Origin of the sequence: Paenibacillus sp. MER 180, assembly GCF_023713665.1 — a bacterium.
Taxonomy (GTDB): Bacteria; Bacillota; Bacilli; order Paenibacillales; family Paenibacillaceae; genus Paenibacillus_B; species Paenibacillus_B suaedae.
Map to the genome: position 1 here is coordinate 57,672 of NZ_JAMAVT010000020.1, position 52,874 is coordinate 110,545.

General features: G+C 46.8%; 51 protein-coding genes, 2 tRNA genes, 1 rRNA gene, 1 pseudogene and 1 riboswitch (1 of these 56 only partly in view). Of the genes and pseudogenes, 10 read left to right on the forward strand and 45 right to left on the reverse strand.

Annotation, left to right across the window (positions count from 1 at the left end; translation table 11 throughout):
• The 3 genes in view from M3661_RS24700 to M3661_RS24710 are tightly spaced (at most 30 nt apart) and all read right to left on the reverse strand, a layout consistent with a single transcriptional unit that may run on beyond the window.
• Nucleotides 1-388 carry the 5' portion of a GAP family protein gene (locus M3661_RS24700; RefSeq protein WP_036591706.1) on the reverse strand. It extends 248 nt beyond the left edge of the window, so the window shows 388 of its 636 coding nt (coding positions 1-388); its start codon is at nt 386-388; its stop codon lies off the left edge, out of view.
• Between the two features lie 17 nt (nt 389-405).
• Complete coding sequence (locus tag M3661_RS24705) at nt 406-1,179, reverse strand: MerR family transcriptional regulator (RefSeq protein WP_065292873.1); 774 nt, start codon at nt 1,177-1,179, stop codon at nt 406-408.
• A gap of 30 nt (nt 1,180-1,209) precedes the next feature.
• Nucleotides 1,210-1,359 carry a hypothetical protein gene (locus M3661_RS24710; RefSeq protein ID WP_021254963.1) on the reverse strand — a complete coding sequence of 50 codons (150 nt, stop codon included), beginning with the start codon at nt 1,357-1,359 and terminating at the stop codon, nt 1,210-1,212.
• A 225-nt stretch (nt 1,360-1,584) separates the two neighbouring features.
• Here M3661_RS24710 and M3661_RS24715 point away from each other — a divergent pair, with 225 nt between their 5' ends.
• On the forward strand, nt 1,585-2,235 hold the full coding sequence (locus M3661_RS24715; protein WP_251489466.1) for a DUF4097 family beta strand repeat-containing protein: 651 nt from the start codon (nt 1,585-1,587) through the stop codon (nt 2,233-2,235).
• A 157-nt stretch (nt 2,236-2,392) separates the two neighbouring features.
• Here M3661_RS24715 and M3661_RS24720 read toward each other — a convergent pair whose 3' ends face one another.
• Nucleotides 2,393-3,727 (reverse strand): DUF4261 domain-containing protein, encoded by a 1,335-nt coding sequence (locus tag M3661_RS24720; protein WP_311279632.1) that lies wholly within the window; start codon nt 3,725-3,727, stop codon nt 2,393-2,395.
• Between the two features lie 514 nt (nt 3,728-4,241).
• Nucleotides 4,242-4,388 (reverse strand): hypothetical protein, encoded by a 147-nt coding sequence (locus M3661_RS24725; RefSeq protein ID WP_185929588.1) that lies wholly within the window; start codon nt 4,386-4,388, stop codon nt 4,242-4,244.
• Between the two features lie 358 nt (nt 4,389-4,746).
• Between M3661_RS24725 and M3661_RS24730 the strand changes: the two genes are divergently transcribed.
• Nucleotides 4,747-5,046: a hypothetical protein gene (locus M3661_RS24730; protein ID WP_251489468.1), complete on the forward strand. Its 300-nt coding sequence runs from the start codon at nt 4,747-4,749 to the stop codon at nt 5,044-5,046.
• 181 nt (nt 5,047-5,227) lie between these two features.
• Here M3661_RS24730 and M3661_RS24735 read toward each other — a convergent pair.
• A pseudogene (locus M3661_RS24735) lies at nt 5,228-5,824 on the reverse strand (site-specific integrase); the annotation flags it as partial.
• On the opposite strand from M3661_RS24735, the gene M3661_RS24740 reads away from it, so the two are divergent.
• From M3661_RS24740 to M3661_RS24755, 4 genes are all read left to right on the forward strand, one after another.
• Nucleotides 5,824-6,060, forward strand: a complete 237-nt coding sequence (locus M3661_RS24740) for a hypothetical protein (RefSeq protein ID WP_152523761.1) — start codon at nt 5,824-5,826, stop codon at nt 6,058-6,060. The pseudogene M3661_RS24735 and the gene M3661_RS24740 sit on opposite strands and share 1 nt — an antisense overlap.
• The gene (locus M3661_RS24745; RefSeq protein ID WP_021254967.1) at nt 6,053-6,592 is read left to right on the forward strand and encodes a GNAT family N-acetyltransferase; all 540 of its coding nucleotides are present in this window, start codon (nt 6,053-6,055) and stop codon (nt 6,590-6,592) included. Before M3661_RS24740 ends, M3661_RS24745 begins: the two co-directional genes overlap by 8 nt.
• 190 nt (nt 6,593-6,782) lie before the next feature.
• On the forward strand, nt 6,783-7,247 hold the full coding sequence (locus M3661_RS24750; protein ID WP_251489522.1) for a recombinase family protein: 465 nt from the start codon (nt 6,783-6,785) through the stop codon (nt 7,245-7,247).
• Between the two features lie 41 nt (nt 7,248-7,288).
• On the forward strand, nt 7,289-7,600 hold the full coding sequence (locus M3661_RS24755; protein WP_021258322.1) for a DUF4368 domain-containing protein: 312 nt from the start codon (nt 7,289-7,291) through the stop codon (nt 7,598-7,600).
• Between the two features lie 5 nt (nt 7,601-7,605).
• Here M3661_RS24755 and rlmD read toward each other — a convergent pair whose 3' ends face one another.
• The 4 genes from rlmD to M3661_RS24775 form a co-directional block, all read right to left on the reverse strand.
• The gene (gene rlmD / locus M3661_RS24760) at nt 7,606-9,144 is read right to left on the reverse strand and encodes a 23S rRNA (uracil(1939)-C(5))-methyltransferase RlmD (protein ID WP_251489470.1); all 1,539 of its coding nucleotides are present in this window, start codon (nt 9,142-9,144) and stop codon (nt 7,606-7,608) included.
• A gap of 509 nt (nt 9,145-9,653) precedes the next feature.
• The gene (locus M3661_RS24765) at nt 9,654-10,556 is read right to left on the reverse strand and encodes a diacylglycerol kinase (protein WP_251489472.1); all 903 of its coding nucleotides are present in this window, start codon (nt 10,554-10,556) and stop codon (nt 9,654-9,656) included.
• Nucleotides 10,557-11,000: 444 nt separating this feature from the next.
• Entirely contained in the window at nt 11,001-12,104 is a 1,104-nt protein-coding gene (locus tag M3661_RS24770; protein WP_251489474.1) for a sirohydrochlorin chelatase, read from the reverse strand.
• Nucleotides 12,105-12,108: 4 nt separating this feature from the next.
• Complete coding sequence (locus M3661_RS24775) at nt 12,109-12,399, reverse strand: YerC/YecD family TrpR-related protein (protein WP_021254972.1); 291 nt, start codon at nt 12,397-12,399, stop codon at nt 12,109-12,111.
• A 196-nt stretch (nt 12,400-12,595) separates the two neighbouring features.
• Here M3661_RS24775 and M3661_RS24780 point away from each other — a divergent pair, with 196 nt between their 5' ends.
• Nucleotides 12,596-13,222, forward strand: a complete 627-nt coding sequence (locus tag M3661_RS24780) for a hypothetical protein (protein WP_251489476.1) — start codon at nt 12,596-12,598, stop codon at nt 13,220-13,222.
• A gap of 59 nt (nt 13,223-13,281) precedes the next feature.
• Here the strand turns inward: M3661_RS24780 and M3661_RS24785 are convergent, their stop codons facing one another.
• The 21 genes from M3661_RS24785 to M3661_RS24885 form a co-directional block, all read right to left on the reverse strand.
• Nucleotides 13,282-14,280, reverse strand: coding sequence for an inorganic phosphate transporter (locus M3661_RS24785; protein ID WP_065294059.1), 999 nt, complete (start codon nt 14,278-14,280; stop codon nt 13,282-13,284).
• 104 nt (nt 14,281-14,384) lie between these two features.
• Complete coding sequence (locus M3661_RS24790) at nt 14,385-14,996, reverse strand: DUF47 domain-containing protein (protein WP_021254975.1); 612 nt, start codon at nt 14,994-14,996, stop codon at nt 14,385-14,387.
• A 457-nt stretch (nt 14,997-15,453) separates the two neighbouring features.
• Nucleotides 15,454-16,284: an alpha/beta hydrolase family protein gene (locus tag M3661_RS24795; protein WP_065294058.1), complete on the reverse strand. Its 831-nt coding sequence runs from the start codon at nt 16,282-16,284 to the stop codon at nt 15,454-15,456.
• Nucleotides 16,285-16,462: 178 nt separating this feature from the next.
• Nucleotides 16,463-16,708, reverse strand: coding sequence for a hypothetical protein (locus M3661_RS24800; protein ID WP_065294057.1), 246 nt, complete (start codon nt 16,706-16,708; stop codon nt 16,463-16,465).
• A 68-nt stretch (nt 16,709-16,776) separates the two neighbouring features.
• Nucleotides 16,777-17,355, reverse strand: coding sequence for a TetR/AcrR family transcriptional regulator (locus tag M3661_RS24805; RefSeq protein WP_021254978.1), 579 nt, complete (start codon nt 17,353-17,355; stop codon nt 16,777-16,779).
• Nucleotides 17,356-17,424: 69 nt separating this feature from the next.
• Complete coding sequence (locus M3661_RS24810) at nt 17,425-18,216, reverse strand: ABC transporter permease subunit (RefSeq protein WP_065294056.1); 792 nt, start codon at nt 18,214-18,216, stop codon at nt 17,425-17,427.
• Complete coding sequence (locus M3661_RS24815) at nt 18,216-19,409, reverse strand: ABC transporter ATP-binding protein (protein ID WP_251489478.1); 1,194 nt, start codon at nt 19,407-19,409, stop codon at nt 18,216-18,218. Before M3661_RS24815 ends, M3661_RS24810 begins: the two co-directional genes overlap by 1 nt.
• A gap of 249 nt (nt 19,410-19,658) precedes the next feature.
• Nucleotides 19,659-20,966 (reverse strand): phosphoribosylamine--glycine ligase, encoded by a 1,308-nt coding sequence (gene purD / locus M3661_RS24820; RefSeq protein WP_251489480.1) that lies wholly within the window; start codon nt 20,964-20,966, stop codon nt 19,659-19,661.
• 10 nt (nt 20,967-20,976) lie between these two features.
• On the reverse strand, nt 20,977-22,524 hold the full coding sequence (gene purH, locus M3661_RS24825) for a bifunctional phosphoribosylaminoimidazolecarboxamide formyltransferase/IMP cyclohydrolase (RefSeq protein ID WP_251489482.1): 1,548 nt from the start codon (nt 22,522-22,524) through the stop codon (nt 20,977-20,979).
• A gap of 473 nt (nt 22,525-22,997) precedes the next feature.
• Nucleotides 22,998-23,576: a phosphoribosylglycinamide formyltransferase gene (gene purN / locus M3661_RS24830; RefSeq protein WP_251489525.1), complete on the reverse strand. Its 579-nt coding sequence runs from the start codon at nt 23,574-23,576 to the stop codon at nt 22,998-23,000.
• 344 nt (nt 23,577-23,920) lie between these two features.
• Nucleotides 23,921-24,961: a phosphoribosylformylglycinamidine cyclo-ligase gene (gene purM / locus M3661_RS24835; protein WP_251489484.1), complete on the reverse strand. Its 1,041-nt coding sequence runs from the start codon at nt 24,959-24,961 to the stop codon at nt 23,921-23,923.
• A gap of 295 nt (nt 24,962-25,256) precedes the next feature.
• Entirely contained in the window at nt 25,257-26,735 is a 1,479-nt protein-coding gene (gene purF, locus M3661_RS24840) for an amidophosphoribosyltransferase (RefSeq protein WP_251489486.1), read from the reverse strand.
• On the reverse strand, nt 26,720-28,960 hold the full coding sequence (gene purL, locus M3661_RS24845; RefSeq protein ID WP_251489527.1) for a phosphoribosylformylglycinamidine synthase subunit PurL: 2,241 nt from the start codon (nt 28,958-28,960) through the stop codon (nt 26,720-26,722). The genes purF and purL overlap by 16 nt, the downstream gene beginning before the upstream one ends.
• Before the next feature lie 76 nt (nt 28,961-29,036).
• Nucleotides 29,037-29,723: a phosphoribosylformylglycinamidine synthase subunit PurQ gene (purQ, locus tag M3661_RS24850; RefSeq protein ID WP_028532345.1), complete on the reverse strand. Its 687-nt coding sequence runs from the start codon at nt 29,721-29,723 to the stop codon at nt 29,037-29,039.
• 3 nt (nt 29,724-29,726) lie between these two features.
• Nucleotides 29,727-29,969, reverse strand: a complete 243-nt coding sequence (purS, locus tag M3661_RS24855) for a phosphoribosylformylglycinamidine synthase subunit PurS (protein WP_021254988.1) — start codon at nt 29,967-29,969, stop codon at nt 29,727-29,729.
• A 164-nt stretch (nt 29,970-30,133) separates the two neighbouring features.
• Nucleotides 30,134-31,264, reverse strand: coding sequence for a phosphoribosylaminoimidazolesuccinocarboxamide synthase (locus tag M3661_RS24860; protein ID WP_251489488.1), 1,131 nt, complete (start codon nt 31,262-31,264; stop codon nt 30,134-30,136).
• 435 nt (nt 31,265-31,699) lie between these two features.
• Nucleotides 31,700-32,998, reverse strand: a complete 1,299-nt coding sequence (purB, locus tag M3661_RS24865) for an adenylosuccinate lyase (RefSeq protein ID WP_044353543.1) — start codon at nt 32,996-32,998, stop codon at nt 31,700-31,702.
• On the reverse strand, nt 32,991-34,208 hold the full coding sequence (gene purK, locus M3661_RS24870; protein ID WP_251489492.1) for a 5-(carboxyamino)imidazole ribonucleotide synthase: 1,218 nt from the start codon (nt 34,206-34,208) through the stop codon (nt 32,991-32,993). Before purK ends, purB begins: the two co-directional genes overlap by 8 nt.
• A complete protein-coding gene (gene purE, locus M3661_RS24875) occupies nt 34,205-34,690 on the reverse strand; it encodes a 5-(carboxyamino)imidazole ribonucleotide mutase (protein ID WP_251489528.1) in 486 nt (161 codons plus the stop codon). Before purE ends, purK begins: the two co-directional genes overlap by 4 nt.
• Nucleotides 34,691-34,919: 229 nt before the next feature.
• Nucleotides 34,920-35,020: riboswitch (purine riboswitch) on the reverse strand.
• Between the two features lie 502 nt (nt 35,021-35,522).
• Nucleotides 35,523-35,957 carry a universal stress protein gene (locus M3661_RS24880; protein ID WP_021254993.1) on the reverse strand — a complete coding sequence of 145 codons (435 nt, stop codon included), beginning with the start codon at nt 35,955-35,957 and terminating at the stop codon, nt 35,523-35,525.
• Between the two features lie 47 nt (nt 35,958-36,004).
• Nucleotides 36,005-36,286 (reverse strand): DUF1294 domain-containing protein, encoded by a 282-nt coding sequence (locus M3661_RS24885; RefSeq protein ID WP_021254994.1) that lies wholly within the window; start codon nt 36,284-36,286, stop codon nt 36,005-36,007.
• A 214-nt stretch (nt 36,287-36,500) separates the two neighbouring features.
• Between M3661_RS24885 and M3661_RS24890 the strand changes: the two genes are divergently transcribed.
• Entirely contained in the window at nt 36,501-36,851 is a 351-nt protein-coding gene (locus tag M3661_RS24890) for a hypothetical protein (RefSeq protein ID WP_052648713.1), read from the forward strand.
• Here the strand turns inward: M3661_RS24890 and M3661_RS24895 are convergent.
• Together M3661_RS24895 and M3661_RS24900 are read right to left on the reverse strand one after the other, a co-directional pair.
• Nucleotides 36,848-37,888 (reverse strand): matrixin family metalloprotease, encoded by a 1,041-nt coding sequence (locus M3661_RS24895; RefSeq protein ID WP_251489494.1) that lies wholly within the window; start codon nt 37,886-37,888, stop codon nt 36,848-36,850. The genes M3661_RS24890 and M3661_RS24895 overlap by 4 nt on opposite strands.
• 207 nt (nt 37,889-38,095) lie before the next feature.
• A complete protein-coding gene (locus M3661_RS24900) occupies nt 38,096-39,046 on the reverse strand; it encodes a transglycosylase domain-containing protein (protein WP_251489496.1) in 951 nt (316 codons plus the stop codon).
• Between the two features lie 272 nt (nt 39,047-39,318).
• Between M3661_RS24900 and M3661_RS24905 the strand changes: the two genes are divergently transcribed.
• Together M3661_RS24905 and M3661_RS24910 are read left to right on the forward strand one after the other, a co-directional pair.
• Nucleotides 39,319-39,394 (forward strand) — tRNA-His (locus M3661_RS24905).
• 9 nt (nt 39,395-39,403) lie between these two features.
• A tRNA-Leu gene (locus M3661_RS24910) sits at nt 39,404-39,485 on the forward strand.
• Between the two features lie 106 nt (nt 39,486-39,591).
• Here the strand turns inward: M3661_RS24910 and M3661_RS24915 are convergent.
• From M3661_RS24915 to rrf, 12 genes are all read right to left on the reverse strand, one after another.
• Entirely contained in the window at nt 39,592-40,590 is a 999-nt protein-coding gene (locus tag M3661_RS24915; RefSeq protein ID WP_065294434.1) for a hypothetical protein, read from the reverse strand.
• 24 nt (nt 40,591-40,614) lie between these two features.
• Nucleotides 40,615-41,613: a hypothetical protein gene (locus tag M3661_RS24920; protein ID WP_251489498.1), complete on the reverse strand. Its 999-nt coding sequence runs from the start codon at nt 41,611-41,613 to the stop codon at nt 40,615-40,617.
• A 227-nt stretch (nt 41,614-41,840) separates the two neighbouring features.
• Nucleotides 41,841-42,920, reverse strand: coding sequence for a hypothetical protein (locus M3661_RS24925; protein WP_072731975.1), 1,080 nt, complete (start codon nt 42,918-42,920; stop codon nt 41,841-41,843).
• A 92-nt stretch (nt 42,921-43,012) separates the two neighbouring features.
• Complete coding sequence (locus tag M3661_RS24930) at nt 43,013-43,996, reverse strand: hypothetical protein (RefSeq protein ID WP_251489500.1); 984 nt, start codon at nt 43,994-43,996, stop codon at nt 43,013-43,015.
• A gap of 85 nt (nt 43,997-44,081) precedes the next feature.
• Complete coding sequence (locus tag M3661_RS24935) at nt 44,082-45,494, reverse strand: ABC transporter substrate-binding protein (protein ID WP_251489502.1); 1,413 nt, start codon at nt 45,492-45,494, stop codon at nt 44,082-44,084.
• 13 nt (nt 45,495-45,507) lie between these two features.
• Nucleotides 45,508-46,833, reverse strand: a complete 1,326-nt coding sequence (locus M3661_RS24940; RefSeq protein ID WP_251489504.1) for an ABC transporter substrate-binding protein — start codon at nt 46,831-46,833, stop codon at nt 45,508-45,510.
• Nucleotides 46,834-46,883: 50 nt separating this feature from the next.
• Nucleotides 46,884-47,876: a hypothetical protein gene (locus tag M3661_RS24945; RefSeq protein WP_251489506.1), complete on the reverse strand. Its 993-nt coding sequence runs from the start codon at nt 47,874-47,876 to the stop codon at nt 46,884-46,886.
• Between the two features lie 187 nt (nt 47,877-48,063).
• Nucleotides 48,064-49,098: a hypothetical protein gene (locus M3661_RS24950; RefSeq protein WP_251489508.1), complete on the reverse strand. Its 1,035-nt coding sequence runs from the start codon at nt 49,096-49,098 to the stop codon at nt 48,064-48,066.
• Nucleotides 49,099-49,420: 322 nt separating this feature from the next.
• A complete protein-coding gene (locus M3661_RS24955; protein WP_251489509.1) occupies nt 49,421-50,404 on the reverse strand; it encodes a hypothetical protein in 984 nt (327 codons plus the stop codon).
• A gap of 97 nt (nt 50,405-50,501) precedes the next feature.
• Complete coding sequence (locus tag M3661_RS24960) at nt 50,502-51,503, reverse strand: hypothetical protein (protein WP_251489512.1); 1,002 nt, start codon at nt 51,501-51,503, stop codon at nt 50,502-50,504.
• A gap of 104 nt (nt 51,504-51,607) precedes the next feature.
• Entirely contained in the window at nt 51,608-51,958 is a 351-nt protein-coding gene (locus M3661_RS24965; RefSeq protein WP_251489514.1) for a hypothetical protein, read from the reverse strand.
• A 573-nt stretch (nt 51,959-52,531) separates the two neighbouring features.
• A 5S ribosomal RNA gene (gene rrf / locus M3661_RS24970) occupies nt 52,532-52,648 on the reverse strand.
• Nucleotides 52,649-52,874: the final 226 nt, after the last annotated feature.

The following is a 52,874-nucleotide window of genomic DNA, read 5'->3' on the forward strand; positions in this document are numbered from 1 at the left end:
CAGCAAAATACGGAAATGCTGCACCTACCTCAATCAAAGATGTCGTGAAACCGAGTGCAATCATGGATGTCTTGCTTTTTGACTTCGGCCTTGGCAATTCCGACTTTTTACTCTTTGGGTAGTAGAAGCTGGCTATAAACAGAATTCCCCCAATAATCAGCATAGCCCAACTTACAATCCGATTTTGAAAAATGGAAGAGAAACTAGCCAGAAACGCATCCAGACCTAACATGAAAGCAACGCCTACTGAAAAATAAATGACTGCGACCGTCAATAAATAAATCATTAAGCGTGAACCTAATCGCTCTTTTTCAGTCAACAGCAAATATACGGTTACTCCCAATGTTGCAGGGCTAAGCGTGTCTAATAAGGCTAATCCCCCTATCATAGAAAGGAGTTCAAGAGTCACGATTCTCCTCCTTGCTCTATGGAAGAGTTCTGTATGGAAGAAATATGAATGCCATAGGCTCGTTCCATAAAATCAAGAACTTCCTTGTCTATAGGATACAGTCCGAGACTCTCAGATTGCTCTGGGGATTTCCTCAGATCCCATAGTTTATTCACAAACTCGTCTTCTCCTTTGAATTCTTCCAGTTGTTTTTCTATCATACGCCGTATTATGTTTTGCACTCGTGATGAAGCAGGATCATCTTTCGTATATCGTTTTATCTGACCTAGCAATGCAATCCACTCCATAGAATCAGGGTCTTCTCCACTCATTTTTGGGAGCTTTGTCCAAAGCTTCATTTCCTTATCGTTAAACATGTTTTCCTTGATGGTCGGCAATCTTTTTTTATGTTGATTCGATAACTGAATAAGTTTCTGTATCGCAAGCCGTTCATCCCCGTCTTCAACCGCAATCCCGGTTATCAATTCCCGAAGTGACGACTCTATACTCCTTAATCTTTCTTGCTCTTCAAGGATATAGGCTAATTGGTTTTTCAAACTGTTCGTCCAATTCCATTTAGAGTCGTATAACATACTTTTAATCTCTTGCAACTTGTAACCAATTCCTTTTAGAAATTGGATGTATTGAAGCTTCTTCAGTTCCTCTTCTGAATACAGACGATGGCCCCCTTCTGTTTTGGACGGTGCCGCCAATAATCCGATCTGATCATAGTACCGAAGTGTTCTGACCGTGATATTCGTTTTTTTTGCAACTTCTTTAATATGTATCAATTACAGACACCTCCGACAATTCAGATAAGATCAATTTTCTTGATCTTTATATAAACCATGTTTGATTAAATATCCTAATCCTAGACCGACTAATACGCCTGGAAATGCTTGATCAATCATAAGTCCAATTCCTGCTCCTATAATTACACATGCATAAATAATGATGTCTCCTTGTTTCATATCTACTCTCCCCTTTTATAATAAATCTCCTCTTCCCCTTAGCCGACTTAACAACATAAGTGATGAAGAGCTTACCCATTGGCTTGATTATACAAAATGACGCAACGTCACTTTCAAGTGTTTTCATTAGAAAATTCTTTGATTGCACAAGTTAACTTGATGTTGACGCAACGTAATCTTATATAATCAGTTCACAATCATGAAGAATAGTGATGAGGTGAGAAAATGAAAAAATATTGCATTGGTTTACTTTTGGTGGGGATGCTTTTTCTTAGTGCCTGTAGTTCTTACCAAGAAAATGCTGCACACGCTGTGTCATTAAAGGGGATAGAAAACATCCATATTGACCACGGCAGCACAACATTAATAGTAGAATCAGCAGATATAGAGTCACTTGAAGCAATTAGTAATGGACCTGAAATTGTTATAGATAAGGAAAAAGACAACATCAAAATTCGGCTTAAGAGTGATATTAGAAACATCGTAAATATCGGAAAAATGCCTCAGCTATCCGTTCGTATTCCAAACAATTATGAGAGAAAAGTAACGTTAGACGGTTCTTCCGGTAATGTAAAGATAATCAATCTGAGCACACAGAAACTCGATATCCAAGGAAGTAGTGGAAATGTATCGCTTGACTATTTAAAAATAAATAGTGACATCAATATTTCTGTCAAAAGCGGCAGCATCCTTTTAAATCTGGAAGACAAGGACTCCAACATAAACTGGCTTTTGCAATCGGGTAGTGGCAGACGAGCTATGGGTATTCCTTTGAATAATTCTCAACAAAATAACAGAAAGACACAGGGACAGACGGGGAATGGCTCATTTAATGTACATCTCCAAACAACTTCCGGAAATATAACGGTAAAATAAATAACAGGGATATAAAAAAACGCCTCAGATGTGATCTCTGAAGCGTGATTATTTGCAAAACATATTTATGTCATCTAAAGCTGAATGAGCAAGCCCTCTAAACAAACTTAATCTCATCATTCCATGCATCATTAATAAGTGGAGTAAAATTAGTTCCTTATGAATGGTTCTGTGTATTCCCTTGACTGCCGGCATAATAAGGTTCTCCCGGATCTAGATCGATAACAACCCGGTGCGGTGCGGCCAGCCCGTATTGGTGCTCGCAGCGCCAGCGCATCTCTTCGGTGAAACCAACTGTTTCCCCGTCGACAATAACGTCCCCGCGGTCGAATAAATAATAGGCGATATTAAGCAAGTTTCCGGCTACTTCATCAGGCTCCAGATCGTAATAATGACACTGAACATCCGGAATGCCAAGCGCGGCGAGTCCCAATGAATCCATCAGACCTTCAGGGCGGCCGCTGCCTGTGCCTTCAACATTATAAAAACGAATGTTCAGCGCACCATATAACAGTTCTCCTGCTTCAATCGCCGCCAGATAAGCGCTAGGTTCAACGAGCTTGTCGCTTTCCCGGAAATAGATGGCGTCGCAAGGCGCCGTTTCCAGCACCGCCTGCAGCGAGCCGGTGAACAGCTGCAGCCGCGATTTGGGAGCGAGTCCCGATGCCATCATGTCGATCAACAGCAGCGAGTGCTCGCAATCACTCACGACTTCAGCAGCTTCCCGCCAATGCCAGGACTGCTGTAAGGCCGACTCGTAGTCCGTAACCGGGCGGCTTTCTGTATCCATTAGGCTGGTTTGTGCCGGCATTTCGCCTTGAGAATATTCAACCATATAATTCAGATGGAAAAAATGCAGCAAATTCTGATCTTCCTGACTATTCGCCTCCCACACTGCAAGTCCCGCGGCATCCGAATGATGTTCTCCGCGATCAACCTTACCCGTATAAAGTTCCATCTTCTCGTAAAGCATGTTTCGATCCAGCTTCGGCGGCTGCTTGTATTTTAACTCCACAGCGTACACCTGGGCAAAACCAAAATCCTTTTCCTGTTCAAGCCTCTCATTCGCCTTAATATCATTCTTCTCCGAATCAATTGCGTTTGGCTGCACTGTCTCAGATTTCTCTTGATGGTCTGTTAGGCCAACCTCGCGACGGCTCCATGTCAATAACGTCGAAGTATCTTCATCTTCGGGATCAAGTTTATTCGCAATTTCGAATGCCGCTACTGCGTCCTCATATTGCGATAGGTAGTAGTAGGCATACCCTACACGAAAATGCCAAAGAAAGTCATTCTCGCCTTGCGTTTTGATCGTCGAAAGTTGCTGTAATGCTTCATCGTAACGTTTTAAATTGTTTAATGCTCTCGCCAAATAGCCAACTATATCATAGTCTCTGTCCTGTTCGGGAATTTCCGCAATCTTATCTACTATTTTTTCAAATTCATCCTCTTCATGCCAGAGGTTTAGCTGTTCCAACAAGTCCTTTTCCATAACATTACCTCCTTAGTTTCTAAAAGCCACTTAGATGTTTTTCTAGTTTTATTTCGGAAAACCCCCTTACTTCGCTAATAGGAAACCAACAATAGCCGACATTTAACTTTCAAGACCGTTTTCCGAAACAATTCCCCCTCTATAGCTGAGTGAAGCGCATAGCGCAACGATAATGGGGAGATCAATTTCGGTTCTCTTCATTTCCGTGAACGTCAAAAATTAAAAAGGTACTATTTTTAAATAGCACCTTTTTAAATCAATATTTTATTTGCGTTCCCACACTAGTACTTGGAATTAAGGATTTCCAGCCTTATTGTCTTTGTAGCAAAGAGCAAAGCAACCGACTCCACATGTGTGGAGTAAACAGTAACAGAAACGCTGAAACCCTTTCTAACAAGGACAACAGCCGTTTCTCTTTTGGTTATTTGTCATTCAAATGAACAGCCTTTACTGGATCGCATCACAATTGTAAGACTCCATGTTGTCTTCATAGATAGTATGTCATTAACAATCACTATTTAATAACTTCAACCTTTTTTTCCCCTGCTGTCTTCGCCGGCTGAGTACTTTGGGCATCGACTGTGCTGGCTGTAAGCAACATAGTCACGACTAGTGCTGTGCTGAGGGCTGCGGAAATCATTTTTCTTTTGCGATTGACCATGACCATACCTCCAATATCTATCTTTTGATAAGCCGATCATGCTGTCTGATAATTGAATTATAACGTACTGGTAGTGGTTGTAAAAGGAGTTTTTCCCTTGATGAGCACAGCAACGACTAATCGACTTACCAATTCAATCAACTCAGGGATTTTCTAATCTGTATTACTCTCCAAAACCGCTCCACTACTGCATTCTCAGCTATCTGTGCCATTCCTCACCAGCAAAGCCACTCATCTAAATACGGGTATCGGATTAACGAACACCTGTGCATCTTGACCGTAGCGGAGCGAAGGGCAAGTGCACCAACTGTAAACTATGTAAATTAAAATAGTCTTTTAAAAGAGTAAGAACATTGTAATGACTGTTAGGGCTACCATGATAATAGATAAGATAAATGGTACAACTGTTAATGTAATCCCCGCAATTGCCAATCCTCTACCACTAGATGACTTCCTTGCTCTAATACCCAATATCAGTCCAGTAATTGATAAGATAAATGCCAAGATAAGAAAAGGTATTCCTGCCTCCGCCTCCCCTACCAAAAATCCAAGAAATATAAATAAAATTGAAAAAATCCCTGTGATTAATGAAACAATAGCTGAACCTAATCTATCTTTTTGCGCTTTTACCTTTAGTGTTTGTCTAATCTCAAGTTAGTTTTTTAATATCTTTTTATAATTCCTTAAATGCCGTTAAAGCCTGCCTATGCAGGCACTTCGGCATTTTCTGTTTTGGGAGATGTTCTTAAATGCTCTTAGAAATTTTTATATTTTTGTCTTGAAAGGTAGTAAAAAAGTAGTAAATTCGTTTTGTACTACCAAGCAAGATACATTTTATATCAAGCAGCGAGCTGCTGTTCTTGTTGCTTTCTTTTTTCCAATCGTTCCATTTCTGCACTTGCAGAATCGAATGTTGCGTGTGCGTAATAGTTGAGGGTCATTGTAATGTTGGAGTGTCCCATGATGTATTGCAATGCTTTTGGATTCATGCCTTCATTGGCTTTATCGGTGCAGAATGTATGTCTTAGGGTATGTGGTGTCACTACCTTTGGCAATGCTACTTCATTATCATTATCCTTGTTGTACTTCTTTACAAGTCCTCGGAACACACTATTGTAATCTATACCGATTTTCGGATTGCCGTTTCGAGTAACGAATATGAAGTTGCTGTAGCCATCTATGGTGACAGTCTTTGTAAATCTGCGCCTATCCATTATACGTCTAAAGGCTTGATAGACTTCCTCTGTCATCTTAATTCGTCGGAAACCACTCTTTGTTTTTGGTTCATCAATGTAGTATCCAGTTCCTGTGCAGTATAACAACTGATGGTTTACATCAATAATTCTGTTTTCTAAATCTATATCTGCATCTGTCAATCCGCACAACTCGGAAATACGAAGTCCTGTACCAAGCAGTATGATTATATCATCATAATGTGGAAATATCCGGGTTTTTATACTATACTGGTGTCGTTAAGGCACGGAGGACGGGGAACGCTGTCCGGCAGCCGCCCCATCGCCTAGCGTTCCGCATGGCATCGGGCGGGCAGCAGCCGGACAGGACGCGCCGCCTGTCGGCGCTGCGCTTCGCCCTTGCCCTTGGGGACGGGAACGGCGTTACGGGCAGATGCAGCGAATTTATATTTTCGGAAGTAGGGAAGAAAAATGATTGAATTAAGAAAAATTACCCACGATAATTTTGAGGCAGTGTTGAAGTTAAGCATAACAGACGAGCAGAAAGGAAATGTGGATTCCAGCATATATTGTTTGGCTAAAGCCTATGTAAAGATACTCAACGACGAAAAACCTCCTATGATCTTCGCTATATGCAACAATGATGAAGTCATAGGATATGTCGATATTGGATTTTTCGAACTGGCGGAAAGTGCATTTTTATGTGAAAAATATGGAGATAAATCTACTTATGGACTTAATCGCTTTATGATTGATAAAAAGCATCAAGGCAAAGGATTTGGCAAACAAGCAATGATGAAAGTTATTGATTACATAAAGTCGTTTCCACAAGGAAAAGCCGATGCAGTTGCTACATCATATTGGATGGTAAACGAAGCCGTCCGGAAGTTGTTTGCGTCTGTCGGTTTCGTTGAAACAGGAGCGATATGGGACGGACAAACAGGGGGTAATTGGAATGCAGAAAGAAAAGATATAGAGTATGCAGAAGTAGGTGCCAGACTCGGATTATAAAGCTAACAATTTGAATAGTGCATCGTACAGTATAAGACCAACTATGCGAAGTCAATAGCAAAAATGCAAAAAGAAAGCACAACATTAGCCGTGCAAAAAAAAGTGCACGCTTCCGCGACTGCCCACCCCCTCACAAGTCATCGGCAAGTCAAATGCTAGTCTGTATTGGCAAGGTACATCAGTTAAGAAGATTTTACAAAACCCACACTATGTTGGTGATCTGGTTCAAGGTAGAGAGGCAACTTTGAATGTCACAAATAAAAAAAGGGTGTTTTTAAAAGAAGAGGATTGGGTTGTTGTCCAAAATACCCATGAACCAATTATTTTGAGAAAAATATTTGAGGAAGCAAAACACCTACTTGCAATGAGAGCAAGAAGGGGGCATGGCGGAACTAAAGCGCAAAAACACCTTTTTACTAATATTGCTTATTGCTCTGATTGTGGAAAGGGTATGTGGTATCGCTCAAACCGAAAAGGATACATTTGTGGCACCTATGCAAGGCACGGGAACATCGCTTGTACCAATCACGCAGTTAAGGAACAAAACCTCACAGAAGTCATTCTAAGCGACTTAAAAGCGATGTACGACAAACTGAACCTACCTGATCTGGATGCCAAGGTCAAACAAAGAATAAACGCTAACCAAAAAAAATAACAAAACAGCTACAAGCCATTGATAAACAAATACAAAAGCAAATGGATATAAAGAAAAATGCTTTACAGAAGTTTGTCAGTGATGCTATTACCAAGGACGACTATGACTGTTTGGTTACAGATATTGAAGACAAGTTGCTGCATTTAGAAGTCGAAAAAAGCCAACTTCAAAAAAAGATGGAGGAAAGCTACTCAGCGAGTAAACTTTTCTCCATCAAAGAACAATTTAAAAAAGCAGTGGCTTTCGATACTTTGACTACAGAGACTCTTTTACGCTTCGTTGAAAAGATTGAAGTCAAAGAAGATAAAAGCATCAAGATTTATTATAAGTTTGCCATGGTTGAGGGGTTATAATCCACTCAACCTTCTTCTAAAACTAGCAGTGAAACACACTCCACATGCGTAGTCTGCGGGAACATGTCCACCGGCTGTACCTCAACGACGCGGTAGCCTCCACCCGCCAGCACTTGCAAATCGCGAGCCAGCGTCGACGGACTGCAGGACACGTATACGATGCGCTCTGGTTGCATGGCGAGCATCGTGTCGAGCAATGCAGGATCGCAACCCTTGCGCGGCGGATCGACGACGATGACATCAGGCGTCACACCCTGCTCCTTCCAGCGAGGAATAACGTCTTCTGCTGCGCCAACGGCGAATTCTGCGTTTGTCACGCCATTCAGTTCTGCATTGCGGCGCGCATCGGCGATCGCTTCCTCAACGATCTCGACGCCGAGTACCCGCTTCGCGCGCCGTGCAAGGAACAGCGAGATCGTCCCGATGCCGCAATACGCATCAATGACCGTCTCTTCCCCTGTCAGGCCAGCATATTCTACAGCCTTTTCATACAGCACTTCCGTCTGCACCGGATTTACTTGGTAGAAGGAACGCGCGGAGATTTTGAACGCGATATCTCCAATATAATCCGTAATATATTCCGAGCCCCACAATACGCGGGTCTTATCTCCCATAATAACGTTCGTGCGCTTCGTATTAATGCTCTGGCAGACGCTCTTCAACTGTGGCAAAGCCTCAGTAAGCTCCGCTGCGATCTTCTCCTGATGCGGCAGATTGTCCCCGTTCGTCACGAAAGTGATCATCAACTCATTCGTGCGGAAGCCGACACGCATCATCACATGGCGCAGTAAGCCTGTATGCTGCTCCTCATTATACGGTTCAATGCCGTATTTCCGTACAACCTGCTTCACGGCACGCATCGCGTCGTCATTCACTTCGTGCTGGATCAGGCTCGTATCCGTATCAACGATCCGATGGCTCGCCTTCGCAAAGTAACCGCCGATTAACTCGCCTGTGCGCTCATTTTTGCCGATTGGCATTTGGCTCTTGTTCCGATAACGCCAAGGCTGCTCCATTCCGATCGTTGGCCATACCTTGATCGGCTGCTCCTGCGCAGCATCTTCAGCTACAGCTGCTTTGCCATCCGCTTGTTCCACTTGGAACTTCCCAATCCGCTCAAGTACGTCCACGACATGCTGCCGCTTCCATACCAGCTGCTCACTGTACGCCATATGTTGCAGCTGGCAGCCGCCATATGCATTCGCCGGATGCTCCAACTCCACGCGATGTGGGCTGTCAACAAGGCGCTCCAGCACCTTCGCATATCCGTACTGCTTCTTCACCTTCAGCACAAGTGCACGAACTTGCTCACCCGGCAATGCCCCTTGTACGAACAGTGTGAAGCCGTCTGCACGACCTACTCCTTCGCCATCATGCGTCAAGCCGATAATATCCAGCACGACCTCGTCGTTTTTCTGTACCGGAGTATTATGCACGCGTGCATGTGCCGCGCGTCCACCCACCGTTTCCTGTGAACGCGTCGCAGATGCAGACTGTCCTCCATTTCGACGCCCCGGCCGTTTGCTTTGCTTATTTCCTTTCACCCTGATGCCCTCCTGTTATGTGTTAACGAATCATCTATCTTGAATGCCATCGCATTGCCTGTCTACCATCATCTTCATGCTCACTCTTCTGTCAGGAACCATAGATGGAAATTCACAATTTCTTTCTCAGTGATCGAGAGCAGCCCGAAACGTTACAAATAACTACGCTCGACTCTGCATCCTTGCACAGTCTCGAAAACATCACCCTTTTTGTATCCAGCTGTTACGCATGTTGAGCATGGCATCATCATACCATAATCCACCCGCCAACAAGAAGACCCGGCGCCTTCACGCCTGCACGCTTTCTAATTACCTTTTCCTAACGAAAAGAATCCCGTATTCCGATCAAACTGCATTTCTGCATTCACCACGGCAACAACATTAAAACGGCTTGACCTGTGCCCTCAACGACAGCAAGTCAAGCCGAACGTCCACCATCTGATCGTGGAACGATATCATTCTATTCTCCATCGCCATAACAGCTCGGTACATACGCACTTCTCTCCAGCTTACAAAGCCTCTGGATCATCTGCGAAAATGCGCAAATGAGAAGGCAGCACCTTGAACGTCGCTGGCAATAGACCGCCGAATTCGCCGTCTAGATTAAGCTGAACTGCATCCGGTGATGTAACCGTAACTCGATTCGTCTGCTTGTGAATGACGAGCGGATCATTAATATGCTCTCCCCGAAGAGCCATACTAGCTACCCGAACGAACTCCACAAGATTGCAGCGTTTTAGCATAATGACATCGAATAAGCCGTCATCAATTCGCGCCTCAGGCGCCAACTTCTCGAAGCCGCCAACCGAGTTCGTATTCGTAATCAAGAACAGCATGAATTCTTCATGATAGACGCCGTGGCCTTCCAGCTCAATACGCAGCTCCGTCGGACGCAGGCGAGTCATCTTCTCCAGGCCCTTCATATAATAAGCGAGCTGCCCGATAATCGTCTTCAGCTTGCTTGGCACCTCATACGTCAATTCCGTCAAGGAACCGCCGCCTGCAATATTAATGAAGTACTTCTCATTCGACTGCCCAAGGTCAATAACCCGAGTTGTCTGACGCGTAATAATTGAGCAAGCATCCTCCCAATTGCGAGGAATCCCCAAGGCCCGTGCGAAGTCATTCGTCGTCCCAAGCGGTATAATGCCAAGTGGAGGCCGTTCCGGCTTGTCCGCCATCCCATTAATGACCTCATTGAGCGTACCATCGCCACCAGCTGCGATAATCATATCATAGCCGTTATCAATTGCTTCTGCCGCACTAGCCGTTGCATCTCCTTCGCCTTCCGTCGCATGCGTCGTCGTCTCGATGCCAGCAGCATCCAGCATATGCAATATATCCGCCAGCCGCTTCCTGCCTTCCTCCCGGCCAGATGTCGGATTATAAATAAGCCTAGCTCTCTTTACCATGAATGTTTCACCCATTTACAATCTATTCACGTTCAACCGATTTCACAACCTTCTTCGCGAAGGCTTAGCTGCCAGCAACATTTCGCCATATCGTCCAGTTCTAGTCACTTTGCCTCGAACAGCAAAACAACCTGTGTTATGAACCATACTACCATAGTAAGCTTCTTCATATCCACATCATGCCTTGTTGGAGACATCCTAACTTCACAGCAGCCCTGCGGACAGTTATAAAAACTCCGAACCACCAACATATATTCTTATGTATCAAGATGCATCGTGGCATTCTTTCTGCATTCTCACGTAATTCCATCTGCATCGTCACATCATACAATCTATTCTTCTCATGATAACACAATCGTTCCTCAAAATGTTCGAAACTGACGGGATAATCGCCCTAGCAACATCCGTCAGCAGACTTTCAAACGATCCCAATCCCGGCACCAACTATTGAGATACATTCCCCTTCATCATAGCCAGTAAACGAACCGCTTCCTGCTGCAGCCATCTATTCAAGGCGGAGTGCGGCAGCAGCGCTTCGCCATCATACATGGCAGACACATCACCAAGCCGCTGTGGAATCACATGAGAAGTGAAATAACCTCGACTGAGGAACACAGGAACGACGGCAACACGGCGTTCAACAGTCTGTTCTCCGCACGAGTGCCCTCCACCATCATGACCATCGAAGACATCCATACCGCCGAACGAGTCTAGTGGAACAGTCAATTGTTCCGCCCTGCCGCTCCAGACGATTTCATCTTGACCGAGCGTCAATACGCTCTGTAAACGGCTCACCGCTTCCGCAATATCTTCACAGCAGAGCAAGGCATGTGAGGCTCCTGCACACGTGCCACGCAGCACAAGCTTCCGCTCCAGTCGCCGTAAGCTCTCATGCCAACGCGAAGCAAAAGGCTCGTATCGACTGCCGTGCGCAACGAGCAGCACTGCATCCGAGTCTGGTCGTACCCCGAGTCCACGCAGCCGCTCCTCCACCATCTGAAGGAGAACATCCTCCTGACTGTCCACATCCGCAATCGAACAGCTTCGATCAGACTGTGCCGACAATCCTAAGTAAGAGCCACTTTCACTCCCATCTCCACTTTGCTCAACATGAGCAGAGAAGGAAGATTCGACAGCTCGCCCGTTCTCTTCAATTCCTTCTCCTAGCATAGATGACGCACACGCTTGCAACGGAACAACATTCCCTCCGTCAAGCGGACGGCCATAATAGACGCGAGCTTGCACTCGGAATGGCTCCAGGTCTGTCTCACAGAGCGGAGCAGGCTTAGCGCCAAGCGCATATGCTATCTCATCGGCATGCGTACTACCCGCAGACACGAACAAGGGGATGACCCCAATATGGTTCACCCCTTGCGCTTCCAATGTATTAATGCCGTATTGTATATCTTGTTCCGGTAGACATTCCAAGTAAGAGGAGACGACAGCAACCCCATCAGGCCAATCCGTCTGTGCGATGGCTTCCTCTACCAGTGTAACCCAGGATTCATCTCTTGAACCGTGGCTGATGATAAGCAGTCCCGGCTTCATCTGATTATTTACCTAAGCGTTCTAATGCCATTTTATAACCATCATTGCCATAGTTCAAACAACGCTTCACACGCGAAATCGTGGCTGTACTTGCTCCGGTCTCCGCTTCAATCTGATTGTACGTACAGCCCTTGCCCAACATACGAGCAACCTCCAACCGCTGGGATAAGGATTGAATCTCATTTACCGTGCACAGATCATCAAAGAAAATATAACACTCTTCCACTGATTTCAGCGTCATAACCGCCTCAAACAGCTGGTCGACTGACTTATCGTTCAATTTTTTCAATTGCAACCTTATCCACCCCTACATCAATGCTTGTTACCCTCATTGTACTTCCTTTGACATACCTTTTCAAGCATTACAGTTGTCATGCGTTAGTGAATTACTGTGAAAATAGAGCGCTTCCATAAAAGATTGGGCGTCCGTCTACGGGCGATCGTCCAATCGAGTTGTTCGCCTATCACATACAGTATATTATCCCATACCAATGCAGAAAGCACTAGAGAATATTGATTGGAGTACGTTAAGACTATGCAAACCTGCCATACTTATACAAAAAGGTCGTGATGAGATGAACAACCCTCGCCAATATGAGAGGGCTCCTTTACCGTCGCAGCTGATGAACGTCCCCAGTCTTCCCAAGCAAAAGGAAAACAAGGCGCATATCCGCAGCTTCAGCCCTGAACCTGCGCCCTTCTTGCCATCATTCACTCCACCGCCACCGTTAGAGACAACAACAGCCATCGTTCCATTTAGCCAAGCAGCCGAATCGCCAATTGCCACGGTTGTTGAGGAGACCACTGCCAAGAAAAGCGGCTTCTCGATCGGTGACATCAAGCAAGTCATTGATCGCATGGGCGGAATTGAAGGCATCGTCGAGACGATGGGCAAGGTGCAGAAAGTGATGAACAGTGTTTCCCAAATTGCCCCCGTCGCCAAGCTGCTCATGGGCACACTCCTTCCAGGCAAAAAGAAAGACGGAGAAGACGGTGACGAAGATGATCATTGGACGAAAAATCCGCGGAGGCGCCGCCGCAAGCGTACAACAGGTAAAGGGAAGTCGCCGATTCCAAGTAAGCAGCGCCGTCGCACCTCCAAGACGCGTCGCCGGTAATTACACACAGCAAAAGAGCCGACTCCTCCATAGAGAGAGCCGGCTCTGTGTGCTTCTATTTAAAAGAATAGATCGATGAACTTGAAAATAATCATCGCAAGTACCGCGCAAATCGGAATCGTAATGAACCAAGTCACTACAATACGACCTGCTACGCCCCACTTCACCGCCGAGAAACGCTTGGCGGAGCCTACCCCCAAGATCGCGGAGGTAATAGCATGCGTAGTGCTAATAGGCAAATGCGTCAGCGTTGCCGACATAATAACCGAGGCTGCAGACAAGTCTGCGGCAAAGCCGTTAATCGGTTCGATTTTGAAGATTTTCGTTCCCATCGTTTTAATGATCTTCCAGCCGCCAATCGAAGTACCAAGTGCCATTGCTGTCGCAGCAGCAAGCTTAACCCACAGCTGTACTTCCATTTCGGTCTGCAGTTGTGCAGTGACGAGTGCAAATGTAATAATCCCCATTGCCTTTTGCGCGTCATTCGTACCATGTGTGAAGGATTGCAGAGCAGCCGTAATAATTTGACAGGTTCGGAACCCTTTATTAACGGTATGTGGACTATGGTTACCAAATATCCATTTTAAGATTGTCATCACAACATAACCGACAGCGAAAGCAATAATTGGCGAAATAATAAGACCGAGAACGATGTTTTTAAATCCGCCCATGTTCAAATAATCTGATCCGGCACCGATGAATACTGCCCCTGCCAATGCGCCAATAAGCGCATGCGAGGAAGATGACGGAATCCCGAACCACCAAGTGACTAAGTTCCATATTATGGCCGCGATCAGCGTCGCCATGACGATTTCAAGGCCATTCTCCAGCTTTGCTGGATCAGCAATACTGCCGCCTATCGTCTTGGCAACCCCTGTAAAGGTCAGCGCCCCGGCAAAGTTCATCACAGCGGCCATCAAAATGGCAACACGGGGCGGAAGCGCCCTCGTTGACACCGACGTGGCGATCGCATTCGCCGTATCGTGGAAGCCGTTAATAAAGTCAAAGGCAAGCGCCAAGAAAATAACGACGCCCACGATAATCATCGTAATATCCATATTCATTATCTATGTGATTGCACAGCACTAATTATCATCCGTCCGCGCAATCCCTACCTCCTTCGTACACTAGGGCTGGCTTATCTTATGTGTTACGACAGATATTAGGAATTTCGCATGACGATCGTTTCAAGCTGCTTCGCCACATCCTCACAGCTGTCGGTCGTCTGTTCAAGACGCTCGTATACGTCCTTGCGTTTGATCAATTCGATTGGATCCTTTACTTCAGCGAACAAGGCACGAACCCCACGGCGGTAAATGTCGTCTGCGGAATTTTCCAGCTCATTGACACGTATGTTATGCTCGCGGATAGCAAGCAGTTTTTTCTGTGACAACAGTTTGATTGCCTTCTGTATTTCATATGCACTGCGCTTGATAACATCGGCGAACAATACCACGATTTCATCACGTTCAATCATTTGGTACATGTCGAAACGCGAAGCGCTGGCCTCCATCCCATCAAGAACATCGTCGAGTGCAGTCGTAAGCGCCATAATGTCCTCGCGCTCAATCGGCGTAATGAATGTTTTATTAAGCTCTGTCAAGATCGTATGTACATAGACGTCACATTTGCTTTCCAGATCCTTCATTTCCTTCGTAAACGCCAAGACATCCGTCAAATCTTCTACGCCTTGTGCGAACGTTTCTGCCGCTAGAACGAGCGTATCCGCCATGTTTTGCAGCGTTTCGAAAAACACGTCCCTTTTCTTGAACATTCCCGAGATCTCCTTTGCAACAAAAATTGCATGTGATGTAATCTTCTAAACCTTACATATCTTATCATAGGATACGGTGGTTTTGTAAAGAAATCGTAAACCAAACGTGAGCAAATGTCGAAACTTCAGCCCTATTCACCGCCAGAAATTCTCCCTTATTCGACAATTTTCGCTGTTTTTCATAAAAAGTACAGCAAAATACCGTTCTCACGCCGTTTTTCGCTCACCATCCAATGTTTCCCACGTTGAAATGTTGGATATGCCATAGACATGGGCTAGCAATCATGCTGCGCCCACCATACGGTATAGTTTCCTCCTTTTTCTGCAAAGACATACATAAGATCGGCATATGTTCGTATTCACTCCAAATCAAAAAAGACGAAGCTGCTAAGCCTTCCGGCTGCCACTTCGTCTCACATTTATAGTTGGATTATCTCACAACCACACCATCATCAAGCTATATACTCCAGTTCGCCCATTCTTCCTGCCGCTTCTCCCACCGCTTCAACCATTGAAGCGTACAGGTGAACAGCTTCTCCCGATGCGTGCCATCCGAATACGTATGATCGGCTTGGAACACAATTTCCTTATCACATTGACCGTCGCTGCGCAGCCAGAACACCTTCTGGAACAGGAAGCTGTAATCCGCCGGTATGACATCATCACTTGTGCCGTGTACAAGCAGTACATCGCCATTGAACTTGCGTGCCTCTTGCAGCGGCTGATGAACACCCAACGCATTGAAGTAAGCAGGCGTGAAGGAATATCCTAGGTAATCGGCGGATCCTCTTGTCATTGCCGTATCGTACTGCTCTCGCCCAACTATCCGCACAATATCATTGAATGGGTAGGCTACAGGCGACCAGAGGACAAGCCGCTTAATGCGCTGATCGCGCACAGCGGTCAATATTGCAATCGCTCCACCCAAGCTGTGGCCGATCAGCGTTACCCGCTGCGGGTCGACATCACCGCAGCCGAGCGCATAGTCGAGTACTGACTGCGTCTGACTTATCATGTCATCTAGACCAGTATACCCGTAATCGCCCGTGCTCTCGCCGCATCCGGCGAAGTCGAAGCGCACAACGATGTGCCCTTCCCCTGCCAGTCTGCGCGCTGCATTCACGAATAAACGGTCAACACCGATTCGGCTGCCGACGAAGCCGTGGCAAATAATCGTTACAGGGGCGCGCCGCTTCACACCACGTTCAAATGGAGCTCGCTCCTCTGGATAATGAATCGTCGCCGCCAACCGTTCTTCTTGCCATCGAATATCAATATGTCGCTCCATCTTACACTCCCCTGCCTTCTACATCACTCAGGTGCGTGCAGTGCACCCGGCAATCTATATCATATAATTCCGATTAATATACTATGTTTTAAATTGAGTGTACTCCTCTATCCGATTGCTGTCAAGAGTTCAGACAAGAAAAAAACCGCAACACCGCGCAGCGGTATTACGGTTTTGATTAGTAATACAGTCCGTACGAACGCTGCAGCATCTGATGCGTCTCCAGCGTCCCATCCGTCATCCCAGCCTGTAAATGCGAGGCAGCCTGATCATAATCGTCTGTGTCCGCAGAGTCATCCGTCAAGGATGACTTGCTAGCTAAATGTGACTCTTCAACCGCGGACGCTTCGCTTGGCCCCCTCGAATGCTCCTGATTGAGATACAGCTGTGTTAGCTCTTGTTCTGAATCGCTCTTCCCTTTCATCCTTGTCACCCTCCTGCCGTATGTCATGATTGGCCTATACGACATTATTATGGTGTGTAAGGAGAATTTTATACGCCGTTAGAAGGACGTTCAGACAGAATGCCATGACAGAGCATCGTCGTGATCTGGTCAGACAATGTGCGTACGTTCATCCGCTCATCCAAATTGCCTGGCTGGAGGAAGAACTGCTTCATCGACACGAGATAACGCACGATCAAATGCGGAGAAAGCTCTTTGCGAATCTCTCCCCTCTGCTGCCCCCGGAAGATTGCCCCTTCAAACTCCGGAATGACGTGCTCCTCTTGATAGGCCATCATTTTTGCGAACAGATTTGGATAGTACTGCGTTAAATCGGTAACGAACGTTAAAGATATCCGATCAAAGGGCTGGTATTTTAGCAAAAGGTCGAATAGTTCATACATATCCTTCGCTTCTTCCATCACACGCAGCAAAAATTGATGGCTCTCCTGCACCATCCGATCCGTAATAGCCTCAAGCAGCCCTTCCTTACTTTGAAAATATTTATATATCGTCATCTTCGCAACGGGAACCGCTTCCGCAATCTGCTCCATACTCGTCTCTTGGATGCCCCGTTCGAAAAACAACCGCTGTCCGACATCCATAATTGCGATCGCTTTACTGTTCAACTGGCGTAAGATCCCCTTTCCGTGCGGACAAGGTTCTGCCGCCTATGCCGTCAAGAGAGGGACTGCATCTTACAGATCCCGCTTCGTCAGCACAAGCCAGCCGAAGAGCAGCCCGCCTGCATATATCCCTATCGTAATGAATACACCCTCCCAAGGCAAGCTGCCAGCGTCGAATAAATCTTTGCCATTGAATACCGTGAACAAGCTGATGTCAGACATCCAGGCTAACGACTTCTCCATACCGGAGAGCAGATGAAATAGGAACGATAAGATGACGATTCCAATACTAAGCGACATTCCTGTTCGCTCGGAAGTGACGAAGACCGTCATCACATATCCGATTCCGGCAAATGCCAGCGCCGCCAGAAGGCCCGCGATCGAGTAGGTGAGTAGCAGCCCTGCATCCGCCACGGTACTGAACAGGTGCCCGAACCATACCGTCACCCCATAACTGACCGCTGCAATCAAGAAGAAGGCAAGAAGATGCGCGCAGGCTTTTCCGAGGAACAGCTGCCCACGAGATGCTGGCAGGGTGAACATGAAATCCACTGTCCCTCGATCCCTCTCCCTCGCCACCGTGGAAGCCGCCCACATCGCAGCGAATATGCCTAACAGCATCATGTAGAACACAAGCGGCTCGCCAGCCATCCAGCCCTCGAAGCTGCCGAACATCTCCACATGCATACCGAATCCTTCCAGCAAGGCAGGAGGGAACTGCTTCAAAGCGTCTAACAGCGATGTATTGCTCGTGTACATGTCGCCGAGTCCAGCGAACATCATCTGGAACACAATAATGATGCCTGCCCATATGAAAAAGCTGCGACGATTCGTTCTCCATTCATAACGAAACACCTGCCACATTACGCTTCCCCCCCTTCGCTCTCAGAACGCTCACGTGATTGCCCCGCTTGCGTTGGCTTCTCTACTGCGCCCTCCCGCGAATGTCCAGCCTGCGTTGGCTGCCCTACTGTGCCCTCCCGCGAATGCCCAGCTTGCGTTGACTGCTCTACTGCACCTTCCCGCGAATGTCCAGCCTCCGCCGGCTTCTCAACGACGCGCTCGTGCAAGTGCCCAGTTTGCGATGATTGCTCTCCTGTGCGCTCCCCCAATTGCCCTGCTAGCGATGATTGTCCCGCTTGATCCTGCGAATGATTTTCCCCAATTCCGCTCGCATCGTACTCCGCCATGAAAAGATCCTCCAAAGAAGGCTGCTCAATACGGATATCCCTTAGCTCGTGGGCAGCAATACGCTGCAGAGCAAGGTGCAAATCACCTTGCAGCACAAGACGATGCTCCATGCCATCGTATACTGCGTTCGGATCGATATTTCTCAATCGGTAAGCCTCTATGCAATTACCCTGCTGCTTGAATTGAATATGTGCAATCCGGCGATCCTTGCCTGGAATCCCATCTACATCACTTACTCGCAGCAGACGACCTTCTCGGATGAACGCGACACGGCTGCACAACTTCTCTACCTCGCTTAGAATATGGGTGGAGAAGAAGATGGTCGCTCCCCGTTCATGCTGCTCCATTAATATCTGGAAAAAGGTGTGCTGCATCAACGGATCAAGCCCTGATGTCGGTTCATCCAGTACAATTAAATCCGGCTTATGCAGCAGACACTGTACAATGCCAAGCTTCTTGCGATTGCCAAGTGAGTATGACTTCACTCGCTTACTGACATCCAGCTTTAACTGATCTGCCAATACCATTGCAGTTGTATGTTGCAACAACAGCCCATTCATTCGCGCAGCGAAGTCCAGTACTTCTTTGCCTGTTAGCTCCTCGTTATAATGCACTTCTGACGGTAAATAGCCGATTCTCCTGCGAACATCAGGACGTTCCTTGTTCATTACTTCTCCGAACAATTCCACTGTCCCTGAGGTAGGGCGAATGAGCTGCATAATCATACGAAGCGTAGTAGACTTTCCCGCTCCATTCGGTCCAATAAATCCGAAAATCTCACCCTGCTGGACTTCTAAATTGACTTCGTGGATACCGCGCTGTGATCCGTACCTTTTTGTGAGATTGCTCAACTTGATAGCGTTCATGCGGCACACTCCAATCTATACTATAGTTAAATTATGAGTATATTTTATTCCGCATATATTCAAACTCACAAGTTCGTTTTATACTCAATCAAGTACGAAAGTATACCCTTTTCCACTCATTAGCTCTTTCCTGCTCATCATTTCGAATCAGTGGAAAAATAGGCGAACTAAGCTCAGATATCCGAGAATGCTCCCTGCAACTTCCCCTTCGATAACAAAAAAAAGAGGAGCATCGCCCCTCTTCCTCGTCTATCTTGTCTGTACTTGTATTCGTTCTGACTTCGTACCGATGTCGCTGCGGTATTGCATCCCACTGAATTGGATGCGTTGAACTGCCTCATATGCCTTCGCTTTGGCTGCTGCCACATTGTCGCCTATGCCGACAACTCCTAGCACTCGGCCTCCTGCTGTCCGCCACGTTCCATCCTCATCACGCACCGTGCCCGCATGGAATAAGAGAGCTGATTCCGCTGCCTGCTCCAACCCCGTAATGACGTCTCCTCTGCGAACATCTCCAGGGTAGCCTTCTGCTGCTACAATGACACACATCGCAGCATGATCATGCCATTCAAGCTCAATCTCCTGTAGACTGCCTTCAGCGACTGCCCACAGGACTTCGAACAGGTCTGACTTCAACCGTGGGAGTACAGACTGCGTCTCTGGATCGCCGAAGCGTGCATTGAACTCAATGACCTTTGGTTCCCCATCCGGCGTGATCATTAGTCCAGCGAACAGCAAACCATGGAAGGAGCGGCCCTCGGCAACCATCGCCCTGGCAGCCGGTTCAATGATCGTCCGGCGCGCCTTCTCTAGAATGGACGGTGAGAATTGCGGCAAAGGGCTATATGTCCCCATCCCACCTGTATTCGGTCCGTGATCGCCATCGAAGATTGGCTTGTGATCCTGCGCTGGTTCACATACGCGCACCGTTTCTCCATCTACGAAGGCCAGAATGGACATTTCCTCACCCAGCATAAATTCTTCAATGACAACCTTGCTGCCAGATGAACCGAACTTTCCAACTACCATCACCTCATGCAATACTTCAATTGCCTCTTCATGCGTATGAGCAATAACTACACCCTTGCCCGCCGCCAGACCATCGGCCTTAATGACGACCGGGAGCATATGTTGATGGACGTACGCCGAAGCCTCATTGAAATTATCGAACGCAGCGTAGGCAGCGGTCGGAATTTTATATTTGTGAAGCAGATGCTTCATGAACACCTTGCTTCCCTCAATCTCAGCTGCCTTACGATCAGGGCCAAATACGCGCAGTCCTTGTGCTTTCAGTACGTCAACAATTCCGCCTGCCAGTGGATCATCAGGTCCTACGACAACAAGGTCAACTGCCTGTTCAACTGCGTATCGAGCAATGCCTTCATAATCGTGGACTGGCAGCGGCACACATTCGGCGAGGTTCGCAATCCCTGCATTGCCTGGCGCACACAGCACCTGCCCAACTTGCGGGCTATTGCGAAGCGCCCATACCAGTGCATGCTCGCGTCCGCCGCTGCCGACGACCAATACCTTCTTCCCTACGTGCTCCATATTCATGAACGCCTCCTTAGTGCTTAAAGTGACGTACGCCAGTCATCACCATGGCAATACCATGCTTATTTGCCACTTCAATGGATTCGCTGTCTCGAACTGAGCCTCCTGGCTGAATCACTGCCGTAATTCCAGCTTCTGCTGCCAAGGCCAGCGTATCGCCCATTGGGAAGAACGCATCGGATGCAAGTACAGCGCCGCGCGCCTTCTCACCGGCTTGTTCGATTGCGATGCGAGCTGCACCTACCCGGTTCATCTGTCCGGCACCTACACCAACCGTCATTCCATCCTTCACAAGGACAATCGCATTCGACTTCACATGCTTCACGACATTCCATCCGAACAACAGCTGTTCCATCTCCTCAGAGGATGGTTCACGTTCTGTTGCGACCTGTACACTGTCTGCTTTCAAGGAATGTAAATCAAGATCCTGCACAAGCACGCCACCATCCACTGTCGTCAGCTGCCGTGATGATACCCGCTCGTCTGGGGATGGAATTGTCCCTGTTTTCATCAGACGGATATTCTTCTTCTGTGCAAGCACCTCAAGCGCTTCTTCTGTAAAGCTAGGAGCGATGACAATTTCTAAAAATATTTCATGCAGCAAACGGGCTGTATCGCCATCGATTTCTCGGTTAGAGGCAACGATTCCGCCGAATATCGACGTTGGATCAGACTCATATGCCTTCTCATAAGCTTCCAGAACCGTAGCACCGATCCCTACGCCGCATGGATTCATATGCTTCACTGCAGCCACCGCAGGCGTACGGAACTCACTAACGATCGCAAGCGCCGCATTGGCATCGTTAATATTGTTGTAGGACAGCTCCTTGCCATGCAATTGCTCAGCTGTTGTAATACTGCCTGCGCCCGCCAATGGTCGGCGATAGAAGGCCGCATCCTGATGCGGATTCTCCCCGTAGCGAAGCGGCTGTGCCAGTTCATACGTCATACTCAATCGCTCCGGCCATTGCTCACCAACCTGCTCAGTCAAATATTCCGCAATGATGGAATCATAAGCTGCCGTATGGCGGAACACCTTTGCCGCAAGACGACGACGAGTCTCAATTGTCGTATCGCCACTAGCGCGAACTTCTGCGAGAACAGTCTCATAGTCCGCTGCATCGACGACAACCGTGACATCTGCATGATTTTTGGCAGCGGAGCGCAGCATTGTCGGGCCACCGATATCTATATTCTCAATCGCATCCTCATAGGACACGCCTTGCTTTGCGATCGTCTGCTGGAATGGATAGAGATTCACAACGACAAGATCAATCGTAGACAAGCCAAGCTCATCCAGCTGCTCCATATGAGCCGGATTGCCGCGCATCGCCAGCAGCCCGCTATGAACGGCGGGATGCAGCGTCTTGACTCGACCATCTAAAATTTCCGGGAACCCCGTCACATCCGATATCCCTGTAACCGGTACTTGCTCCTGCTCCAGCAAAGCTTTCGTTCCACCCGTGGAAATAATCTGCACACCCGCTTCCGTCAAGCTGCGCGCAAATGCAACTACGCCCGTCTTATCGGATACACTGATCAATGCTCTTTGAATCGCCATGTTGTCCTCTCCCCTGCTAAACTTTGGCATTTTAATTAAATATCATTGTAATGCGTTACCGTATGGAAGTCTATATCATGGCTCCCTGTTAAAAACGAACCTTATCTACCCGTCAGAATCTTCTACGCAAATATCTCAAATATCGATTAGGAGCCTATCGTCACAGTCTTGTCTCGCCAAGTACTTTCTCGAAATAACGGCAGAAGTATGTCCTTGTGCAATGGAAAATCCGATAAATTGTCTTTCAAATAGTGGACACAATATTGCAAGGAAGACACCTTTCCCTAAACCTTAACGAGCCCAATATATAGTTGGAATACAGCTCTAACCTCTACATGTAGACATATCTTCATCTGCAGCAATATAACCTTCTGTGTCCACATTAGCGTGGATATTTTCCCCATTTGTCCTCGAAGGAGATACAAATATGTTGTGCAGGCATTCTTGTATGATCATCGGTAGCATCGAAAAAATTAGCTGGTTGCAAGAAGCTCCGCAGAGAGGAGATTCTGCACCACTTGCGGGTACAGTTCGTGCTCAGCTTGCTGAATACGCGCTGACAAAGTATCCTCCGTATCATTAGTCAGGATGGCAACAACCTGCTGGGCCAATATTGGCCCTGTATCCATTCCTGCATCAACAAGATGTACCGTCACTCCCGTCACCTTCACGCCGTAATCCAATGCTTGGCGTACCGCGTGCATGCCCGGAAAGGCAGGCAGAAGCGAAGGATGGATATTGACCATGCGTCCTTCATAAGCTCGCAGCAATACGGGGGTTACAAGGCGCATATACCCTGCCAGCACAACCCAGTCAATGCGTTGCTTGTGCAGCAAGCGGAGAACGTCCTGCTCATAATCCTCACGAGAAGTATATTTCTTCGGTTCAAATATGGCGGTCTGCACGCCGCCCTGCTTCGCACGCTCAATGACGCGCGCCTGAGGCCTGTCGCATACGAGAAGGGCGATGTCGGCCTTCAGACGCTGCCCGCAAGCAGCCGCATCAACAAGCGCTTGAAAGTTCGAACCCGATCCAGAAGCAAACACGGCAATGCGTGGGAGATGCTGCTCTTTAGGCTGCTCTTTAGGCTGCTCTTTAGGCTGCTCTTTAGGCTCCGATTTGGCAATAACTTCGACTCTAGCTTCTGCGTTCCTGAGCGAGTTTGCATTTATGCTCGGTTGTGCATCAGCACATGTACTTCCATGAATCTTGCCCAGATCATCAGACGGCATCTCCTTTGTACGCAGCATACCATCACACATACCCTCGTTCGTACATTTATTCATAGCTTCATGCATTACTTCAGGATTACCTTCATACATACTTTTATGCATACTTTTATGCATACTTTTATGCATACTTTCTGGTACATCCTCGCTCCATTCCGATTGCCGCATTACAAGCCTACCCCCGGGATGTGAACTTGACGGCTTCCTTCCGTAACTCTTCCCATGCGATATACAGCCTCGCCGCTTTGTTCCAGACTGCGGATTGCGGTATTCGCTTCCTCTTCCCCAACAACGATCACCATGCCGATTCCCATATTGAACGTCGTGAACAATTCAGAAGCGGTAAGCTTGCCAATTTCCTTGCACCAAGTGAACACAGGATGAATCGGCCATGCCCCATACTCAATCTCAACAGACGTACCTTCAGGAAGCACACGCGGAATATTCTCTAAGAATCCCCCACCTGTAATATGAGCCGCACCCTTCACATTCACTTGCTTCATCAGCTCAAGCATGGAGCGCACATAAATGCGTGTCGGCGTAAGTAGTACCTCTCCAAGTGTACTGCTGCCATCAGGTGCTACATCTGTCAAACTCAGTCCGCCTTGTTCAAGCAACAACTTGCGGACGAGTGAGAAGCCATTGCTGTGCAGTCCACTCGAAGCAAGACCTAGCACAACGTCGCCAGGGCGAAGCGATTCACCGGTAATGATTCGGCTCTTATCTACGACACCTACGCTGAAGCCAGCAATATCGTACTCATCTGCCGAATACATACCTGGCATTTCAGCCGTTTCACCACCGATTAGAGCGCAGCCCGACTGTGTGCAGCCTTCCGCAATACCGCTCACAATCGCTTCAATTTGCTCTGGAACGACCTTCCCGCAGGCCAAGTAATCAAGGAAGAATAACGGTTCTGCACCTTGGACGACAATATCATTCACACACATCGCCACAGCATCAATGCCGATCGTGTCATGCTTATCAAGCGCGAACGCCAGCTTCAGCTTCGTTCCCACTCCGTCCGTACCTGATACAAGAACCGGTTCTTTGTAACGCTGAATATCCAGTTGGAACAAAGCTCCGAATCCACCCAAATCGGTTAGCACTCCTGGCGTAAATGTGCGGCGCACATGCTTCTTCATTCGTTGGACCGCTTCATTCCCTGCCGCAATATCGACACCCGCTTGTTTGTAGGCTTCTGACATGATCGTGCGTCTCCTCTCTCCCTGTAAGCAGGACAGGAATGCATCCTGCATTCCCGTCCGTCATCGTTAATGTGAAATGAATAAAATCTTGAAATCTCAAATTAATCAAAGTGTATACGTTACGAATCTCGGCCCAGCAGGCGACATCCCACAGCCCGAGCGATCACTTGGCAATCATTTAGAAATCATTTAGAAATCATTTAGAAATCATTTAGAAATCACTTGGCAATCACATTTTGCAATCATTTAGATATCACTTTGCAATCGCTAGAAATCACTTGGCAGCCTCTCACACTCAACAGCCACAGCCTGAGCGTTCATTGCCCGTCCCTGCTGCTGCAGGGTCTGTATATAAATTCGTTGGATAGTCCTTATCGAAGCAGGCTAAGCACAGCCCTCCGTTGGATTCATTCACAAATGCCCCACCAATTGCACCAATCATGCCGTCTTGGCTCAGAAAAGCAAGGGAGTCCGCCCCCACCAGTTCACACATCTCTTCCACCGTGTGCGATGACGCAATCAAGTCCTCGCTGTTCGGCGTATCGATTCCGTAGAAGCACGGATGCTTGAACGGTGGCGAAGCGATGCGCAGATGAACCTCCAAAGCCCCCGCTTCGCGCAGCATGCGCACAATTCGGCGTGATGTCGTGCCCCGCACGACCGAATCGTCGATTAGAACGACCCGTTTGCCCTCTACGACACTGCGCACCGCACTTAGCTTCATCTTCACACCCTGCTCGCGCAATGCTTGGCTCGGCTGAATAAACGTCCGGCCCGTATACTTACTCTTAATCAAGCCCATCTCATAGGGAATTCCCGTCAGCTCTGCGTATCCAATAGCAGCCGATATACTAGAATCCGGCACACCACTTACGATATCCGCCTCTACGAACGATTCCCTCGCAAGCTGCATGCCCATTTGTTTGCGTGCAGTATGCAGATTGACATCATGCAGCTGGCTATCTGGCCTTGAGAAGTAGATGAACTCCATCGCGCATAATGCGCGGCGTTGAAGCGGTGCGAACCGTTCCGAACGATGACCGAGCGCATCTACGATGAGCAGTTCCCCCGGCTCCAAGGAACGAACTAATTCCGCACCAACCGCTTCAAGTGCACATGTCTCCGAGGCAAATACATAACTGTCGCCCAGCCTGCCAAGCACAAGCGGCCGGAGGCCATTCGGATCGGATGCGGCAAGCAGCTTGTCGTTCGTCATAATGAGGAAGGCGAAGCCTCCAACCAGCTCACGAAGCGCCTCCTTCGCCGCACGAACGACGTCGTGCTCCGAGCGAGCGATAAGATGAGCAATCACCTCGGTATCACTCGTCGTCTGGAAAATAGAGCCTTTCTTCTCCAACTCGCGGCGAATTGCAGGAGCGTTGACGATATTCCCGTTCGTCGCAACTGCAAGATCCCCATCGCGTGTCTTGAAGACGAGTGGCTGGGCATTTGCCAGGCGGCTGTCGCCGGACGTTGAATAACGTACATGGCCGATCGCCCGATCACCGCGCATATCCTGCAATCGCTCGGCATCGAACACTTCCTTCACAAGACCCATTGCACGATGATAGTGGAAGGAATGACCGTCGGACGTACACATGCCTGCACTTTCCTCGCCACGATGTTGGAGCGTGTGCAGCCCGTAATACACCATCGAAGCCGCCTCTTCATAACCAAACACACCGAATACCCCGCACTCTTCCTTCAGGCGGTCAAATGGACCATCCTTGCCGCTGCCCTCATTGTAGTAAGCCCCTGTTACTTCATGAGACATGGAATCGCATCCTTCCATACCTGTTCTGCTTGTTGCCAAGGCATATCCAAAGCATCCGTTCCATCAACCCGAACGTGGATCTGTTCACCTCCGACTGTACCGATGCCCTCTACCGGAACTCCTGCTTCCGAGCAGCGAGCCTTCACTTCTTCCAACTGCTCCGCACGTACCGACAGCAGGATACGGGATTGGCTCTCGCTGAACAGTGCGATATCCGTACGCAGTCCTTCTGCACTTAGATCAAGCGTCGCACCGATATGACCACTGATGCAGCTCTCCGCAAGCGCAGCCGCGAGACCTCCGTCCGATACATCATGTGCAGACTGCACAAGTCCTGCTTGAATCAGGCTCAACACGGTCTTCAGCAAGCTTGATTCTGCATCCAGATCGAGCTGCGGAGGACGACCTTCTACCGCGCCGTGCACAATGGCTTGGAATTCACTTCCGCCAAGCTCTGCCTTCGTGCGACCCAGAAGCAGTACTGCATCTCCCGCCTGCTTGAAGGCTTGTGTCGTAATGTGCTTCGTATCATGAACGAGACCGACCATGCCAACGACTGGCGTTGGATAGATGGCTCCCTTTGCATTTTCGTTATACAAGCTTACGTTTCCGCCGATAACCGGCGTATTCATCACACGGCATGCTTCAGCCATGCCATCAACAGCCTGTTCCATCTGCCAGAAGTTCTCCGGTTTCTCCGGATTGCCGAAGTTCAGGTTATCCGTAATTGCCAGCGGCTCTGCACCGGAGCATACAATATTGCGCGCTGCCTCACAGACCGCAATGCGGCCTCCCATGAATGGATCAAGCATCACATAGCGGCCATTGCAATCCGTCGTCATCGCGAGCGCTTTGTTCGTTCCGCGCACAAGCACGACTGCCGCATCCGAGCCTGGTGCCGCTGCTGTGCTCGTGCGAACCATCGTGTCATACTGGCGATATACCCATTCCTTGCTTGCCACAGATGGTGAGCCAAGCACCTTCAATAGCGCTCCGTTCAGTGCTTCAACCCCGCTTACTTCTGGGTAAGCCGTTGTGTCCACGGAAGCGTTAGCCTCATAGTAAGCAGGTACAGCAGAGGGCTTATTATAAATCGGACATTCATCCACAAGTCCGTTAACCGGCATATCACCGACAACCTCGCCACCATACAGCAGGCGCAGGCGCCCATCGTCTGTAACGCGGCCAACCTTGCGGCAAATAACGCCCCAACGTTCAAAGATTTCCATCGCAATTGGCTCGTTATGCTCTTCAATAACGAACAGCATGCGCTCCTGCGATTCGGACAGCATCATTTCATAAGGTGTCATGCCAAATTCACGCTGCGGCACCTCGTTCAAGTCGAGCTCAAGCCCGTTGCCTGCCTTGCTCGCCATCTCCGCGCTCGAACAAGTTAGACCAGCCGCCCCCATATCCTGAATCCCGATCACGATGCCGGAAGCGATCAGTTCCAAGCATGACTCCATAACCAGCTTCTCCATGAACGGGTCGCCAACCTGTACCGCCGGACGCTTCGCTTCCGATTGCTCTGTCAGCTCCTCCGATGCGAATGTCGCACCGTGAATGCCATCGCGGCCTGTCGGTGGCCCAACATAATACACAGGATTGCCAATGCCGCTCGCCACGCCCTTCTGGATATCTTTGTGGTCGATCAGCCCAACGCACATCGCGTTAACGAGTGGATTGCCTGCATAGCTGTCATCGAAGACGACCTCGCCGCCCACCGTCGGAATGCCGATGCAGTTGCCATAGCCAGCGATGCCTGATACAACATGCTCGAATAAATACTTCACCCGCTCATCCTGCAAGCTGCCGAAGCGCAGCGAATTAAGCAAAGCAACCGGACGCGCGCCCATCGAGAAAATATCGCGAATAATACCGCCTACTCCCGTAGCCGCACCTTGAAACGGTTCGATGGCAGAGGGATGGTTATGGCTCTCGATTTTGAATACAACCGCTTGTTCGTCCCCAATGTCGACAATGCCCGCTCCTTCGCCCGGACCAACCAGTACACGGTCGCCTGAAGTCGGGAATCGCTTGAGCAGCGGCTTCGAGTTTTTATAAGCACAATGCTCAGACCACATGACACTGAACACACCGATTTCGGTATAATTCGGCTTCCGGCCGAGCAGCTCGCATATGCGTGCATACTCTTCTTCCGTTACGCCCATTGTCCGGTACAGCTTCTGCTCCTCAATCTGCTCAGCAGTCGGTTCCTGCTTCATATGGCGAAGTCCTTCAGCAAGGGATTGTTCCTTCTGCTTCGCGCTGCGTGCTGCCGCCTGTTCTTGTTCCATCGTATTAGTGAGCGTTGACTGCATGTTGTTCCCTCCAAGCTTGTAAAATGGATGTAAACAAGCGAACGCCATCCGCTGAGCCCAGCAGTTCGCTAACCGCACGCTCGGGATGAGGCATCATGCCGAGCACGTTGCCAGCCTCGTTGCAAATACCAGCTATATGTTCAAGTGAACCGTTCGGGTTCTGCTCATACGTAAATACAATTTGATTGCCTTGCTTCAGCTTCGCCAGCGTTGCCTCATCGCAATAATAGTTGCCCTCGCCATGCGCGATTGGGATGTTCAGAATGTCGCCCTCGACATAATCCCGTGTGAACGGCAAATCTGCACGAGTTACTCGAATTGGGGCAGCGTGACATCGGAACTTCAGCCCTTCGTTTCTCCGCAGTGTCCCTGGAAGCAATCCCGCTTCCGTCAAAATTTGAAATCCGTTGCATATCCCAAGCACATAAGTGCCTGTCTCAGCAGCCTTAGCGACCGCCTTCATAACAGGAGCGAATCTGGCAATCGCTCCACTGCGCAAATAATCACCATACGAGAAGCCACCTGGAATGACGATAAGGTCATATCCGGTTACATCCTGCTCCGTATGCCATACCCGATCCACTTCGACATTCAGCGTATCTTGTATGGCATGGACACAATCTAGGTCACAATTCGATCCGGGAAATACGAGCACCGCTGCCTTCATCGCCTATTCCTCCAACTCGTACCGATAGTCTTCAACGACTGGATTCGCCAGCAGCTTCTCGCACATTTGCTCCACCTGCGCCGACGCCTGCTCGCGATCTTCCGTGTTGATATTGAACTCCATATATTTGCCGATGCGCACTTGCTCCACACCGCTGTATCCCATCGTGTGCACCGCCTGCTCCACTGCAGCCCCTTGCGGATCCAATACGCCTGCCTTAGTCGTTACGAAAACCTTCACCTTCATCCCTTTTTCCTCCCCATCAGTCCATACTGTCATGAAATTTGAACAATCTACAAAACTGTAATGAATACGATTCATAAAACAACGACCAAACCAGTCAGCGTTTGACGATCCTCCATAAAACTAGAACATTCAACAAAACGTTAAAACATTTATAAAACGGAAGATCATTCAGGCCATGCTTGCTCTGTAATGCGCTCATACAACTCGATATAGCGGCGGCGCGTAGCTTCTACTACCTGCTCTGGCAATACTGGCGGCGCCCCACATTTATCCCAACCGCTTGCAGCCAAGTAGCGTCTTACTGGTTCCTTATCCAAGCTATCGATATCCTGATCCAGCACATACTGATCGATCGACCAGAAGCGCGATGAATCCGGGGTGAACAACTCATCAATGAGTACAAGTTCTCCGTCAATAGTTCCAAATTCAAATTTGCAATCGGCGAGCAAAATGCCCTTGGATGCGCATATTTCAGCCGCATACGTATACAGCTCGATGCTGACCTGACGCAGCTGCTGCGCAAGATCTGCTCCCAAATCCTCGCACATAACCGCGAACGGCACATCTTCATCATGTCCCTCATCATGCTTGCGGGACGGTGTAAAAATCGGCTCCGGCAGCTTCTCATTCATGCGGAGGCCAGCAGGAAGCTCAATTCCGTTGACAGATTGGTTGGCCGTATACTGCCTCCAACCGCCGCCGGTAATATAGCCTCTTACGACGCATTCAAAGTCAATGCGCTTTGCTCGGCGAGCAATTGTCATTCGATCTTGTAGGGAACTTAATATTGCGGATAAATCCTGGGGTTCGAGATGTTCATCTCGGCGATTCAAGCTTTCTGTATTTCGCTCAGCTTGATGCAAAGCCGTGTCATGCCGTTGTATTTCTGGATGTGATTCTGGGTGTGTATTCTGGTGTTGGTCTTGGTGAGAATTCTCGCTGTCCTGATGTGAATCATGACAACAATGCATATCATCAGCTGAATGTATGCTGCTACGGTATTGCTCCAAGCGCTTCTCCTGAGTCTGCTTCAGAAGCCCTTCATCGAATGGAACCACATGGTTCGCAATGACATGCTTCGTCTGCTCGAACCAGAATTGGCTCAGCCTGTTCAATACCTCTCCTTTGCCGGGAACCTCCGGCTTCAATACGGCGTCGAATGCAGAGATTCGATCCGATACAACAATTAATAAATGGTCTGGGTCCAGTTCATACAGCTCGCGCACTTTCCCACGATGGAGAAGCGGCAGCGGAACGATGTCAGTCTCAGTCGCAAATTGAGTGTTTGTAGACATCTCCTGTGCTCCTTTCGGCATTACGCCCATTTAGTCAAAAGCGCGTGTTCAAATCAACCCGCCCACATTATCTACGGATAGAATCAAACAACCTTTAAAAGGAACCCTCCCATATATCGCACCCGCTGCAGCAGTCTCTTCCGATCGTGGTTGGAGGGAAGGAAGAGACCGCCTGCATTCGGCTGTCAGGGTGACAGCCTACGGGAGCTGCCTACACGTCATCTTAGGGGGACGCGTAGGAATCAAGCTCATCATTCAATTGTGTACTAGATAATGTTAGTCTCGCTAGGGACGCAAGTGCTGGCTGCCAGTCGTACAGGTCACGACTGATAGTTCAAGGCAGCTTGGAAGTTTGCTACTCACCACACTGCAATTTCGCTCTAACCAGCAACCTTGCTGCTAACCGCTACTATCTGCTTCTTCCTGCTGCAAGCCTTAATCAAGCAAGCCTACTTGGCGGAAGATCGTATCTACATTTTTCAAATGCCATGCAGGATTGAACGCATCCGCGATCTCTTCCGCACTAAGAACAGCCGTAATCTCCGGTGTGCTCTCAATAATGTCGCGGAAGCTGCGCTGCTCTTCCCATGCCTGCATCGCACGAGGCTGTACCGTGTCGTAAGCCTGTTCACGCGCCCAGCCCTTGTCGATCAGCTTCGTCATGACGCGGCCGGAGAACGGAACATCGAAGGTGCGCTGCATATTGCGCTTCATATTCTCTGGGAACACCGTCAAGTTCTTTACAATGTTCATGAAGCGGTTCAGCATGTAGTTCAACAGCATCGTCGCATCCGGTAGGATGATACGTTCTACCGAGCTGTGCGAAATATCGCGCTCATGCCAGAGCGGCACATCCTCATAAGCGGTCAGCATATATCCGCGCATTACGCGGGACAAGCCGGAAATATTCTCGCAGCCAATCGGATTGCGCTTGTGCGGCATTGCCGATGAGCCCTTCTGCCCCTTCGCAAATGCTTCTTCCACTTCGCGGAACTCACTCTTCTGCAAAGCACGAATCTCAGTAGCGAACTTATCAAGCGATGTCGCGATAAGTGCAAGTGATGCCATGTACTCCGCATGACGGTCACGCTGCAGCGTCTGCGTTGAAATCGGCGCTGGCTTCGTACCAAGCTTCGCGCATACGAACTTCTCTACAGATGGGTCAATATTCGCATATGTCCCAACTGCACCGGACATTTTGCCGAACTCTACACCTTCCGCTGCGCGGCGGAAACGCTCTAAGTTGCGGAGCATTTCTGCATACCATAGTGCCATCTTCAGTCCGAATGTTGTCGGTTCTGCATGCACACCGTGCGTACGACCCATCATTGGCGTATCTTTATATTCAAGTGCTTTATTTTTCAAAATCTCGATGAAATTCAGCAAGTCGCGATCTATAATCTCATTCGCCTGCTTCATCAAATAGCCAAGCGCCGTATCCACGACGTCCGTTGACGTTAAGCCGTAGTGAACCCATTTCCGCTCTTCGCCCAGCGTCTCAGATACTGCGCGAGTGAAAGCGATCACGTCGTGGCGCGTTTCTGCCTCAATCTCATAGATCCGTTCGATATCGAAGCTTGCATGCTCGCGGAGCTTCTTCACGTCTTCATGCGGGATGACACCAAGATCAGCCCATGCTTCACACGCACACAACTCCACTTCAAGCCAAGCTTTAAATTTATTCTCTTCCGTCCAAATCGCCCGCATCTCCGGGCGCGAATACCGTTCAATCATCGTTTGCATTCCTCCACAAGTCCGTTAAATTCATCCATTCGAGCGCAGTAGCGATGTCCGGCCCTAGTATGTTAATATGCCCCATCTTGCGCTTCGTCTTCGCTTCCGACTTGCCGTACCAGTGCAGCTTCGGCGTCACGCCAAGGCGGCTGGCTGCCGGATCGTCAGCACGGAACCATTGTACCATGTCCAATGCGTCTTCGCCGAGCAAGTTCACCATAACAACAGGGGTATGGAGCTCTGTACTGCCAAGCGGCAAGTTGCATATCGCGCGAAGATGCTGCTCGAACTGAGAGGTGCGGCAGGCATCCATCGTGTAGTGTCCCGAATTGTGAGGGCGTGGTGCGAGCTCATTCACAAGCAGGCGGCCGTCAGCGGTCAGAAACATCTCAACAGCAATGAGGCCAACGACATCCAGCGCCTCGGCAATACGGCGCGCAAGCCGCTCTGCTTCCTCCTGTATGTGCTGCGGAATGCGTGCAGGCACAATGGACATGTGCAGAATGTGATGCCGATGAATGTTTTCCGCAACTGGGAACACAGCGATCTCGCCGCGCGGGCTGCGTGCCGCAATGACGGACAGCTCCAGCTCGAACGGAATGAATTCCTCCAGTACGAGCTCTGAGGTGAGAGCGGCAAGCGCCTCATAAGCCCCTTCCGCCTCGTCTGGGTGGCGAATGATACGCTGGCCCTTGCCATCGTATCCGCCGATTGCTGTCTTCAGCACACCTGCCCCGCCGAACGCTTCCAGCCTCTGTTGAATCTCAGCAGCGGAAGCTACGGCTGCATATGGCGCCACCGGTACGTTCGCGGCGGTGAGAGCTTCCTTCTCCCGCAAGCGATGCTGCGTAATGCGCAGCAGATGGCTGCCCTGCGGCGCGTATGCTTCCCGCTCCAGTCGCTCCACCACTTCAGCCGATACATTCTCGAACTCGTATGTGACAACATCCGCACGCTGGCCTAACTCGTGTGCAGCGTCAGCATCGTCATAAGCGGCTGTAATCATCTCGGCAGCAGCACCGCAAGGCGCGTCCTGCGCTGGATCGAGCGCTATGAAGCGATAGCCCATGCGCACGCCTTCAAGCGCCAGCATGCGGCCCAATTGGCCGCCGCCCAGCACGCCAATCGTTGCACCGGGAACAAGCACCGGTGCGTCCGCCCGGCTCGGGCGCTCTTGCGGCAGCGTGCGGCCGTTCACAGGCGCGCTCATTCGAGCGCCCCCGTGTCCTGCACCTGCTGCCGAATCGCTTCCCTGCGCGCCGCGATGCGCGCGCGCAGCACTTCATCGTGCATGCCGAGCATCTGCACGGCCAGCAGCCCGGCGTTCGTCGCGCCCGCCGGTCCAATCGCGACGGTCGCCACAGGTACGCCCGCCGGCATCTGCACGATGGACAGAAGTGAGTCCATCCCGTTCAGATGCGATGACTTCACCGGTACGCCGATAACCGGCAGTACCGTCTTCGACGCTACCATGCCCGGCAGATGCGCAGCACCGCCTGCTCCGGCAATAATGACACGGATTCCTCTTGCCTCCGCCGTCTCGGCATAGCGGAACATCTCGTCTGGCGTACGGTGTGCGGACACTACCTGTTTCTCATAAGCAACGCCCATCTCCTCCAGCACTTCGCACGCCTTCTTCATCGTATCCCAATCGGACTTGCTTCCCATAATGACGCCTACTACCGGCACAATGCCTTGTTCGTGACTCGCTGTGTTCACCATCGCAACCCCCCGCTTTCGACAATGTCCAACCTGACCACTACTACATAACAAAAAAAACGTTCAGGAGTTCCCCCTGAACGTATCATCGACTAAGTATACGGAATGAGCAAACAAGCGGATTTCTTCCGCTCTGGGCAGAATGATCAGGCTCCCATCAAGCCCCGACATCTGTCGGCGACGTGAAAAAGCGAGAACAGTCTTGCCTGTTCGTCATTCCCGTAGTCCAAAAATTTACGGTTCTTGGGTAGAAACTTCCGGCCATATTCCCGGAATTATACGAGAAACAATATTCGCTTATCCATCTTGTGCCTACAGTTTAACAAGGCTTAACATAGCGTGTCAACAACAAAATGCGAATAATAAATAATAAATTATAGTTAATGTTCGTTTATTGGCGATTTCCACATTGTTAGCATCATTAAATATTCAGAATCCTTGATTATTCCCGATTTTTATGATTGGATTTATGATTAATTTAATGATTCGATTAATAATTAAATTTATAATTAGACTTACCGTCCAACTAAAAAAGCCAACAGCAGGATACACTCCTACTGTTGGCTTCTCTCTCTCGTTTACTTATTTATACTTTTCTTTCAAATTTGCTATCATTTACTGATGCTTACACTTATGCTTTCACCTATGTTTTCATATGCTAACAATGATACTCACTCACATTTATACGTTCACATTCAACTTCACTTTTCGCCTTACTTTTCCTATTTCGAGATCAACACGATCATATACCTCTTGCTTGCCTACTTGCCTCTACAAGATCATGTACGACCGACAGGCCAATGCATCATTTAATGACCAATACCGGGACCTTTGCATGCTGCACAACATGATGGCTGACACTGCCAAGCACGAATTCCTTCAACCCGCTCAAGCCGCGGCTTCCGATAATAACAAGATCCGCATTGAACTCATCTGCCTCATCAATAATTGCTTGACCAGGAGGGCCTTGCTGAAGGACAACCGTCGCTCGTTCGCCAAGCGCTGCAACCTTGCCCTCTGCTTCCTGCTGTAAACGCTCTGCGTATTCGTACAGCTCCTCGTTTGTCTCCGCTGAAGCAGTAGCATAAGCCGTACCAACAAAATATTGCGGGAACTGAAATACATGCACGACGCGTACTTGAGACTGCTCGCTTGCTTCCGCGAGTCCTACCGCGTGCTGTAAAGCCTTGCGGGACGGTTCCGATCCATCATATGCGACAAGAATGCGTTGAAATTTCATAACTCCCACCACACTTCCCCATAATTTACTAGTGCTGTGCTTATTATTTAACCAAACCGCAGCAAAATAAAACCAAACACAAAAATATTCACCAGCAATATAAACGGCACGCCTGCTGTAAAGGTAACATGCTGTGTCTTATGGCGCTTGTTATACATCGCTGTCAACACGCCTAGCGCACCGCCAAGCCAAGCTGACAAGAACAGCTTCCGTTCCGGAATACGGCGGCGATGCCTCTGTGCCCGCTGCTTATCCACAACCATCATTTGATATCCAACTACATTTATGATGAGTAAATAAATGAATACGATCCAAGTCCAATCTTTCACCCTATGTAACAGCCCCTTTCTCTCCCTATTATACAATGAGGCTATTCCAAAAGTATCGTGATTGGTCGCATTCACCGGCTCAGATTCCATACTCAGACGTTCTTTTTACCCGGGTACAGGCAACATTCGCGGATCCTAATGTGCTTCTGCTTCGTTCACGCAACATAACCGTTCACGATACCGTTAATGAGTACGAAGGAGTTGAGGCTGCCATATGCAAAAGCTACTTGCCATTTTCACTATCTCATGCATGATGCTTATACTGACTGCTTGCTGCACGAGTGAACAAACGGAAACGAGCGCAAGCTGGCCCTACAACAATATGATCATCTTCCACGGGAATCGATATGTTGGCAGTGATGATCAGGTTCAACAGATCGACAAACTGCTGGGAGAAATCCAATCATCCTCAAATCGGGAGGAAGACTCAAGTGGAGATAGCTTCTCTAACACTTACCCCGTAGGAACAAAGCTGTATAAAATAAAAGGAATTAATGAAGAAACAGCTATCGCTGTTGAGGTGAAGAAGAACCTTTATATTAAGGCTGCTAGGAAAGAGAACTAAATACCTTTCAAATCCTCTTTGCTAACGAGCGCCTTGCTTTTCTGATTCTGGTACATCTCCATATTTCCATCCTGGAGCGTCTGGTTCGTTACCTTCATGAAAATCGAGGTATCCTCATTCACGACACGATAGGTTCCATCTTCATTTTGCTTCAAGAACAGAATCGATTGATCACCTTGCTTTAGTGGAGTCGTATCGTCAGAAACTACAATGGCCTCCCGGTCGCGTCCGCCCAGCTGTAGTACATTGATCGTACTATTTCTGAGAGATGCGTTTCCTTTGATTACCTCTGATATCTGGAACTCGGATTCCGTCCGGTACGTTTCAGGCGCCCCACTCCCTGACTTGCGAACTCCGTTCTCCTGCACTACCTGTCCTTCTACGATTGCATCAACAGCGTTGGCGAGTGCTGTATAGTCTCTGTACCCATAAGCCCAACTAGCGTCAATATGCACAACGGGAATCGACGGATTCGCTTGCGATAAAGCGATCGTCCCGTATTTCTTCTTAACCGTGTCCTTATCAGCAGATGTCGGGGATGTATTGGTTCTAGCAAGCGACCCATCAGACCAGAAGGTAAAAGATTTCATGACCGACGGTTCGCTGTCATTATGTGCAAGGCCCAATGCATGCCCTAATTCATGTGTGGCAATCCCTTCCGAAATCGTGGGAGTGTATCGGCTTTGGGTTGTGTAGTATTCGTTTACCCAAGCACGCGTTTTGGAGGCAATCCCATTCGAATATGTAGTGTAGCAAATTCCATCCCAATCATTATCTTTCGTTGGCGATACTTTCTGATTTCCTGCCCGAAAATCATATTTCGTGCCTGTCCCCATTGTAACACTGCCTGTCCCGCTCCACCGACTTGCCCCTGTATTCCAAATGCCTTTATAGAAGCTATTGGAACCATCATTGTAGAACTGGATAGAGCTTGAGCTGAACTTCCATGGATTCTCAGGAGTCGCTGCCTGAGCAGTTCCCATAAGTGCAAAGACAAGAAACATAGACATAGCCGTACTTAGTAATTTCTTTTTCAACCCTTATTCCTCCCTGTTCAATTTTATACATCATCTTATTTTCCTGTAAAAGATTTCATAGGCGCCGATTCATATATATGTCTCATTCCTGAGAAAATTGCTTTTGCACGAAAATTAATCACGTCATTCAGCGCTTTATCCATGAGTTAAAATAAAAAAAGCACACCTGCCGCAGCTCATCTGAGCTTGATCAAGTGTGCCTTCTCTTTATTTTCCTCTATTGTGGATAACGACACCAATCGGTATCTTCAGCGCTGCTTGGCGCTCTGCCTCTGTCATCCAGCCTAAATCCTTCATACGCTTCAATACAACATGCTGGCGCTGGAGAGCCAGCTTCATATTCTTCGCTGGGGAATAGCGTTCAGGTGCCTTAAGCAATCCAACGAGAATCGCTGCTTCTGCCTTGTTAACCGTAGGAAGATCGCCATTGACTCGTGTCGTCTTGCCGAAATAATAGCGTGCTGCATTCTCGATGCCATATTGTCCATGTCCGAAATATACTTTATTCAGGTACATTTCCAAAATCTCTTGCTTGCTAAAATTCCACTCCAGATTGGCCGCTATCGCCATCTCCTTCATTTTGCGGGAAAATGTCTTATCATGCGTTAAGAACAAGTTGCGCGCCAGCTGCATCGTAATCGTACTGCCGCCCTGTGCCTTCTGCTGCTTCGTCACATTTATCCAGACTGACCGCGCCAGCCCGATCGGATCAATGCCGGGATGAAGCTTGAAGCGATGATCCTCAATGGCCATCAGTTCCTGCGGTATAAAGGAAGCCATATGCTCCAGTTGAACCATATGCTGTCCCTTGGCTGTATTCGCTTCTTGTGCAATCTGCTCACGGAACGTTATGAGCTTGCCTTGATCAATCCAGGCCGTCCCTGTTGCCGCCATCCCTACCCACCCAATAATCGGGGTAAGAATTGCAATGATCAAGCTATATATGACCCAACGCTTCCACTTCATTCGGTGTGGCATATGGGCAGGTTGTGCAATTGTTTCCGTTTGTTCATGTATCATAGTTGATTCTTTCTTCGTAGGACGATGAGGCTCATCTTGGGCCGCATTCGGTACCTTGCGATGTGCTATTGTTTCTTGAGCAGGCAGAGGCATAAATACCGATGCTTGAACCAGATGACCTTTTCTTTGTTTTTTCATTCGTTACCGCCTCCCCTTCTTATATGTAAGAGCTATTATTCATTTTGAAACATAACCCTTACGTACAGTGTATACGTTGACCTCATGCCATGACATCGAATTGACTTGCAGCCAGCTTACAATGATGAAAGAAAAGGTGAAAGCAAGCAGAAAACGCCTTTTCTATGAAATAGAAGACGAGTGAGTCACAAAAAATGTTGTTGGTATATTTTCCTTGTTGCAAATCATGTCGAAAGTATGCTAAATTAAGATTCTGTTGAGCAATCAATATGGCGGTCGTGGCGAAGTGGTTAACGCATCGGATTGTGGCTCCGACACTCGAGGGTTCGATTCCCTTCGATCGCCCCATATCATTTTGCCGATGTGGTGGAATTGGCAGACACGCCGCACTCAAAATGCGGTGCCGAGAGGCTTGCCGGTTCGAGTCCGGCCATCGGTATACGACAAAAAAGAGTTATCAAATTGCTTCATGCAACTCGATAACTCTTTTTTTATGCCATTTGGACTTCTCTCTTCCTCGGAAGAGAGTTATTGATCGATCCACTTCATTTTTCCAGCATCATTCTATCTCCAGCAAACATATAAACTACGTTTTTATCAGCATCCAATGCAACTGACATTTTTGTCTCCTTATTTTGAATAAAACAGAAATCACGCGCTGATTTATCCCATTTCACTTCAAGTCCCTGAATGTCCATATTGAACAATTTTTTGGCAATCGGCGCAGCTATTTCTTTTACTTCTTTTTCTGTTACTGCTTTGTCTGCTTGTTTTCGCGCAACGTCATATACATACTCGGTCTTTCCTGTTTTTGCTTCGACCGCCAGAGTAATATGATCGCCTTTGAGCTTCCACATATCACCTTTGGCGCCAGCATAATAACCAAGCTCTGCTTTCTTCACCTCAAATTCCTGATCGAGAGCTGTTTTCACTGCATCCGCTGCCGTTTTGAGTAATTTCGGTTCTAGCTCGTTCTTGTCTACTTGAATAACGGCTGCTCCAATATAATTTTTATTCTTCGATTGCCCAGGTGGATATTTCATCCAAGAAATCATGAAGTCTTTTCCCTCTAATATATAAAAGGTTTGTGAAACCTTTCCTTTGTCATAGCTTTGAGTGATTTGAACCTCTTTATGAAATGCATAGGCTTTTTTGGCGTACATCCCTTTCAACTTGTTCAGCAGTTCCTTTTGATCATCCTTGCTCACTTTATCAAGTGTTTGAATCCCCTTAATTGTGATCAGTTCCCCTGTACCTGGTTTAAAATTTACTTCGTATAATTCGTCTGCCGAAGGAACCGTCGCCAGATCAAATGGATGTTTAAAGGCCTTCTCGAACTTCAACTTTATCTCTTTCCCTGCAAATTGATTCACGGCCTTTTGCAGATTGGCAGCAACCTTTTTATCCACTTGAATACTGCTGCCCGATGTTTGTTCTTGCAGCTTTCCTCCTGCTGCTTCGGCTCCTACAAAGGTCGGGCCCGCTAGTGTAACGAACATACTGGATACGATCATCGTTGCTAAAATTGCTTTTTTTAGATTCATATTATCTTCTCCTTTTTATTAAGGTTAATCTCTTTCTAAATCCTCCAGAAGCATTCTTACCCCGGAAAACATATAAACTACGTTTTTATCGGCATCCAGCGCCACGGTCATTTTCGTATCTTTCTTTTGATTGAAGATGAAGTCTCTGGAAGCACCGTCCCATTTTACTTCAAGCCCCTGGATGTCCAAATTGAATAACTTCTTTGCAATCGGCGCGACTATCTCTTTCACTTCTTTTTCCGTAATCTCTTTGTTCGTCGTCAATTGTTTTCGCGAAATATCATAAATATATTCGGTCTTCCCTGTTCCATCCAAGGACAGCGTAATATTGCCACCTTTAAGTTTCCATGTACTTTTTTTATTAGTACCTCCAACCCAAGCCTTCGTCACCTCAAAATTGTGGCCTAAAGCTGTTTTTACTGCCCCGGCTGCCTTTTCCATGAGCTTTGGATCAAGCTCGTTCTTGGCAACTTCGACTTGGGCTGAAACATGAATCTTTGTCGGCCACCCCGGATAATTTTTCATAAGTAAGGCAGAAAATCCTTTCCCGTTTAACGAATACATGCTAAAGGGCGTCTTTGATTCTACATCGTGCAGATCGACATGAACTTCTTTATCAAATGTATAGTCTTTCTTCGCATATAACCCTTTTAATACTTTCAGTACTTCGTTCAGATCCTCCTTACTGACTTTATCGATGGTTTGATAGCCTCTAATCGTAGTAATTTCTCCTGTTTTCTCCTTGAAGTTCACACTATATTTCCCATCTGCCGACTTAACCTGCACCTGATCGCTTATGGATTGGGAAGTGCCCTGCATATTCAGCTTAATTTCTTTGCCTGCAAATTGTTTGACTGCCTTCTCCAGCTTGGCGGCCAGCTTCTGATCGATTTGAATCTTCTTTCTCATTTGCTGCTGTTCGTGCTGTTGCGCTGCCTCGGCACCCGCAGGAATCGGCCCTGCCAAGGTAACCAACATACTGGATACGAGTAAAGATGCTAGAGCTGTTCTCTTCCAATTCATACTAAACCCTCCTATGTTCCACCCTACTTTTAAAGTTTTGAACGTTTTTTATTCGTAAAGTGGTGATCGCCTACAATGTATAACAATTTCATTCCTCTCTTTTGTGACATCATCTCTATTATTCTGAATGAAGATGGTTTCAAATAAAAAAATCCACCGACGCATAGAAGCCAGTGGATTATTTGATACGGAGTCAAAATATAATGAAATGGTTCGTTTGTAGGCGTTTAATGGGGTTTCGCTTCCAAATCGGCTGCATACTTAATGATCCCAGGAGCAGCAGCTCTTCCGACTCGAATGTACACGACCTTTTTATTTGCATCCAATGCCGCTCTTACATTCATGCCATTTTTCTTGGTGAAAGCAAAATCCTTTTCTGTTCCATCCCATTTCACGCTATATCCATTCATGTCGATATTAAATACTTTCTTCACTATTGGGGCGACCGCTTCTCTCGCCTCTTTTTCGGAAATGCCTTTATTTTCGCGTACTTGTTTTCCAAGCTCATTGTAGATACTATTGATTTTCCCTGTATTGGGATCTGCATAAATCGTAACTTTGCCATCATGGAACACCCATGTTATATTGGGTTTATTCTTTGAGATAATTGGCGATAAATCGACGCGAAGCTGAGCAGTCGTCATTTCAAACTTATTTGTAGAAACAGTTTGAGCAGCATCAACAACTGTTTTCAGCAGTTTCGGATCAAGCTCTTTCTTATCAAAGTCAATCGTGATATGACCGATATGTTCTGGTATGCCATCTAATTTGTGTAAGGAAGCGGAGAAATCCTTTCCTTTCAATTCGTACGTCTTCTCCTCTCTAACCTCTGCTTTTGACGTTTTTGAGAGTTTCTCATCCGTAAATTGGTGAATCACCTCAACTTCATTATCAAATGCATACTTCTTCTTTGGATATATCGCTTTCAACCACTTTAATACGTCTTCCTGTTCCTGCTTGCTGATTTGGTCAATAGTAGCGGTTTTGCCGCTTACCGTCCAGATAACCCCTGTATCATAATCAAATTGTAATGAATATTTACCATCTACAGATCGCACTTCTGTTATTTTAGATGCATTCTTATTATTGAAATCGAGCTTACCTACCTTTTGCAATTGCACGTCTTCTCCGGCAAATAATTTTACCGCTTGATTCAGCTTTTCCGTCCACTTCGGATCTATTTGAATTGTCCAGCGATCCAATTGCTGCTCTTGCGCAGCCCCTGCTCCTGCAGGAATTGGATCTGCCACGGCAACCAACATACTGGATACAAGCATTGATGCTAGAATTGCTTTTTTGATATTCATTTTATTTCCCCCTATGTATGATTGTATGGATATTTTTCTCTCAAATTACGCTATGCAATTCAATAACTCTTTCATATTCAAACCTTCCCTATTCAGAACCCACTTAACGCTCTGACACCTGATGTTAAGAACACTATGTTCTTATTGGCGTCCAGTGCTACTCTCAATACGGGTTGTTTGTCTTTAATGAAGTAGTAATTTTTAAAGGTGCTGTCCCACTTCACTTCTAAATCCGCAATGTCCATATTGAATAATTCCTTGGCAAGCGGAGCAACCGCTTCTTTGGCATCCTTTTCCGTAATCCCCTTGTTGGTCGTTACCGCTTTACGTGTTTTATGAAATACGTTAGTGACCTTTCCCTCCTCCATTTCAAGCGATATGTCCTTATCTTCAAGTGTCCATGTAAAGCGGCTTAGGTTAGAGGATGTAACTTCCAAATCATGATTGAATACCGTTTTTATTGCTCCGATTGCCGTTTCCAACAACTTCGGGTCGAGCTCTTCCTTGGTGAAGTTTATTGTAAACGCACTAACTGCATCTTTCGGCATTTTAGCAGTATTGTCTTTGAAGAAATATACCTCAAAGTCTTTCCCTGTTAACTTATACGACAAACTTACACCTAGCTTTTCTTTATCACCATCATACCCTCGCTGCATAATCACTTCTTTATCATAGACATATGTTTTATTGGCATATGCCCCTTTTAACACTTTCAGGACTTTCGCCTGATCCTCTTTACTAATTTTATCAATTGTGACCTTTTCTTCAATCTGCCATATCCGGCCACTTCCAACATTAAAGCAGATAGCGTATGTTCCGTCTACGGATTCAACCTTTGCACCATCATGAGAGGATTCTATCTTCTCGCCGACACTCTTCAGCTTAATCTCTTTCCCTGCATATTGTTTGATTGCCTTTTGCAGCTTGGCAGCCATCTTCTGGTCAATTTGAACCTTCTTATTATCTGTTTGCTTCTGCCCTTGCGCAGCCTCGGCTCCTGCAGGAATCGGGCCTGCCACGGCAACTAACATACTCGATACGATCATAGACGCTAGAATTGCTTTTTTGATATTCATAGTAATCCTCCTATGTATTAATACATGAGCACTCTCTTCATGCCAACATTGAACAATTAGATTCAACTTAATTCGCTTATTGCTCCTACTTAGTTTCCCGCAATCGGTCTATTATTTCTTGCCCCTTGATCTGCAGCTCGGCAACCGCATCGTCTAGCGTTTTCTCTTGGTCAATTAAGGATTTCAGCGCATCCGACAATAACGAATCGAATTCACCTTGGAACCCTGGTGGCATGCTTTTTTTATCTGACACACCGCTAGCTTCCATTGGCTTCAGGAGGTAAAAAGCATCCGTTTCCCGCCCTCTAAAATCCTTGAAATAGTCTGATCGCGTAGGCAGCGTATCGTTCATTGCCTTCCCAGCAACTTGCGCCATTTCCGGCCCGTTCACGAATTTGACGAACTCCCAAGCTGCCCGCTTGTTCGGAGAATCTGCAGATATGGCATAGATCTCCGACAATTTCACGTAAGCCGATTCATCGGGCTTAGCAGGATTAACAGGCGCGGCCGCAATGCCCCAGTCGATCTCCGGTGTCTTGGAGTAGTAGGGAATATCCCGTAAAAAGGACGCAAACCATGGCGCTTGGATCGTCATGGCTGCATGACCCATGTAGAACATCTCGTTAGATCGGCTGTACTGCTTCAAGTAGTCTCTATGTTTCTCATAGTCGGCGTCATCGTATCCATCCAGCTGTTCGCCTTCCTCCATAGGGGGAGGCGCATAGGCTGCATGATTGCGGACGGCATCCGCCGTCATCTTCATTGCTTCCTTCCAGCCATCCGAATCGATCAGAAGCTTGCCTGATTTCGCGTCAACTAGCTTAAGTCCCGATGCAGCGGCGATATCATACATCAAACTTGCCGGCCCTCTCGTTTGATACAAGCCAAACACTTGCTTCTTTCCTGATTCGACGCTCGCAAATCTCTCTGCCAGATCAAGAAGCTCCTTCCACGTCATTTTCCCGTTTGGCGGCTCGATTTGATACTTCTTGAACAAATTGCGATTATAATAGATGACATTCGTTTCGAAGGAAGGAGTGAGCCCGTACAGCTTCCCATTCCCTTTTGCTCGCAGCCTGTCGATAAGACCAGGCATGAATCCGTCCAGCTTGTATTGGTCCTGGCTGATGGCCGGCTCTATATCATACAACCTTCCTTCTTGAGCGAAGGCCTCAAACATGCTTTCATTCAAAAACAGCACATCCGGCTTAACTTTATCGAGCAGCTTTTTCTTTTCCTCAGTCAAATTGAATGCCTCGTTTTTTTCGGCTTCGTCAAACAATTCTGCTTCACTGATAACCTCAATATCGATGTCGGGGTTCATCATCTTAAAGAAGTTCCCATAGTCACTATAAAACCGATCTTCATCTTGATAGACAACCCTGATCTTCCCTTTACCGTCTTTTAATGGCGCTAGCTCTGACCGTTCTCCGAAGCAGCCGCTTAAGAGAGACATGATCGTCAGCAGCATAATTACGGTCTTCCCACTCTTTAACACGTTTCTACACTCCCTATTTCCCTTTATCCTTGTTTGCAGATTCTCGCACTTTTAAGAGCAGTTCCTGCACTTTTACCTCCAACGCGGCAGCTGCTTCATCAACTGACTTCTCGTTCGCAACTACGGCCAACAGCTCCTCACGAAGCGGTTTATAAAATAATCTGAGGAACTCGAATGGAAGACTTTCATAAAGGCTGCTCTCCTGCCTGATCTTCGGTATATAAAATGCATCCGTACTCCTGCCCTTGATATCCTTCATATAACCGTTACGTGAAGGAAGCTTGCCTTCCAGTGTCCGCGAACGGGCCTGCGCCATCTCCGGACCATTCACGAATTTGACGAATTCCCAGGCTGCCCGCTTGTTGGCTGAGTCAGCCGCAATTGCATAGATGGGGGAAAAGGTAATAGATGAAGAATCCATTGCAGGATCTACCGGAGCCGTAACTACATTCCAATCTTGCTTAGTGAATACAAGCTCCCGTGTTTTGTAAGCACTGCTTATCATCATAGCAGCTTGATCTCTAAGTTTTTGAGAGTAAGTTTGGCCTTCAGGATGCAAAAATACAGATTTGCTGCGTACAGCATCCGTTACCTGCTTGATGGCTTTTTTCCAGCCATCTGAGTTCAGAAGCACCTTCTCTCCCTTCGGGTCGAGCAGCTTCAATCCGGAGGAATCGGCAATTTTGTACAAAATGAATCCTATATCCCCAGACCATTCATAGAACCCGTACACCTTATTTTCTCCGCTTCCGATATTGGCAAATCTCGCTGACAAATCAAACATTTCCTGCCAGGTCATATTGTTCTTCGGCGGTTCGATTTGATGCTCCTTGAACAACGCTGCGTTATAGTACAAAACATCCCTGTCTACATAAGGAGTAAGCCCATATAGCTTGCCGTTGCCTAAGCTTTTGATTTTATCGATCAGCCCTGGCAAAAAGCCCTTCATATCATAGTCGTCCTGCCGGATCATTTCTTCCAATTCGTATAACCTGCCAGCTTCAGCAAATGATTTAAACGTTTTCGCATCACCCAGCTTTATTACGTCTGCACCGGAGTTCTCCAACAGCTTTTTTATTTCCGTATCCCAATCCTCTGCACGAATCGTTTTCCCTAGATTTTGAAGCACCTGAGTCTCGGGGATAACCTCGACCTCAATCTGCGGATATTTCATATGAAAATACTTCCCGTAGTCGTGGTAAAAGGCTTCCTCATCCTGATAGATCACCTTGATTTTGCTTGCTTGCAAGGGCTCCAACACTTCCTTCTTGCCAAAGCAGCCGCTCATTAAGGAAACGATAATTAGCAGCAAGATCACAATTTTCCATCTATTATGCATAGTTCAAGCTCCCTTTTTATTCAAGCACAGTTTGCAATTGACCCTAACATCTAATTCCCCACCATTAACCCTGGGCCATTTGATACGATGTACACGGGTTTCTTATCAGCATCTAACGCTGCTTTCAATACCGCTTTTTTGTCTTTAATGAAGTAATAATCTTTAAATTTGTTGTCCCACTTCGCTTCCAATCCCGAAATATCGATATTGAATAATTCCTTGGCAAGCGGAGCGACCACTTCCTTTGCATCTTTTTCCGTAATCTCTTGGTTGGTCGTTACCTTTTTTCTTTTTTTATGAGATACATTCAAGACCTTTCCTTCTTTTTTGTCTAGCTCAAGCGATACATCGTTATCCTTAAGTAATAACATTTGATACTTATCCCCATTAGAATGAAGTTGGGCATCTGTTATTTCAAAATCATAATCAAATGCCGTTTTTATCGTTGTTGCTGCCATTTCCAATGATTTCGGATCAAGCTCCTCCTTGGCAAGCTTTATTGCAACTTTACTCACAAATTCTGCCTCACCCCATACTTCCCACTTTGCTTCAAAGTCCTTCCCTGTCAACTGATACGAAAAATAATCATCCTTTAGTTTTTCTTTTTTTCCATCATAAAGGCGATTCAGAACTACTTCTTTATCAAGAACGTATGTTTTCTTCGCGTATGCTCCTTTCAGCGCTTTCAGGATCTTCTCCTGAGCCGCTGTACTGATTTTATCGAGTGGAATCGTTCCGTCCAACGACCATACTTCACCTTTTTTATAATTAAAGTAGACGACGTACTTTCCATCTACTGATTTAACCTTTGCATCTGAATCCCTTATATCCTCGGCAGTATCCTGCAACCTTACCTCCTTCCCTGCAAATTGCTTTACTGCTTTTTGCAGCTTGGCGGCCAGCTTCTGATCGATTTGAAGCTTCTTATTATCCGCTTGCTTCTGCCCTTGCGCAGCCTCGGCTCCTACAGGAATCGGGCCTGCCACGGCAACTAACATACTTGATACGATCATAGACGCTAGAATTGCTTTTTTCATGTTCATTTTATTTCCTCCTTTAATGGAACACTTGATAGCTATAATGCTAATGAATGGAATAGAACTTAACCACGAAACTTTATATGAATAAAAATTAAGAGAACATTAATGTTTGGACAGAAGTAACGGAGCACATAAAAAAGCATCCTTTCGGATGCTTTAAACGGTTGATTTTCACTTCTACCTTTTTGCATTATTCTTCTTCTAGTCTGCTTGCAACAGGGTCTTCCCCTCCAAAAAGTGCATTTGCCCCGGATTTAAGGTACACTACCTTTTTATTGGCATCTAATGCCACTCTTACTTTCGTTTCTTGATCTTTAACGAAGCAGTAGTCTTGATATAAGCTATTCCACTTTACTTCGTATCCCGTAATATCGATACTGAATAATTCCTTGGCGAGCGGAGCGGCCACCTCTTTTGCCTCTTTTGCCGTAATCGTCTGGCTCGTCGTCACCTTTTTGCGCGTATTATGGAATAAGTTAGTTGCCTTCCCGCTCTGTTCATCTACGTAAAGAGTAGAGCTGCCGTCCTTTAATTCCCATGCGTTTTTTTTAGTATTACTAACAAGATAAGCCTCTGTTATGTTAAATTGATGGTCTAACACCGTTTTCACCGCTTCCTCCGCCGCTGTCAACAGCTTCGCTTCAAGCTCTTCCTTAGCAAATTCGATCCGGGCTCGATTAATATAATCTTTTAGATCCGGATCATTTTTAACGAGCGATACTTCAAATCCTTTCCCCTTCAGCAAATAAGTGGAATCTTGGCTGAACTGTTCCTTTTTATCGTCATAGTAACGTTCCAAGATCACCTCTTTATCAAGAGCATATGTTTTCCCCGAATACATTTTTTTCAACAATTTCAGAACATCGTCCTGATCCTTTTTGCTGATTTTGTCGATAGTTGTTTTTCCGTTCAACGTCCATACTTTTCCTGTTTTATGATCAAAAAATATTTGATAGACCCCGTCTACGGATTGAACCCTCGCCATCGTGTCATTCGAACGAACTAGTTCGCCAACATTTTGCAGCTTGACATCTTTGCCGGCAAATTTTTGTACAGCCTTTTGCAGCTTGGCAGCAACCTTTTTATCAATTTGAACACTGCTGCTTGATGCTTGCTCTTGTTTCTTTCCTCCTGCTGTTTCGGCTCCTACAAAAGTCGGGCCCGCCAGCGTAACCAACAAACTGGATACGATCATGGATGCTACAACTGCTTTTTTCAAATTCATACTAAACCCTCCAATGTTTCATATTCTCATGGTGTACCACTGGTGTATTCACCTACAATATATAACAATATCAATTCGCTCATTTGTGACATCATCTCTACTATTCTTTCCATAGAAGTGTGCTTTGCAGCGGGCTGTTCCGATATTCCGGTTTTAACTTTTGTCTTTCCTCATCAGCAGTCTTATAAATATATCCTTTCTGGGCAGGAGATGCTTTCGAAGCACTTATATTATTGTCTCCTATGCGAATATTCAAATGTAAAAGAGTTATCAAATTGCGCCATGCAATTCAATAACTCTTTAATGTCCAAACTCGCCCTATTCAGAATCCGTATAATGCTCCGACACCTGCTGTTATGGACACTACGTTCTTATTAGCATCCAGTGCTGCCCTCAGAACCGGTTTTTTGTCTTTGAAGAAGTAGTAATTTTCATATTCGCTGACCCACTTCACTTCCAATTCCGCAATGTCCATATTGAATAATTCCTTGGCAAGCGGTGCAACCACGTCTTTAGCCTCTTTATCCGTAATTTCTTTATTAGTCGTTACCGCTTTACGCGTTTTATGAGATACCTTAGTGAGTTCTCCCCTCTCCATCTCGACCAATACATCTTTATCCTCAAGCATCCATCCAATGCCGTTAGTTAGCTGAGCGTTTGTAAGCATCAAATCATGATTGAATGCCGTTTTTGTCGCTTTTACTGCCGTTTCCAGGAGCTTCGGATCGAGCTCTTCCTTGGTAAACTGTATCTTAAAACCACCAACAGTACCTTTTAGCTCTTTAGCGGAATTTTCCTTTGCAAAGGAAACATCAAAATCTTTCCCTGTCAACGTATACGACAAATTCGCACCTAGTTTTTCTTTTTCGCCATCATAGCCTCGCTGCATAATCACTTCTTTGTTAAAGGCATATGTTTTATTTGCATATGCTTTTTTTAACACTGTCAAGATTTTCTCCTGATCCTCTTTACTGATTTTATCGATTGTGACCTTTTCATCAATCCCCCATATTTTACCGTTATCAATGATAAAGCGGATAGCATATTTTCCGTCTACGGAATCAACCTTGGCACTCGGAGAGAATTCTATCTTCTCACCGAAATTCTTCAGCTTGATCTCTTTCCCTGCATATATTTTGATAGCTTTTTGCAGCTTGGCGGCCAGCTTCTGGTCGATTTGAACCTTCTTATTATCCGCTTGCTTCTGCTCTTGCGCAGCCGCGGCCCCTGCAGGAATCGGGCCTGCCACGGCAACTAACATACTCGATACGATCATAGACGCTAGAATTGCTTTTTTTATATTCATAGTTAACCTCCTAGGTATTCCTTCTGTTTATTAAGCATCTAACGAAAATTAGAATTTATGTATTTCATTTGAGCCTGTATATTTAGTCCGATAACGTCTAATGCCCCCCCAATAATGCTGTGCCACCCGATATGAGGTACACCACGTTCTTATCGGCATCCAATGCTGCCCTCAATACCGTTTCTTTGCCTTTAACGAAGCAATAATCTTTAAATAGGTTGTCCCACTTTACTTCTAATCCCGAAATGTCGATATTGAATAATTCCTTGGCAAGCGGAGCGACCACTGCCTTTGCATCTTTTGTCGTAATCTCTTGGTCGGTCATTACCTTTTTTCTTGTATGATGAAATACATTCAAGACCTTTCCCTTTTTTGCTTCCATCTCAAGTGATACATCATTATCCTTAAGTGACAACATATGATAGTTGTCTCCGTTAGAACTAAGAGACCCCTCTGTTACATTCAAATCATGATCGAAAGCCGCATTTATCGCCTTTGCTGCCGTTTCCAGCGACTTTGAATCGAGCTCTTCCTTGGCTAACTTTATCGAAAGACTGACATACTCTACTGACGTCTCTCCCCGCTTATCCTTGGACAGAAGTGCTTCAAAATCTTTCCCTGTCAATTCATACGATAAATAATGATCTTGCAGTTTTCCTTTTTTATCGTCATAGCGCCTCTTCATGACCGCTTCTCTATCAAAGACGTATGTTTTCTTTGCGTATGCTCCTTTCAGCATTTTCAGGGCCTTTTCCTGATCCTGTTTGCTGATTTTATCAATTGGAATCGTTCCATTGATCTCCCATACTTCTCCTTTTTGATAATCGAAGTGGACTGCGTACTTTCCATCTGTCGATGTAACCTTTGCATTTGTAGAAAATGTAGTCTCGGCAGCCTCCTGTAACTTTATCTCTTTCCCTGCAAATTGCTTTACCGCTTTTTGCAGCTTGGCGGCCAGCTTCTGATCGATATGAACCTTCTTATTATCCGTTTGCTTATGCTCTTGCGCAGCCGCGGCCCCTGCAGGAATCGGGCCTGCCACGGCAACCAACATACTGGATACGATCATAGATGCTAGAATTGCTGTTTTAATGTTCATTTGTTCTATTTCCTCCTATGTTTCATTTTGAACCCTCTTTTTATGCTAACATTGAACATGTAATACTCAACTTAACATTCAATGAATAAGATTTAAGAATAAAATCAGAAATGAAATGTGAACGACCAACTCCGTAATGCCAGTTTGCAAATGAAAACTGATACTGTTTGTAACATCTTCCTTCTCTGCTTCCATACAAAAAAAGAGTTATCAAATTGCACCAGGCATTCGATAACTTTTTTTATTTCATCCATAACTATGAATATTTTCTTATTTTCCTTTTCTCGCTCAGCATCCAATTTCTCTTCCAATCCCTTCTGCATAGAATTGAGTACTTCCTCAACTAACTTCTTATGCTGTACGATTTCCTTCACCGCATTAGTCATTGCCTCTTCTTTACTGCAACCGCTCTTAACAAATAGTGCTGTACGTATAATAACCGCGATAGACTTCATAGATAGTTAATTCCTCGCAGACAGACTTCTATTAGAAAGATAACGAATTAACAGTGTTGCATGTGCCAATCCTAATATGTTTAGGGGAATACGCTTACAATTAACTTCATTTCCATAAGCAAATAAAAGCATCAATATTAAGATTTCATAACTTTTAATGGGTGAACATGAAGAAGTGCGGGATAGAATTATGAACTTGGAGTGTATACGATGTGGATCGTTATTAACTTACCTATAGTGTAAGTAGCACTAATCTGGCCCTCACTGAATAAATATTTTACGATTCAATTATCTTTGAAACTTATCAACGTGTGGATAAGTGAATCATTGCTAGAATGTGCATAACTTCGTAATTTTGCGAAATATCGAATTATTATCGTGTAGTTATCCAATGTTATGAACACGTTTTCAACAGAAATTGTGGATGAGACGGCTTATAGCTACGAGATTTTTCACTTTATAAAGTTATCCCTCTGTGCATATTTCTTCAATAACATACCTATTCATCGTTGTGGATAGGCTGTGGACAACAAATAACCCACCAACTAAAATAGTTAGTGGGTTATTTCATTTGCTTGGCGACGTCCTACTCTCCCGGGACCCTGCGGTCCAAGTACCATCGGCGCTGGAGGGCTTAACGGTCGTGTTCGGGATGGGTACGCGTGGAACCCCTCCGCCATCGCCACCAAACAGCATTGGCTAAAGCCAATATGAAGTTCAAGGTTTGAACCTTGAAAACTGAATGCGAAAGTTAGTGCTAGTTGTTCATCCGGGGCCCCCGGAAAGTATTCGGTGTTGCTGCAAAGCTTCACGTCACTTTTTGGGGTTTAATCTTTTAGGATAAGCCCTCGACCGATTAGTATTGGTCAGCTCCACACATTGCTGTGCTTCCACCTCCAACCTATCTACCTCGTCG

Coding starts and splice junctions, on each gene's coding strand:
- M3661_RS24950 (WP_251489508.1), bottom strand. CDS start 49,098: ATGAATTTGAAAAAAGCAGTTGTAGCATCCATGATCGTATCCAGTTTG.
- M3661_RS24730 (WP_251489468.1), top strand. CDS start 4,747: ATGACTGTTAGGGCTACCATGATAATAGATAAGATAAATGGTACAACT.
- M3661_RS24900 (WP_251489496.1), bottom strand. CDS start 39,046: ATGAAAAAACAAAGAAAAGGTCATCTGGTTCAAGCATCGGTATTTATG.
- M3661_RS24810 (WP_065294056.1), bottom strand. CDS start 18,216: ATGTGGCAGGTGTTTCGTTATGAATGGAGAACGAATCGTCGCAGCTTT.
- M3661_RS24965 (WP_251489514.1), bottom strand. CDS start 51,958: ATGAAGTCTATCGCGGTTATTATACGTACAGCACTATTTGTTAAGAGC.
- M3661_RS24945 (WP_251489506.1), bottom strand. CDS start 47,876: ATGAACATGAAAAAAGCAATTCTAGCGTCTATGATCGTATCAAGTATG.
- purK (WP_251489492.1), bottom strand. CDS start 34,208: ATGAGCGCGCCTGTGAACGGCCGCACGCTGCCGCAAGAGCGCCCGAGC.
- M3661_RS24770 (WP_251489474.1), bottom strand. CDS start 12,104: ATGAAGCCGGGACTGCTTATCATCAGCCACGGTTCAAGAGATGAATCC.
- purD (WP_251489480.1), bottom strand. CDS start 20,966: ATGAATATGGAGCACGTAGGGAAGAAGGTATTGGTCGTCGGCAGCGGC.
- M3661_RS24880 (WP_021254993.1), bottom strand. CDS start 35,957: ATGAAATTTCAACGCATTCTTGTCGCATATGATGGATCGGAACCGTCC.
- M3661_RS24920 (WP_251489498.1), bottom strand. CDS start 41,613: ATGAATTGGAAGAGAACAGCTCTAGCATCTTTACTCGTATCCAGTATG.
- purH (WP_251489482.1), bottom strand. CDS start 22,524: ATGGCGATTCAAAGAGCATTGATCAGTGTATCCGATAAGACGGGCGTA.
- M3661_RS24940 (WP_251489504.1), bottom strand. CDS start 46,833: ATGCATAATAGATGGAAAATTGTGATCTTGCTGCTAATTATCGTTTCC.
- M3661_RS24725 (WP_185929588.1), bottom strand. CDS start 4,388: ATGGTCAATCGCAAAAGAAAAATGATTTCCGCAGCCCTCAGCACAGCA.
- M3661_RS24915 (WP_065294434.1), bottom strand. CDS start 40,590: ATGAATCTAAAAAAAGCAATTTTAGCAACGATGATCGTATCCAGTATG.
- M3661_RS24930 (WP_251489500.1), bottom strand. CDS start 43,996: ATGAATATCAAAAAAGCAATTCTAGCGTCTATGATCGTATCGAGTATG.
- M3661_RS24960 (WP_251489512.1), bottom strand. CDS start 51,503: ATGAACATTAAAACAGCAATTCTAGCATCTATGATCGTATCCAGTATG.
- M3661_RS24800 (WP_065294057.1), bottom strand. CDS start 16,708: ATGAAAGGGAAGAGCGATTCAGAACAAGAGCTAACACAGCTGTATCTC.
- M3661_RS24710 (WP_021254963.1), bottom strand. CDS start 1,359: ATGAAACAAGGAGACATCATTATTTATGCATGTGTAATTATAGGAGCA.
- M3661_RS24720 (WP_311279632.1), bottom strand. CDS start 3,727: ATGGAAAAGGACTTGTTGGAACAGCTAAACCTCTGGCATGAAGAGGAT.
- M3661_RS24780 (WP_251489476.1), top strand. CDS start 12,596: ATGCAGAAAGCACTAGAGAATATTGATTGGAGTACGTTAAGACTATGC.
- purS (WP_021254988.1), bottom strand. CDS start 29,969: ATGAAGGTGAAGGTTTTCGTAACGACTAAGGCAGGCGTATTGGATCCG.
- purM (WP_251489484.1), bottom strand. CDS start 24,961: ATGTCAGAAGCCTACAAACAAGCGGGTGTCGATATTGCGGCAGGGAAT.
- purQ (WP_028532345.1), bottom strand. CDS start 29,723: ATGAAGGCAGCGGTGCTCGTATTTCCCGGATCGAATTGTGACCTAGAT.
- M3661_RS24815 (WP_251489478.1), bottom strand. CDS start 19,409: ATGAACGCTATCAAGTTGAGCAATCTCACAAAAAGGTACGGATCACAG.
- M3661_RS24765 (WP_251489472.1), bottom strand. CDS start 10,556: ATGGTAAAGAGAGCTAGGCTTATTTATAATCCGACATCTGGCCGGGAG.
- M3661_RS24955 (WP_251489509.1), bottom strand. CDS start 50,404: ATGAATATAAAAAAAGCAATTCTAGCGTCTATGATCGTATCGAGTATG.
- M3661_RS24715 (WP_251489466.1), top strand. CDS start 1,585: ATGAAAAAATATTGCATTGGTTTACTTTTGGTGGGGATGCTTTTTCTT.
- purF (WP_251489486.1), bottom strand. CDS start 26,735: ATGTCTCATGAAGTAACAGGGGCTTACTACAATGAGGGCAGCGGCAAG.
- purL (WP_251489527.1), bottom strand. CDS start 28,960: ATGAAGCAGGAACCGACTGCTGAGCAGATTGAGGAGCAGAAGCTGTAC.
- M3661_RS24785 (WP_065294059.1), bottom strand. CDS start 14,280: ATGGATATTACGATGATTATCGTGGGCGTCGTTATTTTCTTGGCGCTT.
- purB (WP_044353543.1), bottom strand. CDS start 32,998: ATGATTGAACGGTATTCGCGCCCGGAGATGCGGGCGATTTGGACGGAA.
- M3661_RS24745 (WP_021254967.1), top strand. CDS start 6,053: ATGATTGAATTAAGAAAAATTACCCACGATAATTTTGAGGCAGTGTTG.
- M3661_RS24890 (WP_052648713.1), top strand. CDS start 36,501: ATGCAAAAGCTACTTGCCATTTTCACTATCTCATGCATGATGCTTATA.
- M3661_RS24795 (WP_065294058.1), bottom strand. CDS start 16,284: ATGGAGCGACATATTGATATTCGATGGCAAGAAGAACGGTTGGCGGCG.
- M3661_RS24755 (WP_021258322.1), top strand. CDS start 7,289: ATGGATATAAAGAAAAATGCTTTACAGAAGTTTGTCAGTGATGCTATT.
- M3661_RS24790 (WP_021254975.1), bottom strand. CDS start 14,996: ATGTTCAAGAAAAGGGACGTGTTTTTCGAAACGCTGCAAAACATGGCG.
- M3661_RS24860 (WP_251489488.1), bottom strand. CDS start 31,264: ATGTCTACAAACACTCAATTTGCGACTGAGACTGACATCGTTCCGCTG.
- M3661_RS24925 (WP_072731975.1), bottom strand. CDS start 42,920: ATGAATATCAAAAAAGCAATTCTAGCATCAATGCTTGTATCCAGTATG.